General features: G+C 63.1%; 53 protein-coding genes and 1 riboswitch (2 of these 54 running past the window's edge). Of the genes, 22 read left to right on the top strand and 31 right to left on the bottom strand.

The annotated features are described in order from the left end of the window. From M1D78_RS16480 to dksA, 6 genes are all read right to left on the bottom strand, one after another. Positions 1 to 1,354, bottom strand: the 5' portion of a protein-coding gene (locus M1D78_RS16480) for a polynucleotide adenylyltransferase PcnB (protein ID WP_437421066.1). 41 nt of this gene lie to the left of the window's left edge; only the first 1,354 of its 1,395 coding nucleotides appear in the window; its start codon is at positions 1,352 to 1,354; the stop codon falls past the left edge of the window. A gap of 646 nt (positions 1,355 to 2,000) precedes the next feature. Next, positions 2,001 to 3,419: a sigma-54-dependent transcriptional regulator gene (locus tag M1D78_RS16475; protein ID WP_437421065.1), complete on the bottom strand. Its 1,419-nt coding sequence runs from the start codon at positions 3,417 to 3,419 to the stop codon at positions 2,001 to 2,003. Between the two features lie 144 nt (positions 3,420 to 3,563). Then, a complete protein-coding gene (locus M1D78_RS16470; protein WP_437421064.1) occupies positions 3,564 to 6,518 on the bottom strand; it encodes a sensor histidine kinase in 2,955 nt (984 codons plus the stop codon). Then, positions 6,502 to 6,678 carry a hypothetical protein gene (locus tag M1D78_RS16465; protein ID WP_003095129.1) on the bottom strand — a complete coding sequence of 59 codons (177 nt, stop codon included), beginning with the start codon at positions 6,676 to 6,678 and terminating at the stop codon, positions 6,502 to 6,504. The genes M1D78_RS16470 and M1D78_RS16465 overlap by 17 nt, the downstream gene beginning before the upstream one ends. 169 nt (positions 6,679 to 6,847) lie before the next feature. Beyond that, a complete protein-coding gene (gene gluQRS, locus M1D78_RS16460) occupies positions 6,848 to 7,738 on the bottom strand; it encodes a tRNA glutamyl-Q(34) synthetase GluQRS (RefSeq protein ID WP_437421063.1) in 891 nt (296 codons plus the stop codon). A gap of 92 nt (positions 7,739 to 7,830) precedes the next feature. Beyond that, positions 7,831 to 8,274, bottom strand: coding sequence for an RNA polymerase-binding protein DksA (gene dksA, locus M1D78_RS16455; protein ID WP_019342101.1), 444 nt, complete (start codon positions 8,272 to 8,274; stop codon positions 7,831 to 7,833). 192 nt (positions 8,275 to 8,466) lie between these two features. On the opposite strand from dksA, the gene M1D78_RS16450 reads away from it, so the two are divergent. Further along, entirely contained in the window at positions 8,467 to 9,639 is a 1,173-nt protein-coding gene (locus M1D78_RS16450; RefSeq protein ID WP_437421062.1) for a pyridoxal phosphate-dependent aminotransferase, read from the top strand. Continuing rightward, positions 9,639 to 10,346, top strand: coding sequence for a DNA/RNA nuclease SfsA (sfsA, locus tag M1D78_RS16445; RefSeq protein ID WP_437421061.1), 708 nt, complete (start codon positions 9,639 to 9,641; stop codon positions 10,344 to 10,346). Before M1D78_RS16450 ends, sfsA begins: the two co-directional genes overlap by 1 nt. A gap of 16 nt (positions 10,347 to 10,362) precedes the next feature. Here the strand turns inward: sfsA and M1D78_RS16440 are convergent, their stop codons facing one another. The 5 genes from M1D78_RS16440 to M1D78_RS16420 form a co-directional block, all read right to left on the bottom strand. Further along, complete coding sequence (locus M1D78_RS16440; protein WP_437421060.1) at positions 10,363 to 11,670, bottom strand: PQQ-dependent sugar dehydrogenase; 1,308 nt, start codon at positions 11,668 to 11,670, stop codon at positions 10,363 to 10,365. 18 nt (positions 11,671 to 11,688) lie between these two features. Further along, positions 11,689 to 12,201, bottom strand: coding sequence for an MgtC/SapB family protein (locus M1D78_RS16435; RefSeq protein WP_437421059.1), 513 nt, complete (start codon positions 12,199 to 12,201; stop codon positions 11,689 to 11,691). Positions 12,202 to 12,264: 63 nt separating this feature from the next. Continuing rightward, positions 12,265 to 13,287 (bottom strand): DUF5924 family protein, encoded by a 1,023-nt coding sequence (locus M1D78_RS16430; RefSeq protein ID WP_437421058.1) that lies wholly within the window; start codon positions 13,285 to 13,287, stop codon positions 12,265 to 12,267. A 128-nt stretch (positions 13,288 to 13,415) separates the two neighbouring features. Next, positions 13,416 to 13,919: a DUF2726 domain-containing protein gene (locus M1D78_RS16425; protein ID WP_437421057.1), complete on the bottom strand. Its 504-nt coding sequence runs from the start codon at positions 13,917 to 13,919 to the stop codon at positions 13,416 to 13,418. A 462-nt stretch (positions 13,920 to 14,381) separates the two neighbouring features. Further along, positions 14,382 to 14,969: an LOG family protein gene (locus M1D78_RS16420; protein WP_437421056.1), complete on the bottom strand. Its 588-nt coding sequence runs from the start codon at positions 14,967 to 14,969 to the stop codon at positions 14,382 to 14,384. A gap of 660 nt (positions 14,970 to 15,629) precedes the next feature. Here M1D78_RS16420 and M1D78_RS16415 point away from each other — a divergent pair. Continuing rightward, positions 15,630 to 16,541, top strand: coding sequence for an SDR family oxidoreductase (locus M1D78_RS16415; protein ID WP_437421055.1), 912 nt, complete (start codon positions 15,630 to 15,632; stop codon positions 16,539 to 16,541). A 10-nt stretch (positions 16,542 to 16,551) separates the two neighbouring features. Here the strand turns inward: M1D78_RS16415 and dauA are convergent, their stop codons facing one another. Beyond that, the gene (gene dauA / locus M1D78_RS16410) at positions 16,552 to 18,276 is read right to left on the bottom strand and encodes a C4-dicarboxylic acid transporter DauA (RefSeq protein ID WP_437421054.1); all 1,725 of its coding nucleotides are present in this window, start codon (positions 18,274 to 18,276) and stop codon (positions 16,552 to 16,554) included. Between the two features lie 193 nt (positions 18,277 to 18,469). Here dauA and M1D78_RS16405 point away from each other — a divergent pair, with 193 nt between their 5' ends. From M1D78_RS16405 to M1D78_RS16395, 3 genes are all read left to right on the top strand, one after another. Then, complete coding sequence (locus M1D78_RS16405; RefSeq protein ID WP_437421053.1) at positions 18,470 to 18,757, top strand: PA4642 family protein; 288 nt, start codon at positions 18,470 to 18,472, stop codon at positions 18,755 to 18,757. A gap of 314 nt (positions 18,758 to 19,071) precedes the next feature. Further along, positions 19,072 to 20,562 carry a malate dehydrogenase (quinone) gene (gene mqo, locus M1D78_RS16400; RefSeq protein WP_457933034.1) on the top strand — a complete coding sequence of 497 codons (1,491 nt, stop codon included), beginning with the start codon at positions 19,072 to 19,074 and terminating at the stop codon, positions 20,560 to 20,562. A gap of 390 nt (positions 20,563 to 20,952) precedes the next feature. Then, positions 20,953 to 21,537, top strand: coding sequence for a YajG family lipoprotein (locus M1D78_RS16395; protein WP_437421051.1), 585 nt, complete (start codon positions 20,953 to 20,955; stop codon positions 21,535 to 21,537). A 73-nt stretch (positions 21,538 to 21,610) separates the two neighbouring features. Here M1D78_RS16395 and M1D78_RS16390 read toward each other — a convergent pair whose 3' ends face one another. Continuing rightward, positions 21,611 to 22,987 carry a DUF1329 domain-containing protein gene (locus M1D78_RS16390; protein WP_437421050.1) on the bottom strand — a complete coding sequence of 459 codons (1,377 nt, stop codon included), beginning with the start codon at positions 22,985 to 22,987 and terminating at the stop codon, positions 21,611 to 21,613. 382 nt (positions 22,988 to 23,369) lie between these two features. On the opposite strand from M1D78_RS16390, the gene M1D78_RS16385 reads away from it, so the two are divergent. Continuing rightward, entirely contained in the window at positions 23,370 to 23,648 is a 279-nt protein-coding gene (locus tag M1D78_RS16385) for a hypothetical protein (RefSeq protein WP_437421049.1), read from the top strand. 21 nt (positions 23,649 to 23,669) lie between these two features. On the opposite strand, the gene M1D78_RS16380 is transcribed toward M1D78_RS16385, so the two are convergent. Beyond that, positions 23,670 to 24,836 (bottom strand): 1-acyl-sn-glycerol-3-phosphate acyltransferase, encoded by a 1,167-nt coding sequence (locus M1D78_RS16380; RefSeq protein ID WP_437421048.1) that lies wholly within the window; start codon positions 24,834 to 24,836, stop codon positions 23,670 to 23,672. An 85-nt stretch (positions 24,837 to 24,921) separates the two neighbouring features. Here M1D78_RS16380 and M1D78_RS16375 point away from each other — a divergent pair, with 85 nt between their 5' ends. From M1D78_RS16375 to M1D78_RS16360, 4 genes are all read left to right on the top strand, one after another. Further along, positions 24,922 to 25,104, top strand: coding sequence for a CPXCG motif-containing cysteine-rich protein (locus M1D78_RS16375; protein ID WP_437421047.1), 183 nt, complete (start codon positions 24,922 to 24,924; stop codon positions 25,102 to 25,104). Next, the gene (locus M1D78_RS16370; RefSeq protein WP_437421046.1) at positions 25,104 to 25,364 is read left to right on the top strand and encodes a putative signal transducing protein; all 261 of its coding nucleotides are present in this window, start codon (positions 25,104 to 25,106) and stop codon (positions 25,362 to 25,364) included. The genes M1D78_RS16375 and M1D78_RS16370 overlap by 1 nt, the downstream gene beginning before the upstream one ends. Before the next feature lie 47 nt (positions 25,365 to 25,411). Next, positions 25,412 to 26,032 carry an SOS response-associated peptidase gene (locus tag M1D78_RS16365; RefSeq protein ID WP_437421045.1) on the top strand — a complete coding sequence of 207 codons (621 nt, stop codon included), beginning with the start codon at positions 25,412 to 25,414 and terminating at the stop codon, positions 26,030 to 26,032. Positions 26,033 to 26,136: 104 nt separating this feature from the next. Beyond that, positions 26,137 to 26,952 (top strand): M48 family metallopeptidase, encoded by an 816-nt coding sequence (locus tag M1D78_RS16360; protein ID WP_437421044.1) that lies wholly within the window; start codon positions 26,137 to 26,139, stop codon positions 26,950 to 26,952. Positions 26,953 to 26,973: 21 nt separating this feature from the next. On the opposite strand, the gene M1D78_RS16355 is transcribed toward M1D78_RS16360, so the two are convergent. The 4 genes from M1D78_RS16355 to M1D78_RS16340 all read right to left on the bottom strand — a co-directional run bounded on the left by M1D78_RS16355 (position 26,974) and on the right by M1D78_RS16340 (position 30,365). After that, complete coding sequence (locus tag M1D78_RS16355) at positions 26,974 to 27,417, bottom strand: ester cyclase (RefSeq protein WP_437421043.1); 444 nt, start codon at positions 27,415 to 27,417, stop codon at positions 26,974 to 26,976. An 83-nt stretch (positions 27,418 to 27,500) separates the two neighbouring features. Beyond that, entirely contained in the window at positions 27,501 to 28,088 is a 588-nt protein-coding gene (locus M1D78_RS16350) for a TMEM165/GDT1 family protein (protein WP_437421042.1), read from the bottom strand. Positions 28,089 to 28,100: 12 nt separating this feature from the next. After that, positions 28,101 to 28,301: riboswitch (yybP-ykoY riboswitch) on the bottom strand. Between the two features lie 40 nt (positions 28,302 to 28,341). Next, on the bottom strand, positions 28,342 to 29,343 hold the full coding sequence (locus tag M1D78_RS16345) for a methyltransferase (RefSeq protein ID WP_437421041.1): 1,002 nt from the start codon (positions 29,341 to 29,343) through the stop codon (positions 28,342 to 28,344). A gap of 59 nt (positions 29,344 to 29,402) precedes the next feature. Next, positions 29,403 to 30,365 (bottom strand): 2-hydroxyacid dehydrogenase, encoded by a 963-nt coding sequence (locus tag M1D78_RS16340; RefSeq protein WP_437421040.1) that lies wholly within the window; start codon positions 30,363 to 30,365, stop codon positions 29,403 to 29,405. Between the two features lie 62 nt (positions 30,366 to 30,427). Between M1D78_RS16340 and M1D78_RS16335 the strand changes: the two genes are divergently transcribed. From M1D78_RS16335 to M1D78_RS16315, 5 genes are all read left to right on the top strand, one after another. Beyond that, positions 30,428 to 31,060, top strand: coding sequence for a LysE family translocator (locus M1D78_RS16335; RefSeq protein WP_437421039.1), 633 nt, complete (start codon positions 30,428 to 30,430; stop codon positions 31,058 to 31,060). A 94-nt stretch (positions 31,061 to 31,154) separates the two neighbouring features. After that, the gene (locus tag M1D78_RS16330) at positions 31,155 to 32,837 is read left to right on the top strand and encodes a fatty acid--CoA ligase (RefSeq protein WP_437421038.1); all 1,683 of its coding nucleotides are present in this window, start codon (positions 31,155 to 31,157) and stop codon (positions 32,835 to 32,837) included. Positions 32,838 to 33,021: 184 nt separating this feature from the next. Beyond that, entirely contained in the window at positions 33,022 to 33,678 is a 657-nt protein-coding gene (locus M1D78_RS16325) for an OmpA family protein (protein ID WP_437421037.1), read from the top strand. A gap of 153 nt (positions 33,679 to 33,831) precedes the next feature. Beyond that, the gene (locus M1D78_RS16320) at positions 33,832 to 37,521 is read left to right on the top strand and encodes a CHASE domain-containing protein (RefSeq protein WP_437421036.1); all 3,690 of its coding nucleotides are present in this window, start codon (positions 33,832 to 33,834) and stop codon (positions 37,519 to 37,521) included. 96 nt (positions 37,522 to 37,617) lie between these two features. Continuing rightward, positions 37,618 to 39,756, top strand: coding sequence for a putative bifunctional diguanylate cyclase/phosphodiesterase (locus M1D78_RS16315; RefSeq protein WP_437421035.1), 2,139 nt, complete (start codon positions 37,618 to 37,620; stop codon positions 39,754 to 39,756). Positions 39,757 to 39,768: 12 nt separating this feature from the next. On the opposite strand, the gene M1D78_RS16310 is transcribed toward M1D78_RS16315, so the two are convergent. The 3 genes from M1D78_RS16310 to M1D78_RS16300 all read right to left on the bottom strand — a co-directional run bounded on the left by M1D78_RS16310 (position 39,769) and on the right by M1D78_RS16300 (position 44,184). Continuing rightward, a complete protein-coding gene (locus M1D78_RS16310; protein WP_437421034.1) occupies positions 39,769 to 40,674 on the bottom strand; it encodes an acyltransferase in 906 nt (301 codons plus the stop codon). Between the two features lie 123 nt (positions 40,675 to 40,797). Next, on the bottom strand, positions 40,798 to 42,894 hold the full coding sequence (gene pta, locus M1D78_RS16305) for a phosphate acetyltransferase (protein WP_437421033.1): 2,097 nt from the start codon (positions 42,892 to 42,894) through the stop codon (positions 40,798 to 40,800). A 102-nt stretch (positions 42,895 to 42,996) separates the two neighbouring features. After that, positions 42,997 to 44,184 (bottom strand): acetate kinase, encoded by a 1,188-nt coding sequence (locus M1D78_RS16300; RefSeq protein ID WP_437421032.1) that lies wholly within the window; start codon positions 44,182 to 44,184, stop codon positions 42,997 to 42,999. Positions 44,185 to 44,427: 243 nt separating this feature from the next. On the opposite strand from M1D78_RS16300, the gene M1D78_RS16295 reads away from it, so the two are divergent. The 4 genes from M1D78_RS16295 to M1D78_RS16280 all read left to right on the top strand — a co-directional run bounded on the left by M1D78_RS16295 (position 44,428) and on the right by M1D78_RS16280 (position 47,422). Further along, complete coding sequence (locus tag M1D78_RS16295; protein ID WP_437421031.1) at positions 44,428 to 44,913, top strand: FKBP-type peptidyl-prolyl cis-trans isomerase; 486 nt, start codon at positions 44,428 to 44,430, stop codon at positions 44,911 to 44,913. A gap of 99 nt (positions 44,914 to 45,012) precedes the next feature. Then, a complete protein-coding gene (locus tag M1D78_RS16290) occupies positions 45,013 to 45,495 on the top strand; it encodes a glutathione peroxidase (RefSeq protein ID WP_437421030.1) in 483 nt (160 codons plus the stop codon). Positions 45,496 to 45,639: 144 nt separating this feature from the next. Further along, positions 45,640 to 46,236 (top strand): TetR/AcrR family transcriptional regulator, encoded by a 597-nt coding sequence (locus M1D78_RS16285; protein ID WP_437421029.1) that lies wholly within the window; start codon positions 45,640 to 45,642, stop codon positions 46,234 to 46,236. Between the two features lie 76 nt (positions 46,237 to 46,312). Beyond that, positions 46,313 to 47,422, top strand: coding sequence for an NADH:flavin oxidoreductase (locus M1D78_RS16280; RefSeq protein ID WP_437421028.1), 1,110 nt, complete (start codon positions 46,313 to 46,315; stop codon positions 47,420 to 47,422). A gap of 30 nt (positions 47,423 to 47,452) precedes the next feature. On the opposite strand, the gene M1D78_RS16275 is transcribed toward M1D78_RS16280, so the two are convergent. The 7 genes from M1D78_RS16275 to M1D78_RS16245 all read right to left on the bottom strand — a co-directional run bounded on the left by M1D78_RS16275 (position 47,453) and on the right by M1D78_RS16245 (position 51,697). Further along, complete coding sequence (locus tag M1D78_RS16275; protein WP_437421027.1) at positions 47,453 to 48,064, bottom strand: flavodoxin family protein; 612 nt, start codon at positions 48,062 to 48,064, stop codon at positions 47,453 to 47,455. 69 nt (positions 48,065 to 48,133) lie between these two features. Next, positions 48,134 to 48,892: a sulfate transporter CysZ gene (gene cysZ, locus M1D78_RS16270; RefSeq protein WP_437421026.1), complete on the bottom strand. Its 759-nt coding sequence runs from the start codon at positions 48,890 to 48,892 to the stop codon at positions 48,134 to 48,136. Between the two features lie 224 nt (positions 48,893 to 49,116). Beyond that, positions 49,117 to 49,458, bottom strand: a complete 342-nt coding sequence (locus M1D78_RS16265; protein WP_437421025.1) for a HopJ type III effector protein — start codon at positions 49,456 to 49,458, stop codon at positions 49,117 to 49,119. Continuing rightward, entirely contained in the window at positions 49,451 to 49,747 is a 297-nt protein-coding gene (locus tag M1D78_RS16260; protein ID WP_437421024.1) for a DUF1244 domain-containing protein, read from the bottom strand. Before M1D78_RS16260 ends, M1D78_RS16265 begins: the two co-directional genes overlap by 8 nt. A gap of 98 nt (positions 49,748 to 49,845) precedes the next feature. Next, positions 49,846 to 50,220 carry a dihydroneopterin triphosphate 2'-epimerase gene (folX, locus tag M1D78_RS16255; protein ID WP_437421023.1) on the bottom strand — a complete coding sequence of 125 codons (375 nt, stop codon included), beginning with the start codon at positions 50,218 to 50,220 and terminating at the stop codon, positions 49,846 to 49,848. A gap of 14 nt (positions 50,221 to 50,234) precedes the next feature. Beyond that, positions 50,235 to 50,945 (bottom strand): dihydromonapterin reductase, encoded by a 711-nt coding sequence (gene folM / locus M1D78_RS16250; protein ID WP_437421022.1) that lies wholly within the window; start codon positions 50,943 to 50,945, stop codon positions 50,235 to 50,237. A gap of 83 nt (positions 50,946 to 51,028) precedes the next feature. After that, positions 51,029 to 51,697 carry a PilZ domain-containing protein gene (locus M1D78_RS16245; protein ID WP_437421021.1) on the bottom strand — a complete coding sequence of 223 codons (669 nt, stop codon included), beginning with the start codon at positions 51,695 to 51,697 and terminating at the stop codon, positions 51,029 to 51,031. 205 nt (positions 51,698 to 51,902) lie between these two features. Here M1D78_RS16245 and M1D78_RS16240 point away from each other — a divergent pair, with 205 nt between their 5' ends. Together M1D78_RS16240 and M1D78_RS16235 are read left to right on the top strand one after the other, a co-directional pair. Next, positions 51,903 to 52,355 (top strand): flavodoxin, encoded by a 453-nt coding sequence (locus M1D78_RS16240; RefSeq protein ID WP_437421020.1) that lies wholly within the window; start codon positions 51,903 to 51,905, stop codon positions 52,353 to 52,355. 102 nt (positions 52,356 to 52,457) lie between these two features. Next, positions 52,458 to 53,234 (top strand): class II aldolase/adducin family protein, encoded by a 777-nt coding sequence (locus M1D78_RS16235; RefSeq protein ID WP_437421019.1) that lies wholly within the window; start codon positions 52,458 to 52,460, stop codon positions 53,232 to 53,234. Here the strand turns inward: M1D78_RS16235 and M1D78_RS16230 are convergent. The 3 genes in view from M1D78_RS16230 to olsB are tightly spaced (at most 40 nt apart) and all read right to left on the bottom strand, a layout consistent with a single transcriptional unit that may run on beyond the window. Then, positions 53,222 to 53,812 (bottom strand): acyl carrier protein phosphodiesterase, encoded by a 591-nt coding sequence (locus M1D78_RS16230; RefSeq protein ID WP_437421018.1) that lies wholly within the window; start codon positions 53,810 to 53,812, stop codon positions 53,222 to 53,224. The genes M1D78_RS16235 and M1D78_RS16230 overlap by 13 nt on opposite strands. A 40-nt stretch (positions 53,813 to 53,852) precedes the next feature. Continuing rightward, on the bottom strand, positions 53,853 to 54,623 hold the full coding sequence (locus M1D78_RS16225; protein ID WP_437421017.1) for a lysophospholipid acyltransferase family protein: 771 nt from the start codon (positions 54,621 to 54,623) through the stop codon (positions 53,853 to 53,855). Continuing rightward, positions 54,623 to 55,250, bottom strand: partial view of an L-ornithine N(alpha)-acyltransferase gene (gene olsB / locus M1D78_RS16220; protein WP_437421016.1) — the 3' portion only. 119 nt of this gene lie beyond the right edge of the window; the window shows 628 of its 747 coding nt (coding positions 120-747); the start codon falls outside the window, past its right edge — the gene reads right to left on this strand; its stop codon occupies positions 54,623 to 54,625. The genes M1D78_RS16225 and olsB overlap by 1 nt, the downstream gene beginning before the upstream one ends.

Here is a 55,250-nt window from a genome sequence, read left to right as displayed (position 1 = left end):
TACGGCGGTTGTTGCGGCGGCGCTTGCGCGGAGCTGCACCACCTTCCTTGTTACCCAGCCCGCGGATCATCGCGCGGCGTTCACTTTCGTTGGCCTCCTGGTAATCGGTCCACCAGTCGCCAAGCCCTCCGGTTTCTTCGCCTGCGCTTTCGCGCAACAGCAGAAAGTCGTAGCCAGCACGGAACCTGGGGTTATCCAGCAATTGGTCGGCCCTGCGCCCTTGGCGACGCGGGAGGCGCTCTTGCATGTCCCATATCTCGCGCATCGGCATGCTGAATCGCTTGGGGATTGCGGTGCGCTGGCACTGCTCCCACACGATGTCGTGTGCAGCTTCCTGCATGGCCGGAATCGGCGGCAGGCCGCGCGCCTGGATTTCGGCAGCCCGAGCCGGTAGTGCCGGCCACAGCAGCGCGGCGAAGAGAAACGCCGGGGTGACTGGTTTGCCCTGGGCGATCCGCTGGTCGGTATTGGCCAGGGCGTTGCGGATCAGCGTGCCGGCGTAGTCTGGATCATCTTCCAGCGCGGCGGCGCTGGCGGGAAATAACGGAGCGAAGAGATCGAACTCCATCAAGAGGTCGAACGTGCGCTCCGCCTTGCCGGACAAGAACAACTTGATGACCTCGTCGAACAGCCGTGCGGCGGGAACATCATCAAGCAGGTCTGCCAGGTCGGCGATCGGTTCGGCGCTGTGCTTCTCGATCTCGAAATCGAGTTTGGCAGCGAAGCGCACCGCCCTGAGCATGCGCACCGGGTCTTCCTGATAGCGTTGCTCGGGGTCGCCGATCAGGCGGATCAAGCGGTTGCGAATGTCATGGACGCCATGGGTATGGTCCAGCACGCGTTCGGTCGAGGGATCGTAATAAAGCGCGTTGATGGTGAAGTCGCGGCGCTGGGCATCGTCTTCAAGCGTGCCGTAGACGTTGTCGCGCAGGATGCGGCCGCTCTCGTTGCGTGCCGACAGGTGGCTGTCCTCGTCCTCGTCGCTTTCTGGGTGGTTTGCACGGAAGGTCGCCACCTCGATGATTTCTCGTCCGAAGTGCACATGGACCAGTTTGAAACGGCGCCCGATCACCCGTGCATTACGGAACTCGGCACGAACCTGCTCAGGTGTGGCGCTGGTCGCTACGTCGTAATCCTTGGGTTCGAGGTCGAGCATCAAGTCGCGTACACAGCCACCGACGACGTAAGCCTGGTAGCCGGCCTGCTGAAGTCGCTCGACAACGCTGACGGCGTGCCGGCTGAAATCGTTGCGGTGCAGCGAATGCTGCCGGCTGGACAGTATTTCGGGTGTGCGGCGAGGATGCGGGAAGCGGCGCAGGGGAGAACGAAAAGACTGGAACAGCTTTTTCAGCATGAGAGGCACTGTGTGGCGAAAGGTGATGTGATGCAGCGAAAAGCCACGAAACGAGCGAGGATTCTAGCACCGGGTGCCGGGATGGTGAACGAAGCGCGGGGAGGTGTCAAAACGACAGCGGCCATATAGCACAAGGGGGAGCCGAAGCTCCCCCTTTCAAATGATGTCGCGTGCTTTTTTGTTATTAGTATTTCGGGCGTGTTGTTTTTGTTTGATCACCCGTTCCCGTCAGCCATCGCTTCGGGGAATCGCTCCTACGTTGGGAGCAAAGAGCAAACGGATTTCTTTGGTCGCTGATCTGCCTCGTTCCATCCAGTACAGGCACTGCTCTAGCAGCTTTTATTGTTCTCGGCCTGGTGGTGGGGCAAAACACCCCGTTGGGCACATCCTCTCCAAAAGAATCAGTTAGCTACGCCTCCGCCTTCTTGTCGTTGTTTTGCTGGAGCCGGTACGTCTTGTTCTTATTGTGGGTCTGCTTGTTATTGTTGTTGTGCCAGATATAAAGCACTTGCCGTGCCAGGTTTTAAATATCGTTATTTTTCAAGTGTTTATGGTTTTGTACCAATCAGCTGCCCATAAAAAACCGGGTTCCCGTTACCGATGAACCCGGTTTTTGTTACGGCTGGGTAGTGAAGGTAACAACTCACTACCCAGCCGCGCTCGACTTGCGCCGTGGGATACCCAGGCGCTGGCGGCGCTCCCACAGGCATTTGCGGCTGATGCCGAGCTTGCGGGCCAGCTCGGTTTCCGTCATGTGGTCCTGATGCTCCAATACGAAGTGCTGGAAATAGTCTTCCAGCGAGAGATCCTCGGTGGGTTCATTGCCGCTCGACACGACCCCAGGCGGCGTGCAGTTATCGTCGAAGTCGTCCTCCAGCTCATCGAGTTCCACATCGATACCGAGCAGGTCCGCACTGATTTCGGCGCTGTCGCTGAGGATTGCGGCGCGCTCGATGGCGTTTTCCAATTCACGCACGTTACCGGGCCAGGCATACAGGCGAACGGCTTGCTCGGCTTCGCGGGAAAAGTGCAGCGGCTCGCCACCGATGCGCTCGCACTGGCGTGCCAGAAAGGCCCGTGCGATCTCGAGTACATCGCTGCCACGCTCGCGCAGCGGCGGCAGTTTCAGCGCAATGACGTGGAGACGGTAATAGAGGTCTTCGCGAAATTGGCCAGTCTTGGCCAACGTTTTCAGGTCCCGGTGCGTCGCGGCGATGAGTCGGACATCGACCTTTTGTGATTGCGTCGAACCCACTCGGCGTATTTCGCCTTCCTGCAGAACGCGAAGCAGTCGGGCCTGGGCTTCGAGGGGCAGCTCGCCGATCTCATCGAGGAAGAGGGTGCCGCCGTCGGCCGCTTCGACAAGTCCGGCGCGGCCGGCATTGGCACCGGTAAAGGCGCCTTTTTCGTGGCCGAACAGCTCGGATTCGATCAGGGTTTCCGGGATTGCTGCGCAGTTGACCGAAATCATCGGCGCCTTGGCGCGCCGGGACAGGTTATGCAGCGCGCGCGCGACGAGTTCCTTGCCCGTCCCGGATTCGCCCTGGATGAGCACGTTCGAATCGGTCGGTGCGACCTTGCGAATCTTGCCGAACAGCTCCTGCATGGGGGCGCACTGGCCGATGATACCGATCCCGGTGTCACTGTTACCGGGTATTGCGGGGCTGGTGTTACCGGTCACGCGGGGCGTGGCTGCCGGCGTTGTCACAGCCTGCTCGTGGTCGCTGATGATGCGTGCCACCGTCTGCAGCATCTCGTCATGGTCGAAGGGCTTGGCGATGTAGTCCACCGCGCCGAGCTTCATCGAGTCCACTGCCGAGCGCAGGCTGGCATAGCTGGTCATGATCAACACCGGCGTGCCCTCGGCGAGCTTGATTAGCTCGGTGCCGGGCGCGCCGGGCAGGCGCAGGTCGCTGACGATGAGGTCGAAGCCCTGAATGCTGAAACGCTCCTGCGCTTCCTGAACGGAACCGGCCTCGCTGACCTGGTACTGGTTTCGTTCGAGGAGACGGCGCAGGGCTGAACGGATGATGGTTTCGTCTTCGACGATCAGAATGTGTGGCATCTGTACTCTCTCGACGGGTTGAGGCTGCTGCGGGCAGTGGCGGGCAGTGCGCCTGCTCGGCAGCGGTCGTGCATCGGCATGGCAGTCGCCCGGTGGGGGCGCCGGGTGCGCTGGCCAGGGTGGAACGCCTGGGTGCACGCCTCTTTAAACAATCGCATCGCTCGCCTCGACATGCCGGGGCAAGGTGATGCGGAAACGGGTACCGCGCTGGGTTTCCGGATTGGCGGGGCTGTCGATATCGATCCGGCCATAATGCTCTTCCACGATCGAATAGACCAGCGCGAGGCCGAGCCCAGTGCCTTCGCCGGGGTCTTTGGTGGTGAAGAAGGGCTCGAATAGCCGGTCCTGGATGGCTTTCGGAATACCAGTGCCTTCGTCCTCAACGATCAGGTAGACGGTCTGTTCCGACACCTCGCTGCGCACGCGGATCGGGTCGCCGGGACTGGAGGCGTCGCGTGCGTTGGCCAGCAAGTTGATCAGCACCTGCGCCAAGCGTTGCGGGTCGCCTTCGGCCACATGGGCAGGGTCGCACTGGTTGAAGAAACGCACCTCGGTACCCTGACGGTTGAGCGAGAGCAGGGCGATGGCGTCCTGCGTGACGTCGGCTAGGTTCACTGGGTACAGGTTCTGTTGCCGGCCGCCAGCATGGGCGAAGCTCATCAGCGACTGCACGATCCGCGACACCCGTTTGGTCTGCTCGACGATCTGGTTGCTGATCTCGATAATCTCGGGGTCGGCCTCGCGCTCTTCGCGAAGATTCTGCGCCAGGCAGGCGATCCCGGTGATGGGGTTGCCAATTTCGTGAGCGACCCCGGCGGCCAGGCGGCCAATGCTCGCCAGGCGCTCGGAATGCACCAGACGATCTTCGAGTTGCTGAGTCTCGGTAAGGTCTTCGATGAGCAGTACCAGGCCACTATTGGCCGGCGCCAGCGGTTCGGCAATCGCCGCCTTGTGCAGGTTCAGGCAGCGGCTGTGGCCATCGAGCTGCAGCCGTTGCTTATGCAGATGCTCGTCGTTCTGCTTGATGAAGCCGGCAAGCAAGCTGCGCCAGGGTTCGGCGATGGTCGATAGGCGCGACCCGACCACGTGCAGCGCCGGGATCTCGGTCAACTCTTCCAATGCGCGATTCCACATCAGGATTTCCTGATCCTTGGCCAGCGAGCAGACACCCATCGGGAGTTCCTGCAGCGTCTGGCGATGGTAGCGGCGCAGGGCATCCAGCTCGGCGGCGAGGCCGGTCAGGCGCGAGTGGTATTCCTCGAGGCGGCTTTCGATGAAGTGGATGTCCTCCGTGACATAGCCATCGGCGCCATTCTTGTAGGAGAGGAAGTTTTCTACGATGTCCTGCGCGACGCTCGGGCCCATCAGGCCCGACAGATTGGCCTCGATGCGATCACGCAGGCGCCGAAGGGCGTACGGGCGATGTTCGTCGAAGGGTAGCTGCAGATCACGCAGCGCCTGCTCGACCTCGCGCTGGGCGGTCTTGGCGCCTAGCGGTTTGGCCAATTGGGTGGCGAACTCCTGCGGCGAGGCGGCGATCAGCTCACGGCGTTGCGGGCGGCGGACGTTCTCGACGGCGCAGGCTTCGGCTGCGGCCTGTTCCTCGGGGCTGGTTTCGGTGAACAGCGAGAACAGCGAAAACGCCAGCACGTTGACCGCCAGCGAGGCGATCGCCGCCAGATGCCAACTGGTGTCGTCAAGCACGTACACCACGTTCAGCAGCGGGATGTAGAAACCGTCCAGGTTGCCGACCAGCGGCAGCAACATGGTCACGACCCACACGGCGATGCCGGCGAGCAGGCCGATGATGTAGCCGCGGCGATTGGCGGTCGGCCAGTACAACACCGAGAGCACGCCAGGCAGGAACTGCAACGTGGCGACGAAGGCAACGATGCCGAGATTGGACAGGTCCTGCTCGGCGCCGAGCAGCAGGTAAAAGCCGTAGCCGGCCATGATGATCGTCAGGATCAGGCTACGGCGGGTCCATTTCAGCCATCGATAGATATTGCCCTCGGCCGGCGGCTGGTACAGCGGCAATACCAGATGATTCAGCGCCATGCCTGATAGCGCCAGGGTGCTGACGATGATCAGCCCGCTGGAGGCGGAAAGGCCGCCGACGAACGCGAGCAGGGTAAGCGCCTCGCTCTGTGCGGTGATGCCGAGGCCTAGGGTGAAATATTCAGGATTGGTGCTGACGCCGAGCTTCAGGCCGGCCCACAGAATCAGCGGCACGGCCAGGCTCATTAGCAGGAGATACAGCGGCAAGCCCCAACTGGCACTGACCAGCGCGCGTGGGTTGAGATTTTCGGTAAAGGTCATGTGGTACATGTGCGGCATCACGATCGCCGAGGCGAAGAACACCAGCAGCAGGGTGCGCCAGGGGCCTTCCTGCAAAGGTGTATGCAGGGCCTGTAGCGCCGACTGGTTCTGCAGCAGCCAGATCTCCAGCTGGTGCGGCCCGCCGAAGACCACATAGAGCGCATACAGCCCGACGCCGGCGAACATCACCAGCTTGACCACGGATTCGAATGCGATCGCGAACACCAACCCCTCGTGCTTCTCCCGCGTCGCGATGTGCTTGGCGCCAAAGAGGATGGTGAACAGCATGATCATCACGCAGTAGCCCAGCGCGACGCGTTCCTGCAGCGGCTCCAGGGTGAGAATGCCGATGGCGTCCGCTACCGCCTGGATCTGCAGGGCGAGCAACGGCAGCATGCCGATCAGCATTACCACGGTGGTCAGCGCGCCACTCCAGGTGCTGCGAAAGCGAAAGGCGAAGAGGTCGGCCAGCGATGCCAGCTGGTACGTGCGTGTGATCCGCAAGATGGGATAGAGCAGCACCGGTGCCAGCAGGAAAGCCCCGCAGACGCCGAGGTACGTCGCCAGAAACCCGTACCCGTACTGGTAGGCGAGGCCCACGGTGCCATAGAAGGCCCAAGCGCTGGCATACACGCCCAGCGACAGCGTGTAGGTCAAGGGATGGCGGATCATCCAGCGCGGTATCAAGCCGCGCTCGCTGACCCAGGCGACGCCGAACAGCACAAGCAGGTAGGCGACGCTGATGAGGATCAGATGGCTGAGGCTAAAGCTCGTCGGCATCGCGCTGGCTCTGAAGAATGAACGTCACCACGATCAGGATCAGCCACAACAGGTAGGGCCGGTACCAGGCGCCGTTGGGGTCGATCCACCAATCCATGATCGCGGGGGAGAACAAATAGATCCCCACGACCAGGAGCAGCACCAGTCGGTAGATGTACATGCCGGAACTCGTGTCGAATGTGCGGGGGATGGTAATGGATGGAGGGTGAAGCTTGAAGCGCGAAGCGAGTTCACGGCTATGCGCGCCTCGGTCGGCCTGGGTGGCATGATCGAATGCCGATCCGGTCCAGGGCCTAGGGCGCCGCGCCTGCTGCTTTCGGCGGCGGGCTTCAAATTAGCTGCGCCTCGGCCAATGTGCGAACGCGCGGGATGCGGTCGGCATTCCAGTGGCGGATCGCCCATTCGAGTATCTCGTAGGGTAGCGCGTCGGCGAGCGGTTCCGGAGTCGGCTGGCCGAGGGCACGCAAGGCGCGCAGCAGCATCGGGGTGGCTTCGTTGGCCTGCAGGGGTGGCGACCGGTAGCGCTTGCCGAGCTTGTGTCCGTCCGGCTGGATGATCAGCGGGACATGCAGGTAGCGCGGGCATGGCAGGCCAAGTAGCTCCTGCAAATAGAGCTGGCGGGGCGTGGAATCGAGCAGATCGGCGCCGCGCACGATGTCGGTCACACCCTGCCAGGCGTCATCGAGCACCACGGCGAGCTGATAGGCGACCAAACCGTCGCGCCGGCGGATGACGAAGTCACCCACGTCGGTGGATAGGTGCTGACCGAACTCGCCCTGGACGCGATCAATGAAACGGAAGGTACGCTCCGGCACCAGCAGGCGGATGGCAGCATCTGCCGCATCGCGGCCAGCGCCTCGGCAGAAGCCTGGGTACAACCCGGCGAACGGTTCCAATTGCTTGCGCGAACAAGTGCAGGCGTAGGCGTGCCCCTGCGCCCGGAGTTGTTCGATCACGGCGGCGTAAACATCCAGCCGGCTGCTCTGGCGTTCCATCGGACCGTCCCATTCGAAGCCATAGGCTTCCAGCGCCTGGACGATTGCGGCTTGGGCACCGGGCATTTCGCGTGGCGGGTCGAGATCTTCCATGCGCAGCAACCATCGGCCGCCCGCAGCACGTGCGTCGAGGTAGGACGCCAGGGCCGCCATCAGCGAGCCGAAGTGCAGGTAACCGCTGGGTGTAGGGGCGAAGCGACCAACGTAGGGTGTGGCGAGTGACATGGGCCGGCTCGGAGCAGTGAACGGCGCGGCGGATGGTGCAGGGCGTGCAGGTGCCGCAAATGAAACGGGGCGCCGTAGCGCCCCGTTCGGGATCAGGAACCGATCTGCTTTTCCTTGATCTCCGCCAGCGTCTTGCAATCGATGCAGAGCGTAGCGGTGGGGCGTGCTTCAAGGCGGCGGATGCCAATCTCGACGCCACAGGAGTCACACCAGCCGTATTCGTTGTCTTCGATCAGTTGCAGCGTCTCGTCGATCTTCTTGATCAGCTTGCGTTCGCGATCGCGTGCACGCAGTTCCAGGCTGAACTCTTCTTCCTGGCTGGCGCGGTCTGCCGGATCGGGGAAGTTGGCAGCCTCGTCCTGCATGTGGTGAACGGTGCGATCGACTTCCTCCATCAGCTCCAGCTTCCATTTGTTCAGGATGCCGGTGAAATGAGCGCGCATGTTGTCGCTCATGTACTCCTCACCCTTGGACTCCTTGTAGGGCACGAAGGCGCGAATCAGTTGGTTGCTGGGTGTCGTTTTGGTAATGGGCATGGATGAACGCCTCTCGCTATGTCCATTGCGCAGGATAATGAGTCCCTCTGCCGGCCCGTGCCGGCCCTGCGGCTGCAAGCGGGCGAACTTACCAGAACGAATCGGGGTGCGCTACTCCCGAATCTTATGGTGGCTGCGGCGTCAGTGGGACCTTGGGTAGAATTCACGTTTTGTTCCTGTCAGGAAGGTCAGATGACCTCGTCATATAGCGCGCGTAGCCGTGCAATCGAACCCTTTCATGTCATGGCGCTGCTGGCGCGAGCCAACGAGCTGCAGGCGTTGGGGCGTGATGTCATCCACCTGGAAATCGGTGAGCCGGACTTCACTACCCCGGCGCCCATCGTCGCGGCGGGGCAGGCTGCCCTGGCCGCTGGGCAGACTCGCTACACCGCCGCCCGCGGGCTGCCGCAGCTGCGCGAGGCGATTGCCGGTTTCTACGCCGAGCGATATCAACTGTCTATTGACCCCGAACGGGTGCTGATTACTCCCGGTGGGTCCGGTGCGCTGTTACTGACCAGCAGCCTGCTGGTCGATCCGGGCCGGCACTGGCTGTTGGCCGACCCCGGCTATCCCTGTAACCGCCACTTCCTGCGGCTTGTCGAGGGAGCTGCGCAATTGGTGCCGGTGGGGCCGGACGTTCGTTATCAACTGACCCCCGAACTGATCGACCGTTACTGGGATCGGGACAGTGTCGGTGCGCTGGTTGCATCCCCGGCGAATCCGACCGGGACGCTACTTGAACGCGATGAGCTGGCCGCGCTGTCCGTTGCGCTTAGGGCGCGGGGTGGCCATTTGGTCGTCGACGAGATCTACCACGGGCTGACCTACGGCACCGATGCGGCCAGTGTGCTGCAGGTCGATGACGAAGCGTTCGTACTCAACAGTTTCTCCAAGTATTTCGGTATGACCGGCTGGCGCCTGGGTTGGCTGGTGGCGCCTCCGGCTGCCGTCCCCGAGCTCGAGAAGCTGGCGCAGAATCTTTACATCAGCGCGCCGACCGTGGCCCAGCACGCCGCGCTGGCCTGCTTCGAGCCGGGCACCATCGAGATTCTCGAAGCGCGCCGTGCCGAATTTGCGCGGCGTCGAGACTTCCTTCTGCCAGCGCTGCGTGAATTGGGCTTCGGCATCGCCGTCGAGCCGCAGGGCGCCTTTTACCTGTATGCCGATATCGCCGCGTTCGGCGGCGATGCCTACCGCTTCTGCCAGCACATGCTCGAAACGCAGTCCGTAGCGATCACTCCGGGGCTGGACTTCGGTCGGCATCAAGCCGGTCATCACGTGCGCTTCGCCTACACGCAGAACCTGCCACGCCTGGAGCAAGCGGTCGAGCGCATTGCGCTGGGCCTGCAGAGCTGGGCCGGCTGATGCGTTACGCGACGGCACTCGAAGAAGGGCGGCTGGTGCGGCGGTACAAGCGATTCTTCGCCGACATCCTGACCGAGACGGGCGAACCGCTATGCATTCACTGCCCGAACACCGGTTCGATGCTCAACTGCATGAGCGAGGGCGCGCGGGTGTGGTTTCAGCGCAACAACGACCCCAAGCGCAAGCTGCCCGGCACCTGGGAACTGGTCGAAACGCCCCAGGGGCGGCTGGCCTGCGTGAATACGGCGCGTGCCAATCGGCTCGTGGAGGAAGCGCTGCTGGGCGGGGTGATCGAGCCGCTGGCTGGCTTTACCGAGCTCAAGCGTGAAGTGGCCTATGGCATCGAAAACAGCCGTGTGGATTTTCGTCTCGATTACCCGGCGGGGCCGGCCTTCGTCGAGGTGAAAAGTGTCACCTTGGGCTACGGCGATACGGCCGTAGCGGCGTTTCCGGACGCCGTGACCAGCCGTGGCGCCCGTCACCTGCGCGAGTTGGCAGCGCTTGCCCGCGACGGTGTTCGGGCCGTGCAGTTGTATTGCGTCAACCTCAGCGGGATCGAGGCAGTGCGCCCGGCGGAGGAAGTCGATCCGCGCTACGCGGCCGCGCTGCGTGAGGCGGTGGAGGCGGGCGTCGAGGTGCTGGCCTATGGCGTGACGATCACACCCGAGGAAATTTGCCTAAGCCGTCGGCTCCCGGTAGTGCTCTAGCCGCGGCCGGCACGGATCAGTCGCGTGGCGTGACCCGCCAGATCACATCGCCCACATCGTCCGCGACCAGCAGGGCACCCATGGCGTCCACCGCGACGCCCACGGGCCGGCCCATGGCCTGCTCGTTGTCGTCGACGAATCCAGTCAGGATGTCCTCGGGTTGACCGGCCGGCTGGCCGTTTTCGAAGGGAACGAAGATCACCTTGTAGCCGCTGCGCGGCTTGCGGTTCCACGAGCCGTGTTGCCCGATGAAAGCGCCGTGGCGATAGCGCGTCGGGAATCGTTCGCCCTCGTAGAAAACCAGGCCCAGCGATGCGGTATGCGCACCTAATGCGTAGTCGGGCACAAGTGCTTGGGCGACAAGATCCGGCCGCTGCGGCTCGACGCGCGTATCCAGATGCTGACCGTAGTAGCTGTAAGGCCATCCATAGAAGCCGCCACGCTGAACGGACGTCATGTAGTCAGGCACCAGGTCACTGCCGATCTCGTCGCGCTCATTGACCGTCGTCCACAGCGCACCGCTGTCCGGTTGCCAAGCCAGCCCGTTGGGGTTGCGAAGGCCCCAGGCGAAGCGTTGCAGCGTCTTGCGCTCAGGATCGACTTCCAGAATTGCGGCGCGGTTTTCCTCTGCGTCCATGCCATTTTCCGCGACGTTGCTGTTCGACCCGCTGGTGACGTAGAGGTGCGCGCCGTCCTGGCTGGCGATGACGTTCTTGGTCCAGTGGTGGTTGATCGGGCCGGCCGGCAGATCGACGATCTTCTCGCCGGAGGCCTCGATGCGCGTGGCGCCGTCGCGGTAAGGGAAGCGCAGCAACGCATCCGTGTTGGCAACATACAAGTCGTCATCGACCAGGGCCATCCCGAACGGCGAATTGAGGCCGTCGAGAAAAAGACTACGTTCGTCCGGCAAGCCGTCGCCATCCGTGTCTCGAAACAGGGTAATGCGGTTGGCACTGGGGCTACCGGAGCCGGCGCGTGCCATGATTTTCCCGGCGATCCAGCCGCGTAGCCCGCCGCTATCTTCTTTGGGCGGTGCGGCGCTTTCGGCGACCAGCACATCGCCGTTGGGCAGCACATATAGCCAGCGCGGATGATCCAAATCACGCGCAAAAGCCTGAACCTGAAATCCATCTGCCGCGACGGGCGTCGTGCCCTCTGGCCAGCCAGTCGCTGTAGCGATATTCACCGTCGGTAGCAGCGAGGTGACCGGTTCCGGCAAGGTCGGGTCCGGGCCGTAGCCGGCATCGACCGGCAGGCGAGCGCGGTCGCCACAGCCGGCCAGAACCAGGCCAAGCGCGGCCGTAACGGCGAGAGAAATGCGCATCAGGAGCTCCTGCTCGGTTCAGTCGTTTTCCCCCTGGCGCTTGCGTGGCGACACGCGTGCCACGTGCTTCTCCAGATGGGGCATCAACCTCAGAATAGCCAACGCGAACACTGTAGTAAGAACAGCGGTGCTTTCGTGCCCCAGCCCGGCGGCGACGCCAATAGCGGCGGTCAGCCAGATACCGGCAGCAGTGGTCAGGCCCTTGACGTCCTGCAGCGAGTCGCCCTTCAGGATGGTGCCTGCACCGAGAAAGCCGACGCCGGTAATGATCCCCTGCATCACCCGCGACAAGTCCTCGACCTTCATGCCGGCTTCCAGCGGCACCAATACGAAAAGTGCCGCGCCCAGTGAGACCAGCATATGGGTGCGCAAGCCAGCGGCCTTACCCTTATATTCGCGCTCGTAGCCTAGGGCACCCCCCAGAAAGGCCGCGACGAGCAGGCGCACCGATACGCGCACGGCATGCTCCAGGTCCGGCAGGTCAGAAAACTCCGAGGCGACAACGCGGCACAGCATTTCCCACCATTCCATAGATCCTCCAGCGAACTGTGCCTGCCACTCATAGCGTTTTGGAGTCGTCACCCACCGCTGCGTTCATTCATGCACCTCGAAGCGCAGCATGCCGATCATCTGCCCGGCCTCGGTCACGACGCGTACTCGCCAACGGCCTGCGGCGGCCTGGGGGAAGTTGCGCTTGTGGCTCCAGGCCCGATAACCGGCGTCCCGACCACCACTGATCTCCAATGAGATACGGTCGACCTGACGGCCATTGTGGGTCCACTCGTGGAAGATGCGCTCTTTCAGGCCGCGCGGCGCATTGATCGCGGTAAAGGCATAGAGGCCATTGGCGTGCAGCTGTGCCAGGCTCAGCGAGCGCAGCCGCTCGCCCGGTTTGCGCGAGCGGTTATCGAGCGAAGTGCTGATCGCCACGTCGGTCAGCCACAGCGTTGCCGGCGGCACCCAGGTTCGTCCCATCCAGCCGGCAAAGCCGACCACACCGGCGAGTACCAGCACACCGAGCACGCTGCGCCAGTTCCAGGCTGGAAACAGGCCGCCCAGGCTGGGCAGCGCCAGCAGCACGGCGATGCCCAGCGACCAGGCATAGCTCTGCGGCGTGGAGAGATGAAAGATGATCGGGAGGGCCGTGAGCAGCACGGCGAACAGCGTCAGTGCGTGGAACGCGAGGTAAATCCAGCGTCGCGGCGCAAGCCATTTGTAGTAGAGGGGGTCGACGAGCGACACCAGCGCGGCGAGCCCGAGCAGGATGGTGAACACCGCCTGACCGCTGTTCCAGGTGGTGGTGATGAAGAAGAACGGAATGATGAAGAACAGGCTTTCCTGATGAACAATCTGCGTGACGTAGCGCAACAGCGGCGCAGGCACCTTCCAGCCGAACCTACGCTCCAGGCCGCGGCGCAGATTGCGCTCGAGCATCAGCCAGAGCCAACTGAGCAGCATGACGGCTGCGACCACCTTGGCCAGCCCTGCCTGGCGTTCGACGAGTACGAAACTGGCGACACCAGAGCAGAAACCAAAGAGCGCCACCACGCCCGGGTAGCGCTGTATCAGGCGGGAGACGATCTGGACGAGGGCGGTGATCCGCGATTTTAACGGCATGGTGCGTTCAGACCTGAACGTGGGCAGGTGGGATAAGGGTTAGGGCCGCTGAGGGTAGCGGTCGCAGCACGCGGTGGCCAGGCTCGGGGAAGGACGGTTCGATCACTGGGACTAATGGCTTGGGCGCATCACGCCTGGGGCAGGGTAGTGGTGCCGGCGGCGACCGCCTGTTCGATCGCGGCCTTGACGCGGTCATAGCTGCGAGCAGTTTCCGCGGGTAAGCGGACCATCGGAAGGCCGATGGTTTGGCAGAGTTCATCCATAAAGGCATTGGCTGGTGTGCCGGCCTCCATTTCAATCGCGCAAACGGGTGCTAGCGACGCCGGGTCGCACAGCAGAAAGTCGAAACGCGACGCCGAGATCCGATTGTGAGCTTGGTACCAGGGCGCACGCCTGGGCACGGCGGTCACGTCGACCACATCGGCCAGACGAACCTTGGCGAACACACGGTACTGCTCGCCTACAGCCTGCTCGAGTAGAGTCAGCAAGGCACGTTCTTCAGGCGCGAACAGTGGGGTATGCAACTGGTACGGCATGCGCAGCGCGGGGTGGTTGTACTGCCGCTGCTTGATGAAAAACACCAGGGCAAAACAAACGAAGGCAGCCAGCACCATTCCGAGAAATACCATCATGGCGTGTACGCTCGTAGCGAGGGGCACGCATTCAGGCGATTGTGACGTTGACGCATGTACGACTCTTCTGGAGGTGGCTGTAACGGGTTGGAGCGGGGCGTTGTCGGAGAGTTCGCCGACATCGTGTGCCAGCCTAGGCATTCTGAAGCCGGCCAATAGTTATCCATGATTACTGTGCAAGGCATTGTGGATAACCTTGGGGTTGAAACGGCAACGCCGCGCTGTTCTTGACGTTGCGCGATATGATCAACATTTGACCAGCCCGGGAGGTAAGGCTCCAACGCTGCTTTGGCTCTCTGAAAAACCGTTTTCCACGTTTCCTTTTTGGCGAAATATCGTCAGGCGGATCTTATCCACGGTTGCTGTGGGTGCCGCTGTGGATAACGCGAGGAAAACCCGCTGCAGCGGGCACCGGCCGTGGCTCACCATACAGTGTTCGTTTTTTGATCAGCTCACGATTGCTTAGCTAACGGTGCGTTCTTGCCAACGTACATCGGCGGTGGGCGCCCAGTGTTCGAGCATGGCTAGGAGGGTTTGTGGAGAGTCGCTGCGCTGTAGCATGTCGCGATGCGGCGCTTTGACGAAGCCTTGTTCCACCAGATGGTCCAGAAAGTGGCTGAGCTTGCTGTAGAAGTGCTTGATGTCCAGCAGGCCGAGCGGTTTACGGTGGTAGCCAAGCTGCCCCCAGGTCCAGACTTCGAATAGCTCTTCCAGAGTTCCAAGCCCGCCCGGCAGCGCAATGAAAGCGTCCGCCAATTCCGCCATGCGAGCCTTGCGTGCATGCATGCCGTCCACGACTTCCAGTCGGGTCAGTCCGGTATGGCCGACTTCCGCATTTTTCAAACTCTGCGGAATGATCCCGATGACCTCGCCGCCGGCTGCTAACGCCGCGTCGGCAACCACGCCCATCAGGCCAACCGCTCCGCCACCGTACACCAAGGTTATGCCCTGCCTGGCCAGCGCCTGGCCCAGCGCTATGGCCGCTTCTTTATACGCCGGGTCGTGGCCCGTGCTGGCGCCGCAAAATACGCAAATCGAACGCATGGTCATGGTCTGCTCCGTCAATGAGAGGCGGGCAGCGTAGCGCCTGTTCGCTGGCTTCACCAAGCCTCAGCGGTCGCTAAGGCAACCTCCACTGGTGCCCGAGGCGTAATTGGCGAAGAGCTTCTGAATGAAATCAAGGCTGAGCATGGCATGGCTCCTCTGGTTCGACGTTTGCAGCCTAGGCGCTACTGACAACGATGGCCCGTTAGTTTTTCGAATCGCGGCCATAGGGGCGCCCCGATGAGTTATCCCCTCTCGTTGTGGAGCGCTCAGTGGATAACCTATTTATTTTTCTGCCGAAGCGGCGAGCGACGTGGCCTCGACAGTTCTGTTCAGAAACTGATCAAGCGCTGGGCCGATGCCATAACTCGCTGTCCGAAAAGATAAATTACCGATGATGCGTTTGGTTATGGCGCTCGCTACCCTACCCATGAGTTGTTAAGGATATCTGTGGGACGCTCTGTGGATAACGTGGGGGCACTTTGCGGGAAGCCTAATGCGCTGCGGGCTTGCAGCGTACGATCAAAGAATGAACAGCGTTGCGCTGCGTCATCCCAGCCCTTTATGCATGCCCATTCATTCGCAGCGCTTTGATTGCCGGGCCCGGCGGCGTCACCGACACTCCAGTCGTCACATGACAACAGAACAGCCGCAGGAGGAAACGCGATGAACGAATCCATTCGCTTCGAAGACAAGGTGGTCATTGTGACCGGTGCTGGGGGTGGACTGGGCCGTGCGCATGCCTTGCTATTCGCCCGCCATGGCGCGCGCGTGGTGGTCAATGATCTGGGCGGCAGTGCCCAAGGCGAAGGCGCCAGTGCATCGGCCGCCGACCGGGTCGTCGCTGAAATCCAGCAAGCCGGGGGAACGGCGGTAGCCAACCATGACTCGGTGACCGAGGGCGACCGGATCGTCCAGCAGGCGCTGGACAGCTTCGGCCGTATCGACGTCGTGGTGAACAACGCCGGCATCCTGCGCGACAAGACCTTTCACAAGATGGAGGACGCGGATTGGGACCTGGTCTACCGCGTGCACGTCGAGGGCGCCTACAAGGTGACCCGCGCCGCCTGGCCGCACATGCGCGAGCAGGGCTATGGCCGGGTGATCTTCACCGCGTCGACGTCCGGCATCTACGGCAACTTCGGCCAGTCCAACTATGGCATGGCCAAGCTGGGGCTTTACGGCCTGACCCGCACCCTGGCCCTCGAAGGGCGCAAGAACAACATCCTGGTCAATGCCATCGCGCCCACCGGCGGCACGCGCATGACCGAGGGGCTGATCCCGCCGCAGGTCTTCGAACAGCTCAAGCCCGAGCTGGTGAGCCCGCTGGTGGTGTTCCTGGGGAGCGAGCAATGTCAGGAAACTTCCGGACTGTTCGAAGTGGGCGGTGGCTGGATGGGCAAGGTGCGCTGGGAGCGCAGCCTGGGGGTCGGCTTCGATCCCAAGGCCGGCTTCGATGTCGAAGACGTGGCCGCCAATTGGCAGCAGATCTGTAACTTCGACAACGCGGCGCATCCGGCCGACAACCTCGAGGCGCTCAAGGAAATGATGGCCAACCTGCAAAAGCACGCGGGTTGACCCACACCCGTCAGGCCTGCGGTGACGCGGCGGTTATCAGGTCGAGCGCCTTAGCACGGGCCTGTTCGCGGTCACGCACGTAGTGAAGCTGGCCGGGCTGGCGATGAATGCCAGCCCGGCGCAGCTTGAGCCGCACCGACGCGCTGGTGCCACAGAGAATCAGCGCGATGCCGTGCCTGCGATAATCGAGTAGCAAATCCTCGAGCGCGGCGAGGGCGGTCATGTCCATCAGCGGGACCTCACGGATGTCGACGATGACCACGCGGATGCCCGGGTTGAAACGGCGCAGCGCTCCGAGGGCTTTGTCTACCGCGCCAAAGAACAGGGGGCCGCGGATTGCATAGGCGGCGACGTGCGCCGGCAGGTCTGAGAAGCCGTCCGTGCGACCGTGGCGCAGGCTGGTGGTGCCGGTGAGTTCGCTCATGCGCTTGATGAACAGCCCTGCCGCGAGCAGCAGGCCGACGCCCACTGCGAGGACCATGTCGAACAGCACGGTCAGCACCAAGCAGGTCAGCAGGACGAGCACGTCGCCGCGCGGCGCGATGCGCAGCGTTCTCATGACATGCGGTGCCTCGCTCATGTTCCACGCCACCAGCAGCAGCAGCGCCGCGAGTGCCGCCATTGGCAGATAGCTGAACAGCGGCGCGAGCCAGAGGATCGCCACCAGTACGACCACCGCATGGGTGATGGCCGCCAGGGGTGAAAATGCACCGGCCCGTACGTTGGCAGCAGTGCGGGCAATGGCTGCGGTCGCTGTGATGCCACCAAACAGGGGCGCGACGAGGTTGCCTATGCCCTGCCCGAGCAGTTCGGCATTGGGGTCGTGGTCGCTGCCGGTCATGCCATCGGCGACCACGGCGCAAAGCAGCGATTCGATTGCGCCCAGCATGGCAATGGCAAAGGCCGGGGCCAGCAGTTGGCGAAGCAGCTCGAAGCTCAGCACCAGGGGCTCGCCGTCTGGGCCAGGCAGCCGCCAGGGCCAGTCAAATGTCGGTAGCAGAGGTGGAATACCAGGATGGGTCGCACCGTCGAGGCTGTAGCTGAACCGCTCGCCCAGGGTGGCGACCGGCAGGCCCAGCGCTTCGAGTGCCAGTCCGGCCAATGCGCCCGCAGTGAGCGCAACCAGATGCCCTGGAACCTTCGGCACCAGGCGCGGCCAGACGATCAGCACCGCGAGGCACGCCGCGGCAACCAGGCCGTCGCCCGGCTGTACGCTTGGCAGCGCCTGGGCCAGCAGGCGCAGCTGATCAAGGTAATGCTGCGGGCTGGCCTCGAGCGATAGGCCGAGCAGGTCCTTAACCTGCAGGGTCGCAATGACGATCCCAATGCCGGCTGTGAACCCCAGGGTGACCGGGTAGGGCACGTAGGCGATCAGGCGACCTGCGCGCAGCAGGCCAAAGGTGATCAGGATGAGACCGGCCAGCATGGTGCAGAGCAGCAGGCCGCCAAGGCCGAACGCCTGCGTGATCGGGAGCAGGATGACCACGAAGGCCGCGGTGGGGCCGGACACGTTGAAGCGCGAACCGCCGGTCAATGCGATCAGCGGAGCAGCGACCAGCACGGTATAGAGCCCGTGTTGCGGCGCGACGCCCACGGCGATCGCCAGCGCCATGGCCAGCGGGATAGCGATAACCCCCACCGTCAGCCCCGCCGCGATGTCCCCGCGCAGCGCCCGACTGTCATAACCCGAGAGCACGGCCAGGCGCCAGGCGGCAAACAAGGGGAAAGGTTTCATGCCAGGCACTCCGTTGCGGCGAAAAGGCCAGTATAGGGTCGGGTGTATGCCCCGTCCGGGTTCGTTCCAGACATTGCCGGCATATCCGCCATTCTCATGTACGACCTTGGTCGCAAGCGGCCCTGGCGCGTTGAGTGCAGGGTTGCCGCGGAGTAAACTGCCGCCCCCGTAAGACTCGTCGACTGGAGTAGGCATGCGTAAAGACAAGAAGCAGGTGATCGGTGAAGAGATCTCCGACGAGTCGATCAAGTTGTTTCTCGAGCCTGAGCCTGCTGACGATACGCCGCCTTCGCTGCATAAGCTGATCAAGGCGTACCGTGGCTTGCGAGTCGACGATTTCGAACGCTTTCTGGGCTTTTTCGTCGAAGCCGGCTATGACCTGAACGCGAAGGATGCCAACGGGCAGGATTTCGTCGCACTGATCGCGGACCAGCGCCAGGCCGAGCCCTACATCGAGCTGATCCAGGCCGCCCGCGGCTGATCCAGGCCTGGCTGCGCTGCAGCCGATGCCTTGCGACACGCTAGACCTTGGCTGAGCGGCTGGCGGCCATTATCGATTCAATCGCTGCGAGTAGCCCGTCGAGCTCTGGCCATTGCCGCTCCGGGAGGCTCCGCAGCGAAAGGGAGACGGCCAAAAGCCTCGCTCCCGACAGCGGACGGGCGTGCCCGTCTCCGGGCACAAGCCCGGGCAGCGATCTGGTGGGCCCTCCGCTTCCAGTCGCTTGGCTGGTGGTTCTACATGATCGCGTACTGCGGTCATGACAGTTTAATGCTGTGATTCTGGAGAACGCGTTGATGACGCAACACGATAGCGAAGCCGTGGATATGGTGCTGGTGGGAGCCGGCATCATGAGTGCGACACTGGCGGTCCTGCTCAAGGAGCTCGATCCCGACATCAAGCTGGAAATCGTCGAGTTGCAGGAGTCTGGAGCCGTCGAAAGCTCGAACCCCTGGAACAACGCCGGTACCGGCCACGCCGGGCTCTGCGAGCTGAACTACACGCCAGACAGCAAAGACGGCACCATCGACATCAAGAAGGCTGTCACCATCAACACTCAGTTCGAAGTATCGAAGCAATTCTGGGCCTATCTTGCGGGCCGTGAGGGCTTCGGTAACCCGCGCGACTATCTCAATCCCGTGCCGCACCTGAGCTTCGTGCGCGGTACCAAGAACATCGACTACCTCAAGCGCCGCTTCGACGCACTGAAGACTCATCACGCCTTCGAAAACATGGTCTACACCGAAGACCGGGCGACGATGGAAGCGTGGATGCCGCTGATGATGCCGGGCCGTCCGGTGGACGAGCCGATCGCCGCCACCCGCGCAATGAACGGCACGGACGTCAATTTCGGTGAATTGACCCGGCAGATGCTCGCGTACCTGGCAAGCAAGCCGGGCGTGAAGATGTCGTATTTCCAGAAGGTCACCGGGCTCGGCCGCGAGGGCAAGGGCTGGCGCGTACAGATCAAGAACACCCGTGACGGTAGCAACCGTGACATCCATGCCGGTTTCGTCTTCCTCGGCGCGGGCGGGGCGGCGTTGCCGCTGCTGCAAATGTCCGACATCGAGGAAGGCAAGGGCTACGGCGGTTTCCCGGTCAGCGGCCAGTGGCTGCGCTGCGACAATCCGGAGATCGTCAAGCAGCACCAGGCCAAGGTTTACAGCCTGGCGGCCGTCGGTGCCCCGCCGATGTCGGTTCCCCACCTCGACACGCGCGTGGTCGATGGCAAGAAGTCGCTGCTCTTCGGGCCCTATGCCGGCTTTACCACCAAGTTCCTCAAGCACGGCTCTCCACTCGACCTGCCGATGTCCATCCGCCCCGGCAACCTCAAGCCGATGCTGGCGGTTGCGCGCGACAACATGGACCTGACTCGCTACCTGATCAAGGAAGTGCGCCAGTCCATGGAGGATCGCCTGGAAACCTTGCGTGGCTTCTACCCCGAGGCCAAGGCCGAGGACTGGCGCCTGGAGATCGCAGGTCAGCGCGTCCAGATCATCAAAAAGGATCCGAAGAAGGGCGGAATCTTGCAGTTCGGCACCGAGCTGGTGTCGGCAAAGGACGGTTCCATTGCGGCATTGCTGGGCGCCTCGCCCGGTGCGTCTGTGACCGTATCGATCATGCTCGACCTGATCGAGCGCTGCTTCCCCGAGCAGGCCCGCAGCGAGGCCTGGAGCAACAAACTCTGCGAAATGTTCCCGGCGCGTGAGAAGGTGCTGCAGTCCGATGCGACGGCGTACCGGGAAGTGGTCGCGATGGTCGACAAGCGACTGGGCCTGGCCGAGTAACCCGAACCGGTGTACACCGAGCCGCCGCCCCCTTGGGAGCCGGCGGCTTTTTCATGTCTGGGCCGTGAGGCCTGGTACCCTTCGACCTATCAGTGCCAGTCGAGGCTCGGCGATTTCCACCCAGCGTGGGCCCACTGGTGGCTCCGCTGCGGTCAGTAGCATGCAGCAGCGGCTGGCATTATCGAGTAGTGCGAAATGGCGATGCGTGGGCGGTGGAACAGGCGTGGCAGTCTGAACATGGCGGCTCCTGTGAGGCCGCTGGGTTATCGCAGAGTTGTATGACTGTTCGATGAAGGCGCCTCCGCTGGCCGGGGCGGCGGTCACTGTTGGCCTGCGGCGACGCTGGGTATACTGCGCGCCACTGACCACCCTTACTTGGAGAAAGACAGCATGCTGCCACGCCTGTTGTTCAGTCTGTTCGTCGTGTCCGCTGTGGCGCTCACGGGCTGCGCTCATAGCCCGCAACAGCTCGATCCCAACCCGAAGATCACCGAAAGCATCAGCCCGGTGGGGCAGGGGCAGCCCGTCGTGGTGCGCGTTGTCGATGGCCGCGCGTCAGCCACTTTGGGAACCCGGGGCGGGTTGTACCCAGAAACCAGCGCGGTGATCGTGCCTAAGGAGCGCGTGGTGCCCAAGCTGCAGGCCCAAGCCGAAGCTGCGGTGCGCCTGCTGGGCTTCACGCCCTCACCTAACGCCTACAACGCGCCCCAGCTGACGCTGACGTTGGCGGAGCTGAAATACCAGTCGCCAAAAGAAGGGCTGTACGTGACAGAGGCGAAGATCGGCGCGACCTTCCGGGTCGAGGTACAAAACGGCGGGCGACGTTATACCGGTCGCTACGGCGCTTCGCTTGACCAGCGCTTCGGCATGGCGCCCAACGAGCAGACCAATACCAAACTCGTGACCGACGTGCTGAGCGATGCGCTGACCCGTGTGTTCCGCGATCAGAACATCGGCCAGGTGCTGTCGCAGTAACCGGCCTAACCCGCCAACGCAAACGCCCCGACTCGAATCGGGGCGTTTTTGTTTCAGGCCTAGACCTGGGTGATCAGCGCACGCCGGAATTGCGCAGCGCCGCTGGTGTGTACTGGTTCGAGTTGGCCTTGTAGTTGTAGGTGTAGGGGTTCTTTTCCTCGTTCTTCATGCCCATCACCAGGTAGCGGCCGGACACCAGGTCGTACAGCGTTTCCATGGCATACAGCGGGACCTGGGCGTTGTAGATGTACTCGGCATGTGCCTCGGCAACCCGCCAGAGGGTATTACGGCCGTCGTAGTGGTCGATGACCGCAGCTTGCCATGTGTCTTCGTCGATGAAGAAGTGGCGCTTGGCGTAGATGTGGCGCTCGCCTGGCTTCAAGGTCGCCTCGACTTCCCACACGCGATGCAACTCGTAGCGGGTCAGGTCCTGGTTGATGTGCCCGGGCTGGATGATGTCGCTGTACTTGAGCTGCGGCGAGTCGAGTCGGTAGGCGTTGTAAGGGATGTACATTTCCTTCTTACCGACCAGCTTCCACTCGTAGCGGTCCGGCGCGCCGTTGAACATGTCCAGGTTATCCGAGGTGCGCAGGCCGTCGGACGCAGTGCCAGGGCCATCGTAGGCGACCTGCGGGGCGCGGCGCACGCGGCGTTGACCAGCGTTGTAGATCCACGCCATGCGCGGCTCCTTAACCTGGTCGAGCGTCTCGTGCACGAGCAATACGTTACCGGCCAGGCGGGAGGGTTCAGTGACCTGCTGCTTGAAGTAGAAGAGCACGTTGCCGTGCTTTTCCGGGTTGTAGTCGGTCAGGGTGTCCGTATAGACCACCTCGTCGACGAATTTCACCAGACTGTAGCTGCCGTTTACCTGCGGGGTTGCCTGGGCAACGGTGCGGCGCGCCGAACCGCCACGGTAGCGAGTGATGTGGTTCCAGACGACTTCCAGCCCGTCCTTGGGTATCGGGAAGGCGACGGCGGTATCGAAGTTTTCCAGCCCGTTGCCGCCGCGTACCAGTTGGGCCTGGGTGGCGTTCTTCGCCGCAGCATCGTAGATGCGCTGCGGCATTGCAGCGCTGCGGCGTGTTTCATACACCGGGAGACGATAGGTGTCGGGGTAGCGCTTGAGCATGGCGATCTGGCCGGGGCTCAGGTTGTCTTTGTATTGCTCGTAGTTCTGCGCCGTGATGGTGAACTTCGGCTTGTCGTCCGGGTAGGGGTCGCTGACGAACCCGTCGGCCGTGACCGGCGCGGCGTCGCTCGCAAGCCCGCCGGTCCAGGCAGGGATGGTGCCCGCCGCGTTTCCCGCCATTTCTGCCCCGATGGGCGTCAAGCTCTTGCCGAGCTTCGCGGCATCGGCCTCGGGAACGGCCGCCATGGCTGGACTTGCCAGCAGTGCGCTGGCCAGCAGGGAGAGTGAGAGAGCCCCCGTCTTCACGAAATTCTTGTTCATTGTTCTGTCCTGTTTGTGCGGTGCCGCTCATGCGCGAATGCATGCCTGCGGTGTGCGGAGCTGTGTCTCGCCGGCGCTGCATCATCATTTAAGATGGCGAGGCCGTGCCCGATCGTGGCAGTCCCGCCTGGCATTGAGTCAGGCGCATGCTCTATTTCGGCTATTTCGGGCAAATCGAGGGTGGAGCCGGAACCGAATATATGTCAATCGCAGCCAGGCGACCTACAGGCATAAACGGCGTAAATACCCGACAAATTGCCAGCTCGGGCGTCATGGGTGTTTGGTCGGGAAAAAAGCCGGCTGCTGCCGGGCTCCGGTAGACTCTCGCGCCGCCCTGGCACCGCCGGGGCCTGAATACCCGTTTTGTGCGGTGGAGGTTCGGTTGTCACTGCAGATCGACATGTCCGGGTTAGCGAGCCTTGCCTGGCTGCTCAACTCGATGGCCTTGCTCATTGCCCTGGCCGGGAGCTGGCTGCTCGTGGCCACTCGCTGGCGGCGACAGTTGTCCGGCGCGCGGCTGCACCTGGCGGAGAGCCGCGTCGAGACCTCGACCGACCCTCAGCGGCTAGGGACCGGGCGAGTGGACCGCTTCTTCTATGCCTTCGGCTTTGCCAGCCTTGGCCTGGCATGGCTATTGTCCACGGCGACCCGGCTGGTCTAGCCGACCCGCCGGGACCAGGCGTCAGAGGCTGAGGCCTGCCTTGATGCGGTGCTGGTTGCGCACTGGCGTGGCGTACTGCTGGATGAGGTAGGGTTGCTGCACGCTTGGGCAGGCCGCGAGGCGCCTGCCCCACTCGGCCTCGGCTCGGGCGATTTCCGCCGCGCCAAACAGGTCACCTACAGCCGGCACCGGCAGGTCGGGATCGCGACCGTCCCAGAGCTGATACGCCAGGTAGTTGACCGGGAACAGCCGGTAGTCGCACAGAATCTGGCGGTCGATATCGGCCGCCAGCTGTTTGGGATCGTCCGGTACATCAGTGATAGGCGTACCGAAACTGACATGCACACGGCCCTTGTAGCCAGTGATGCCGAGCGCGATGCTGGTGTCATCCTCGCCTGCGGCTTTGGTGTAGCCTCCGGTGGTAGCGCGGATGTAGAGCTCGCGCGCCTTGGCCTGATCGCAGGGGTCGTACTCGTAGCTAATCGAGACCGGGGTCGGGCGCAGGGCCGATAGAGCCTCGGAGAACGGCTCCTCCTTGCGGCTCATATGCAGCATCTTGAGGATCGCCGAATCGGTGCGATCATCGCCATCCTTGGCGCGCCCCTCGGCCTGAGCGATCCAGATGGACTCGCCGTCGTTGCGGATCGAGTGGTTGATGTAGGCCGATAGCACCTGGTAAGCCGCGAGTTTTTCACGTCGGGCGGTGATCGACCGGCGGACGATGAAGCTCTTGTTCAGACGCATCAGGTCGCTGACGAAAGGCCGCTGGAGCAGGTTGTCACCAATGGCGATGCGCGGTGTGCGCATGCGTGCCTGGAACACGGCATAGTTCACGAAGGCCGGGTCCATGACGATATCGCGATGATTGGCCAGGAACAGATAGGCGCAGCCAGGCTTGAGTTTTTCGACCCCCGAGTAAGTCACGCCGTCGGTAGCACGCTCGATGGTGCGATCCAGGTACATCTCGATGCGTGCTTGCAGCGTGTCCACCGAATCGATACCGGCGAATTCGCGCCGCAGCCGTTGCGCTATAAGCGGTTTGAGGGCCCAGCCCATGGGGCCGGCCAGCCGCGGGAAGCGAAAGTGGGCCAGAATGTCGAGGAACTCCCGGTCGGCGAACAGTCGCGCCATCACGGCAGGGACTTCGGCGTCGGCATAGGGTCGGATGGCTTCGAATTCGTCCATCATGCTCTCTGAAAGGAAACGACTGGATAGCCCCAAGGGACTTGAGGCAGGACGGCGATTATAGCGGCAACTCAGGCAGGAGACGCTGATGCTCGAGACACAGAACTACCAATGCCCCTATTGCGGCGAAGGCGTCGAGGCCGTGCTCGACCTGAGCGGTGGCGACCAGCATTACATCGAAGACTGCGCGGTGTGTTGCAGGCCCATCGTCTTCGACCTGCGGACCGATGGCAACGACTGGCATCTCGAGGTGTTCAGGGAGGACGAGTGATGCAGCGCATCTATGAGCCGCGGGATTTGCTGGAGGCGCAGATGCTCAGCGGCATGCTGGCAGCTGAGGGTATCGACGTCTTTCTCGCCGGCAGCCACCTCATCGGCGCGATGGGAGAGCTTCCGGCGACGGGGTTGTTGGCGCTGATGGCGGCTGACGAGGAGGCCGAGCGGGCGCGGCACCTGATCGCCGAGTACAATGGCGCCGAACCGCTGCCCGGTGACGAACCCGAAAGCTATCCGGGCGAGTTGATCTGCTAGTTGTCGACGGGGCGCTGTCCCGCTCGACTTGATGACGAGTCCTGCCCATGTGCGGCCGCTTTGCCCTGTTTCGCTGGAGTCCAGCTTTCGCCGCCTTGCCTGGCTGTCCTGCGGACCTGACGCCGCACTGGAGCCTGGCGCCGGGTGCTTCCGTTTTGTTGCTGCGCCAGGAAAAAGGCGACCTGAGCCTGGCCCGCGCACGCTGGGGACTGACGCCGGCCTGGATGACCGACTTCTCGCGAACGCCCGCGCAGGCGCGTGCCGAAACGCTTGCCGAGCAGCCCCTGTTTCGCGAGGCCTTTCGCCAGCGACGGGGTGCGTTGCCGGCGAATGGTTTTTACGAATGGCGCGGTACGGCGCGCAAGCGCCCTTATTGGATGACCGCTGAAGGATCGCTGATGTATTTCGCGGCCGTCTGGGAAGCCTATCCGGTCCAGGGCCATACCTACCTGAGTACTGCGGTCGTTACCCTGCCGGCGGCCAACCAGCGCCGTCCGCTGCTGCTGGATGAGGCGAGCCTGGCCGCCTGGCTCGATCCCGAGACGCCCATCGATACGTTGCAACAGCTGTTCAGCGCTCCTCAGATGCCGTTGCGCGAACGGCCCCTGGCGACTCTGGTCAACGATCCGAAACTGGATGCGCCGGAGTGCCTGACCCCAGCGAACTGATGTGCGTGGCGTCACCGTTTGGGTCAGCGGGTTATCGGCAGCTGCGGTTGCCGGGCGTCGGGCGTCGCTCTAGCATACGGCGCAGATTCCCATGGAGACGCGACATGCTCAGGTTGCACTCAGCCCCCGTTTGCCTCGCAGCGGCGCTGCTCGTCGGCTGCCAGGCCGTCAATACCACCAGCGGTGGCGCCGTTGGCGTCGATCGCAAGCAGTACATGTTCAGCATGCTGTCGACCGATCAGGTCAACCAGATGTATGCCCAGTCCTATCAGCAAACCTTGAGCGAAGCGTCGCAAAAGGGCGTCTTGGAAAAGAACAGTGCGATCACCAAGCGCGTCAATACCATTGCGCAGCGGCTTATCGCGGAAGTGCGGGCCTTCAGGCCCGATGCCGCGCAGTGGAACTGGGAGGTCAACGTCATCGACAGCCCCGAGCTCAACGCCAACTGCGGGCCGGGTGGGAAGATCATCTTCTATACCGGTTTGATCGAGAAACTCGATCTGACCGACGATGAAATCGCCGCAGTCATGGGCCATGAGATCGCCCATGCACTGCGCGAGCACGGCCGTGAGGCGATGTCCAAGGCTTACGGCGTGCAGATGGCGACGCAGATCGGTTCGGCTATGGGCGTCGGGGACGGCAGCTTGCAGCTGGCCAATGTGGGTGTGCAGTACCTGATGACCCTGCCCAACAGCCGCAGCAACGAGAACGAGGCCGACCTGATCGGCCTGGAACTGGCCGCCCGTGCCGGCTACAACCCGAATGCCGCGGTCAGCCTGTGGAAGAAGATGGCTGCCGCGGGCGGCTCCGCACCGCCGGAATTTCTCAGCACTCACCCGTCGTCGAGCAGCCGGACCCAGGCATTGCAGTCGACCATTCCAAAAGTGATGCCGCTTTACGAGCAGAACCGCAAGCGTTGAGCCAGTAGCCCGCCAATCCGATCAGATTGGCGGGAGCTTGAAGGGGACGGGGCTCTCCATGCCCAACAACGCGCGCGCGCCCTCGAGGTCGAAGAGCGTGCTCAGTTCGTCGATATCGCCGTTCGGGTTGAGCGTCCAGATGGACATGGCGGCTACGGAGAGAATCTTGCCATTGGGTTCGTGCCCGAACACAGGCTTGGCCAGCGTGCCGAACAAGGTGCTCGAAGTCACCACCCGGTTGCCTTCGCTCAGGCATTCGTCGACGACCACCTCAAGATCCGGTATCGCCAGGCGGACCTCGCGCACGATCATCGCGAAGCCGGCGCTGTTGGCCGGCTGCGCGATGAATGAACTCTTGTAGATGAAGTAACGGCTTTGCAGCTGTTCAGCCAATGCCAGGCGACCTTTGCTCCAGCTGAGGTCGATGTGCTGGCGAACCCTCCGTTTTCGTTCTTCTGGTGACATTCCGCCCGTTCTCCCCTCTGCCGCCAGGTGCGGCGAACGCGCACTCTAGCAGCAGTGTGGGCCGCGGCGACTTGCGCTGAGTATCAGACTGGAAGCGTGCCGCTCAGGGTAAGGGCCTCGTACGCGGCATAGCCTGCCAGAGCGGCGAAGCCAATTGCCGCAATGCGACGAATCAGCGTCAACGGCATCCGGTCGGCCGCGAAATTGCCAGCCAGCACCACCGGTACGTTGGCGATCAGCATGCCCAGCGTGGTGCCGATGATCACCAGCCAGAAGTCCGGATATTGTGCGGCGAGCATGACGGTCGCGACCTGGGTCTTGTCGCCCATCTCCGCCAGGAAGAAGGCGATCAGTGTCGCCATGAACGGTCCGAACCGAACCCCGCGCGAGGCCTCGTCGTCTTCCAGTTTGTCCGGTACTAGCGTCCACAGCGCGACCGCCGCGAAGGAGGCGGCGAGAATCCAGCTCAGCATTACCGGGGAGAGCGCGGACGATACCCAGTTGCCGATTGCGCCGGCGGCGGCATGATTGGCGAGGGTTGCGACAACGATGCCCCAGATGATCGGCCACGGTCGCCGATAGCGGGCGGCCAACAGCAACGCGAGCAACTGCGTCTTGTCGCCGATTTCGGCGAGCGCAACGATCAGCGTGGGGATATAGAAGGATTCCAACGAGACTTCCTTGCAGGGGCGGGTCGACTAAAAACACCATGACACGCACAGCCTGCCCGCCCCGGGTCAGGTATACGTGTCATGGGTCTTGTCAAACCGCGCGCGGTCGTAGAGCCGCGCGGGTCGCATGCGCCATGGTCTGCGGACCAAGTATGTTGACGCATGCCGGGCGAGCGGAGGGCTCGCCGGAGACTACTCCCCCTGGACGGGCGCGAGTGTGCCGAACGGTGACCCGTTGTGCAAGTGCCGCAGGCTAGTGCTCGCGGCGGGCACTGTAGATGCGGAACCCGCTCGCCTCGGTCACTGTGTCACAACGGCCTAGGCTGGCCTCGATCAAAGGCGGGTATTTGAGGAAGGCATTGGCGACCAGGCGCAGTTCGCCGCCGAGGCGCAGGTGGCTGGCAGCGCGACGCAGCAGGTTTTCAGTGGCTTGGTAGTGTGTATGCACCCCTTGGTGAAAAGGCGGGTTGCTGATGATTGCGCTGCAATCGCTCGGCGCGGCATCGATGCCATCCCCTGCGATCACGTGGCCTTGCAAACCATTGGCGGCCAGCGTCTGGCGGCTGCTCTCGATTGCAAAGGCGTCAACGTCCAGCAGGACCAGCTCGCTATCAGGATAGCGGCGCTTGAGACAGGCACCGACGATGCCTGCGCCGCAGCCGAAGTCCAGCAGGCGGCCATCAGGCAAGCCGTCCAGGTGATCGAGCAGCAGGGCGGTGCCGCGATCCAGTCGACCATGGCTGAACACACCCGGCAGGCTGACGACGTCCAGGGAACCGTCGGCCAGCGGCAGGCTAAACCGTTGGGCCAGCCGTAGCAGATCGGGCGGGGCAGGGCAGTTCGTCACTCGGACCTGCCAGAGCTGGCAATGACGCGCACTGTCGAGCTTGCGTGCCTGGCCGAACGCCCCGAGCTGCTTGGCTGCGCGCTCAATGCCAGCGCGCTTTTCGCCGACCAGATAGAGCATTTGCCCGTCAAGCCTGGCCGCCAATGCCTGGAGCAGGTAATCGGTCAGCTCGCGTGATTTAGGGAGAAAGAGAACTGCTGTCTCGAACGGGCTTGATGGCGCGTCGACGCCGAACACGCAGCGATCGGCAAAGCGCGCCTGCAATTGCTGATGCTCGCCGGCATGCCAAGACCAGCCGTGCGCCTGAGGTAGCTGGCCGAGCAGGTCGTCGGCTGGCAGTCCGGCCAGGAGCAAATGCCCTGTGAACAGCTCGGCCTGGCGCAGCAACACTTCGCTTCGCGGATCCATGGATGCCTCCGGCAAAAGCGGCCGAGCTTAGCAGTCAGCCCGCAGCGACAGAAGGTCCGTTAATTGACTTGGCGCTTCGGCGAGCCGGAGAAGAACGCCTGTGCGTTGTCGCTCAGCTGACCGACGATCCGCTGGCGCGCCTCGCGACTGCCCCAGGCGCTGTGCGGCGTCACGATCAGGCGCGGCACGTCCGCGGCGAGCAGCGGGTTGTCGTTGCTGGGTGGCTCGCTGGTCAGCACGTCGGTGGCGGCCCCGCCCAGGTGACCTCGGCGGAGCGTATCGGCCAGGGCCTGCTCGTCGATTAGACCGCCCCGTGCGGTGTTGATGACGAAGGCCGTGGGTTTCATCGCTTGTAACTGCTGGGCGCCGATCAGGTTGCGCGTATGCTCGGTCAGCGGACAGTGAAGCGTCAGCGCGTCGACCTGCGGCAGGAGCTCCTCAAGCGAGAGGCGATCCGCACGCGGCGGCCGGCCGGGCAGGTTACCGACCAGTACGCGCATGCCCAAGGCTTCGGCCAAGCGGGCAACAGCGCTCCCCAGCTCACCATGGCCGAGCACGCCTAGCGTCTTGTCCGCAAGCTCGACGATGGGAAAGTCGAGCAGGCAAAATTGTCCACTCTCCTGCCAGCGGCCGCGAGCCACGGCGGCCTGGTAATCTGGCAGGCGAGTCGCCAACGCCAGCAGCAGGGTCAAGGTGTGCTGGGCGACGGTCGCCGTGCCGTACGCCTGGCAATTGCAGACCGACACGCCGTGTTGCCGCGCGGCGTCGAGATCGACGTTGTTGACGCCAGTGGCGGCGACGAGCACCAGCTTCAGCTCAGGGCAGGCAGCGAACACCGCTGCGTTCAGGTTGACCTTGTTGATGATTGCCACCTGGGCGCCCTGCAGGCGTTCGATGACATCCTCTTCGGCAGTCTGTGCGTGGCAGGTCAATGCGTCGAAAGCCGCCTGCAGCGGAGCCAGGTCGAGGTCGCCCTGGTCGAGCGGGGAAAGGTCGAGAAAAACGGCGCGGCGGTTGCTCATGAACTTTACTCGTATGAAATCAGCGGGCTGATGGCCCGCTCCGAAATTGACGGAGTCGATCGATGTACTGGACCGAGTTTCTCACAGTTGCCCTGGTGCACTTGCTGGCAGTGGCCAGCCCCGGGCCCGACTTTGCCGTGGTGGTGCGCGAAAGCGTGACGCGCGGGCAGCGAAGCGGCACTTGGATGGCCATGGGCGTGGGCAGCGGCATCCTCGTTCACGTTGGGTATTCGCTGCTCGGGATTGGTCTGATCGTCTCGCAGTCCATCGTCCTGTTCAACTTGTTCAAATGGCTGGCGGCCGGCTACCTGTTCTGGCTCGGCTTCCAGGCCCTGCGGTCCAAGCCAATGCCAGCGGCCGAAGCGTTGGACGGCGGTGTTCCGGTTGAGCCGCGCCCGGCGCGGCGGGCGTTCATGGTCGGCTTCGTCACCAACGGGCTGAACCCCAAGGCGACGCTGTTTTTCCTCTCTCTATTCACGGTGGTTATCGACCCTCATACCCCCCTCGCGGTTCAGGCTGGCTATGGGTTATACCTGGCTTGCGCTACAGCCGTGTGGTTCAGCGTGGTGGCCTGGCTGTTCAGCCGCGCACGCATTCGCGCCGGGTTTGCTCGTATGGGGCACTGGTTCGACCGGGTGACCGGGGTCGTGCTGGTCGGATTGGGGATTCGCCTGGCTGCCAGCGAACTGACCTGAACGCCGCGAGCGAGTCACGGCGGTTCGAATGCATGCCGGCGACGCCTGCATGGCAAACGCGAGTACTTCATAACATCTATAACAGGAAGCCCTCATGCTGCAGACCCGAGTGATCAAGCCCGCCGAGAATGCCTACCAGTACCCGCTGCTGATCAAGCGCCTCCTCATGTCCGGGCAGCGGTACGAGCGCAGCCGCGAGATCGTCTACCGCGACCGGTTGCGCTTCGACTATCGCGAGCTCAACCGGCGCGTTGCGCGCCTGGCCAACGTCCTGACCAGCATCGGAGTAAAGCCGGGCGACACGGTCGCGGTGATGGATTGGGACAGCCATCGCTATCTCGAGTGCATGTTTGCCATTCCGATGATTGGTGCTGTGGTGCATACCATCAACGTGCGCCTGTCGCCCGAACAGATTCTGTACACCATGAATCATGCCGAGGACCGGTTCGTCCTCGTCAACAGCGAGTTCGCACCGCTTTATCAGGCAATCGCCGGGCAACTGACCACCGTTGAAAAAACGCTGCTGATCACTGACTCGGATGAGGCAGGGAGCGAGCTGCCTGACTGCGTAGGTGAATACGAACGTCTGCTGGCGGCGGCCTCGTCCGAGTACGACTTCCCAGACTTCGACGAAGACTCGGTGGCCACCACCTTCTATACAACCGGCACCACGGGCGACCCCAAGGGCGTCTACTTCACTCATCGCCAGCTTGTCCTGCACACGCTGGCGGCCGCGGTGACAGTCGGTTGCCGCGAGAACCCGACGTTGATGAGCAGCGGCGACGTTTACATGCCGATAACGCCGATGTTTCACGTCCACGCCTGGGGCCTGCCCTACGTCGCGACGATGATGGGCCTCAAGCAGGTCTATCCCGGACGTTACGATCCTGAGCTGCTGATCGAGCTGTGGCGCCGCGAGCAGGTGACCTTCTCTCACTGCGTGCCGACGATCGTGCAGATGCTGCTCAACGCCAAGGCGGCGCAGGGTGTCGACTTCGAGGGGTGGAAAATTACCATCGGCGGCAGCGCCCTGACGCGTGGCCTGTACGAGGCGGCACGTGGCTGCGGCATGCAGCTGATCGCCGCTTACGGGATGTCAGAAACCTGCCCGTTGATTTCCGGTGCGCATATCAATGACGAGTTGCTCGCCGCGAGCGATGACGAGCAGGTGACCTACCGGTTGAAGGCAGGCGTGCCGGTGGTGCTCGTCGACGCAGCGATCCAGGCCCCAGATGGCAGCTTCTTGCCCGCCGATGGCACCTCGCAGGGCGAACTGGTACTGCGCGCACCGTGGCTCACGCAGTGCTACGCCGGCAACCCGCAGAAAAGCGAAGAGCTGTGGGCCGGGGGCTGGCTGCATACCGGCGACGTCGCGACGCTGGATGACATGGGCAACATTGATATTCGTGACCGCATCAAGGATGTCATCAAGACCGGCGGGGAGTGGATATCGTCGTTGTCCCTGGAGGGTCTGATCAGCCGACATGAAGCCGTGCGCGACGTGGCCGTCGTCGGCGTCCCGGATGACCGCTGGGGCGAACGGCCTTTCGCGCTGCTGGTGCTGTGCCCTGGACAGTCGCTGGACGCACGTGCACTGCAGGCTTTTCTCGAGCCTGCCGTGGCGCAGGGGCACATCAACAAATGGGCGATCCCGCAGCAAATTGCTGTGGTCGACGACATCCCCAAGACCAGCGTCGGCAAGTTGGACAAAAAGCGCATTCGTGTGGATATCGCGCGCTGGCTGGCGGAGGGGCACAGCGCGATCTCCTCGGTCTAGCGTCCGCGCCCTGCATCGTTGGGGTGCGTCATTTCCAGGTGTTGCCTTACGGGTAGCGCTAATGGCGGCTTCGTCGGCCCGTTCCGGTTATTGCGCCGGGACGGGTGTTAACCTAGCCGCGCTTTTAAGCCGGCCGGTGCCGCTTCGCGCCCCGGCAGACGTCTCGGAGATGAAGGAAGTACCCATGAAGAAGTTCAGCAATCTCACCGCAATCGCCGCCACGCTCGCCCTGCTGGTCGGCTGCACCAACAACCCGTACACCAACGAGCGTGAAGCCGGCAAGGCGGGCATTTATGGCGGGATCGGCGCGGTCAGTGGCGCCGTCATCGGCGCGGCGACCTCCAGCAAAAAGGACCGCGCCAAGGGTGCCTTGATTGGTGCTGCGGTGGGTGGAGCAGCAGGCGGCGGTTATGGTTACTACGTCGATACCCAGGAAGCCAAGCTGCGCCAGACGCTGCAGGGCACTGGCGTCCAGGTGCAGCGCAACGGCGACAACCTAACGCTGATCATGCCCGGCAATATCACTTTCGCCAGCAATTCGGCTGACATTTCCAGCAGCTTCTATCCGACGCTCAATTCGCTGGTTCAGGTGTTCAAGGAGTTCAACAAGAACGGCGTGGACATCGTAGGCCATACTGATAGCACCGGCTCGCAGCAACTTAACCAGGACCTTTCGAACCGACGTGCGCGCAGCGTGGCGGCGTACCTCGAAGGTAACGGTGTAGCTGCATCGCGCATTACCGCTTATGGCGCTGCTTCCAGCCAGCCGATCGCAAGCAACGATAGCGCGGCCGGCCGTGCGCAGAACCGCCGCGTCGAGATCAATTTGCGTCCGCTGTAAGCATTCAAACAAAGCGAGATCAGCAAACGATTTCGCTTTGTCATTTTAGTGACGTCAGTTTTACATCCATCTTTCCGTCTTACGGAACCTCTCGGCGATTAACGACTCTGAAGCTCGTGACAGCGAGCCATGTAGTGGCACTGAGGAGGTCGAATGGAAGATCGTTCCGCTCTCCATTCTCGCAAGCCTTGGCTGCCATTAATGGTGACGTTGGCCTTGATGGCAGGGCTCGGAGGATGGGTCGGCTGGCAATGGCATGTTCAAGAATCGCGCATTCGCAACGAACAGGTGCAGCGCTTCAATCTTGCAGTCAATGACATCGAAAGCACGCTGCGCGAGCGCATGCGCGCCTACGAGATGGTCATGCGTGGCATGGCGGGCCTGTTCATCGGCAGTGACGAGGTGTCGCTCGATGACTGGAACCGCGCCTCCGACCAGCTTCAATTGCAGGATTTCTACCCTGGCATACAGGCGCTAGCCCTCTCGCGTTACGCGCGCCCCGATACCTTTGCCGATGTGTTGCGGCGCATCCGTGCAAATGGGCGTGAAAGCTTTCGCATGTTTCCTGCGGGGCAGCGCGACGAATATCTGATCACCGATTACATTCACCCGCTCGACTGGCGCAATCGCCGGGTAGTGGGATTCGACTTGATGAGCGAGGAAACTCGACGCGAGGCGATCACCGCTGCACGAAACATCGGTTCGCCCATGTTGACCGGACCTATCCGGCTCAAACAGGAAACAGAGGAAAACGCTCAGGTCGGCATGCTGCTTTTCATGCCGCTGTACCGGGCCGGCGCGCCCGTGACCACTCTGGAGGAGCGCCAAGCGGCGTTCGCTGGAGCTTTGCATAGCGCGTTCCGGCTGACTGACCTGATGGAGGGCGTTGTTGGATCGCGCAGCAAGCTGTTCCAGATGCAGCTGTTCGATGCCGGTGCTCCCGATGAGCCGCTGTTGGTCGGCCGCGCACCGGTGAGCCGTGATGCCGGTTTTCATCGAATTCGCAATATCTACATGTATGGCCGTAGCTGGCAGCTTGAAGTTGCCAGCACGCCGGAATACGAGGCGATCCTACGCAGCTCCGGCCGCGCGTTCAGCCTGCTCGCCGCGATGACCGCGGCGTTGCTGTTCTCCCTGCTGATCGGCGGCTATCTGTTCGTGCGCGAACGCGCCCTGCGCAGCAGCCAGATGCTCAGCGAGCAACTGCAGGAGCGCGAGGCGCGCTTTCGCCAGTTGATCGAACAACTGCCCGTGGCGACCCTGCTGTGCAATGCCAACGGCCGCATCGAGCTTGCCAACCAGAGCGCGGCCACACTTCTCGGTAGCACCGCCGGTCTGCTCGCCGGCGAGCGCCTCAATCGCTACGTACCGGGCGCGCTGGAGTCGCCGGAGCAGGCAGATGCGGGGCAACATGAACGCCAGGCACTGCGTGAGGATGGCAATGCCGTCCCGGTGTCGTTGAGCCTGACGAGCTTCAAGCGCGACGACGGGCTGCACCATTTGCTCAACCTCGTCGACCTGCAGCAGCGCAAGCGCGACGAAGAGCGCTTCCGCAACGTGGTCGAGGCGTCGCCAAACGCCTTCCTGCTGTTCGACCACGACGGCCGGATCGTCATGGTCAACCGCCAGACTGAGCTGCTGTTCGGGTACGAGCGCCAGCAACTGCTCGGGCAGCCGGTCGAGCTGCTGATCCCCGAGTCGATGCGCAAGACCTATTTCGAGATCCGCCATCGCCTGGTTCAGGAGCACGAGGCGCGCCTGGGCGACAATCGCGAGCTGTTCGGGCGCCACCGTGACGGGCGGCTGGTGCCGGTTGAGGTGGGCTTGTCGCCGCTGCGCAGCGGCGACGAGCAACTGATTCAGGCCGTGGTCATCGACATCAGCCACCGCAAGGCCGCCGAGCGGCGCCTGCGGGACCAGGCCAACGAACTGATGATTGCCAACCGCTACAAGTCGGAATTCCTCGCCAACATGTCGCATGAGTTGCGCACGCCGCTCAATAGCATCCTCATCCTCAGCGATCAGCTGCGGCAGAACGCGTCGAGCAACCTCAGCGAAAAGCAGGTCCGTCACGCCGACATCATCCATCGCGCCGGGCACGATCTCCTGCAGTTGATCAACGATGTGCTCGACCTGGCCAAGATCGAAGCCGGGCACATGCAGATCAAGGCCGAGCCGTTGAGCCTGGCCGAGCTGATGGTGGAGCTGACGTCGACGGTCGAGGCGCTGGCCGAGCAGAAAGGCCTGGTGCTGGAAACGGCCATCGCGCCGGATGTGCCAGCGGCCGTAATCAGCGACCGGACACGGTTGCATCAGATTTTGCGCAACCTGCTGACCAATGCTCTCAAGTTCACCGAGCAAGGCCGCGTCGACATCCTGGTCGAGCGCCAGGCCGGCGAGGAAGGGGCGGGCGATCGGTTGTTGTTTCGTGTCATCGACACGGGAATCGGCATCGCTGCCGAGGAGCATGAGCGGATCTTTCAGGCGTTTCAGCAGATCGACGGCTCGATCAGCCGGCAATACGGCGGTACGGGCCTGGGGCTGTCGATTGCCAAGCAGTTGGCCGAGGTGCTGGGCGGGGGTATCAGCTTGCAGAGCGAGCCCGGCAAGGGAGCCTGCTTCACGGTTGAATTGCCGCTGGTATCGGCCTCCGCACCGCAGGCCAGATCGGCGCCGCCGGCAGCGCGCCGGGGGCAGGGGCCGGGGCTGCTGATCGTCGAAGACGACGCCGACTTCGCCTCGGTGGTGGCCGAGGTGGGGCAGTCGCACGGTTTCCCCAGCGTCATCTGCGGGACTGGCCAGGACGGCCTTGAGGCGCTCGACCGTCAGCGATTCGCCGGCGTCATCCTCGACATCCTGTTGCCGGACATCAGCGGTTGGCAGGTCTACCGGACCTTGCGCGCCGATACTCGTCATCAGGGTATGCCGGTGTACGTTATCTCCTGCGTACCGCAGCCGCACAGCTGGAGCGACGACGATGCACGCTACCTGATCAAGCCAGTGGCGCAGGCCGAACTGGAGCGCCTGTTCATCGAGCTGGCCATGCAGGAGGCCAACCCGACGCGCCTTTTGTTGGTCGAGACCGACCCGGAGCGCCGTCGCCAGTTACGCGAGCATTTCGAGGCCATGGGCTACCGGGTCACCGATTGCGAGCGCAGCGAGGATGCGCGCCTGGCCTATGCACAGCAGCCGTTTGCGGTGCTGATCATCGATTTCGACCTGCCCGACGAAGACGGCCTGGACCTGCTCGACGCGCTCGACCGGCTGCGTTCGCTGAAGGATGTTCGGGTCGTCCTGAACAGCAAGAATCCACTATCCGAGCGAAATCTCGGAAGACTCCGACGCTATTCGTCGGTCGCCTTGTCAAAAACAGAAGGACTGGAGCATATGGACGATGCATTGAAGCCCCCCAAGGATTCGGCCTCGTTGGCCATCAATGAAATGGAACACCCTTTGCTTGGGCAGCGTGTGCTGCTGGTAGATCCCGACGTGCGGTCGATCTATGCCTTGAGCGGCCTGCTCGATGAGCAAGGATTGCAGGTGGTGCCCGCCACGGCAGGGGACGAGGCGCTGGAACGGTTCGAGGAAGATGCCTTCGATCTGGTTATCGTCGACCTGGCATTGCCCGAGGGTGGCGGCGCGGAGCTGATCGAGCGGCTTAGAAGCGACTATGGTTGTCAGGTGCCGATCGTGGCGCTCGCGATTGAGGCGGATCGTACGGAAGGTAGCGGCGGTACCCTGCCTGGTGTGGACGAGTGCCTGTCCAAGCCGGTCGATCGTAGCGAATTGGTGGCATTGCTGCGCCGTTGCCTCGGGGGCGACGGCGCTCCCCAGGAATCATGAGGAGACGCGTGTGACGCATCGTTCATGCCGGGCCAGGGCCTTGATCGGCCGGGCCGAAGTCGGAGGTAAACGCATGCCCAGCAGGGGAGACGAGTGATGCCGCGCGTGCAAGCCCAATCACAACCACGTACCCGCACGCTGCTGGTAGTCGATGATCGCGAGGCGAATCTGGTCGCGATGGAGGCGCTGCTAGGCGATGGGGACTGGCAGGTGCATACGGTCAATTCCGGCGAAGCCGCGCTTCAGGCCCTACTGGATTTGGACGTCGAATTGGTGCTGCTGGACGTGCAGATGCCGGGTATGGACGGTTTCGAGGTGGCGCGGCTGATGCGCAGCAACCCGCACACGCGCTACACGCCGATCATCTTCGTCTCGGCCATCGCCCACACGCGCGAGTCGGTGCTGCGCGGCTACGCCACAGGCGCGGTGGATTTCATCCTCAAACCGTTCGATCCCCAAGTGCTCAAGCACAAGATCAATACGCTGCTCAGCCATGAGCACAACCGGCGCGACCTTCAACTGCTCAGCCAACAACTCGACAGTGCTCGGGCGTTCAATGCGTCAGTGCTGAACAATGCCGCCGAAGGCATCCTCGTGGTGGGTGAGGACGGCTACATCAGCTTCGCCAATCCAGCCATCGCGCAAATGCTGCACTCGCACGTCGAGGACCTGCAGGGTACGGCGTTGGTCGATCACCTGGCCTCACCGGACATGCCAGAAGCCTGGCGCGATACCGAGTTCTACAAACACTGGCGCAGCGGCAATACCTACCGCCTGCACGAAGCCCAGCTGCACACCGCCCGCGGGACCCGCCTGCCGGTGGCGCTGTCGTCGTCCCCGCTGCCGCGTCAGCAGCGCTCGATGGTGGTCATCGCACTGGACATGTCGGTCGTGCGCAACCTGCACATGCAGCTGGAAACGCAGGCCGTTACCGATTCGCTGACTGGCCTGCTCAACCGCCGCGGGTTTCACCAGGCGCTCGACTCGGCGCTGGCGCGGATCGACCGCAACGGCAAGCGCATGGCGATCCTTTACATCGACCTGGACGGTTTCAAGCGCATCAACGACTCGCTCGGGCACGATGCGGGCGACGAGATTCTCTGCCGTGTCGCGCGGCTGCTCGAAACCTGCATGCGCCCCTACGACATCATCGCGCGCATGGGCGGTGACGAATTCACTGCGCTGCTCGACTCGCTCGACCATCCAGAAGACGCCGCTAAAGTGGCTGAAAAGCTCATCGAACTGATCTCGGTGCGACACAGCATCGACGGAACCGAGGTCACGCTCGGCGCCAGCATCGGCATCGCGCACTTTCCCGACTGTGGGCGAAGTGTCGAGGAGCTGCTGCGTTCAGCCGACATGGCAATGTACGAAGCCAAGCGGGCAGGGCGGCAGCAGTATCGTTTCTTCTCGCGCGAGATGAATGGGCGGGCTCACGCCCGGCTGATGATGGAGGAGAACCTGCGCAGCACCATCGAGCGCAACGGCTTCGCGTTGGCCTACCAGCCGCAGGTCGTGCTGGAGTCCGGCGAGCTTAGGGGCTTCGAGGCGCTGCTGCGCTGGGATTTTGCCGGGCGTGGCGCTGTCGAGCCGAATGTCTTCATCCCGTTGCTGGAGGAGACGCGGCTGATCGATCGCGTTGGCGAATGGGCGTTGCGCGAGGGATTGGCACAATGCCGGGACTGGCGCGAACGCTTCGGCGACAAGCTGATCCTGAGCTTCAACGTCAGCCCGGTGCAGTTTGCCCGGGCAGGCCTGCTCGACGAACTGCGGCGCCTACTCGATGAGTATCAGCTCGACCCTGGCCAGCTTGAACTGGAGGTCACCGAGGGTGCGCTGATGCAAGATCTGGAACAGAGCTGCGACAAGCTCCGGCAGCTTCGCGAACTGGGCGTGCGCGTTGCCGTGGACGATTTTGGCACCGGCTACTCGTCCCTGGCATACCTGCGGCATTTCGAGCTGGATACGCTGAAGATCGACCGCCTGTTCATCGCTAACATGCTGGATTCACCGCGTGACGCTGCCGTGGTCAGCACCATCATCGACCTCGGGCGCAACCTGGGGCTTGAGGTGATCGCGGAGGGGGTCGAGACCCTGGCGCAGCGCGAGTGGCTGGTGCGGCACGACTGCCAGGTGATGCAGGGCTTTCTGGTCGCGCCGGGCCTGACAGTCGACGATGCCCTATCATTCCCGCATTCGGTCGACTGGGAGGCGCTGGAGCGAACGCTGGACTGACCTGCGCCGGGCTTAGCGAGGCGGAAATTCGCGGCGAAGGGCGTCGAGCTTTTCGTCCTTGTCATTCCAGAGCTCGTTGACCCATTCCTGAAAACCCAGGCGGTAGCGTTCGTCCTGGTCGTAGCTGCGCCCGAGAAACTCCGGCGGGAGGGGTTGCGAATCGATGCGCATCACCACCCGGCTGATCCGGCCACAGAGCAGGTCCCAGAAATCCGGTCGGCCGTCGGGGTAGTGAATGGTCACGTTGATCAATGCGGCCAGCTGCTCGCCCATCGCGTCGATCACGAAGGCAATGCCGCCGGCCCTCGGCTTGAGCAGGTAGCGATAGGGCGCACCCTGCTCGATGTGCTTGTCCTCGGTGAAGCGCGTGCCTTCCAGGAAGTTGAACACCGACACCGGGTTGGACCGATAACGCGCGCAGGCACGGCGAGTAGTTGCCAGATCCTCGCCGCGTTTCTCAGGATGCTTGGCAAGGTATTCCTTGCTAAAGCGCTTCATGAAAGGAAATTCCAGCGCCCACCAACACAGGCCAATCACCGGCACCCAGATCAGCTCTTGCTTGAGGAAAAACTTGAGGAACGGCATGCGGCGATTGAACTGGTACTGCAGCACCAGGATGTCGGCCCAGCTTTGGTGGTTGCTGGTGACCAGATAGGAATGGTGCATGTCGACCTTGTCCAGACCCTGCACATCCCACTCGGTGCGCCTGACCAGATCCATCCAGAAGCTGTTGACGGCTATCCAGGATTCGGCGATCCAATGCATGCCGAAGCGCAGCGCACGCTGAACGCGCGGTATGGGCAACAACAGCTTGAGCAGCGACAGCATGAAAAGTGGCCAACACCAGAACAGGGTGTTGAGCGCCAGGAATAGCCCGGCAAGGACGCCCCGAAGCGGGGCGGGCAGGAAACTCAGCATCAAGGGTCTCGTTCGTACTACAAATCTGGCGCAAGAGTAACGATTGCGCGCCGAACTGCAAGCAAACGATCGATTCGGGATAGGGCTTGCTCCGGCGGGGGCCGGAGCAAGCCGGTGTTGCGGTCAGGCCTTCTGGCTGTCGGCCTGCAGTGCGGTCAGGGCGATGGTAAAGACGATGTCGTCGACCAGGGCGCCGCGAGAGAGATCATTGACCGGCTTGCGCAGGCCCTGGAGCATCGGTCCGACGCTGATCACGTTGGCGCTGCGCTGCACGGCCTTGTAGGTCGTGTTGCCGGTGTTCAAGTCCGGGAAGATGAATACGGTCGCTTGGCCGGCCACGAGGCTGTTCGGCGCCTTCTGCTTGCCGACGCTGGCGACCGAGGCAGCATCGTATTGCAACGGCCCGTCGATCGGCAGGTTCGGTGCGCGCTCCTGGGCGATGCGTGTCGCTTCGGCAACCTTTTCTACCTCGGCGCCGCTGCCGGACGTGCCGGTCGAATAGCTGATCATCGCCACCCGCGGCGTTACGCCGAGTGCAACGGCGGACTCAGCGCTCTGCAGGGCGATTTCCGCGAGTTCCGTCGCGCTTGGGTTCGGATTCACCGCGCAGTCGCCGTATACCAGTACCTGATCGGGCAGCAGCATGAAGAACACCGAGGACACCAGGCTGTAACCGGGGGCCGTCTTGATCAGCTGCAAGGCTGGGCGGATGGTGTTGGCAGTGGTGTGCACGGCACCGGAGACCAGCCCGTCAACCTCATCGAGCGCCAGCATCATGGTGCCGAGCACCACCGTGTCCTTCAGCTGCTCGCGCGCATCGTCCGGGGTCAATCCCTTGGCCTTGCGCATCTCGCACATGGGCTCGACGTAATGGTTGACGATCAGCTCGGGGTCGAGGATTTCCAGACTGGCCGGCAGGTTGATGCCTTGCTCGCGAGCTACGGCCTGGACTTCTTCAGGCTTGGCCAGCAGCACGCAACGGGCAATGCCGCGCTCCTGGCAGATGGCAGCCGCGCGGATGGTGCGTGGCTCGTTGCCTTCGGGCAGCACAATGCGCTTGTTCGCCTGCTGAGCGCGCTTGACCAGCTGGTAGCGGAAGGCCGGTGGCGAAAGGCGTAGTTCCGTACGCGGCACGCTCAAGCGCGTGTGCAGAAGGTCGGGCAGCAGGTGCTGAGCGATGAAATCGGTGACCTGGGTGGCACGCTCGATGTCGTCCGCCGGGGTTTCCTTGTTCAGCCCGAAGAGGTTGGTCGCGGTGTCGTAGGAGCCGGTCTGCACGGTCATGACCGGCAGGCCGCCGTCCAGCGCCGCCTTGCACAGTTCGAGGATGCGCGGGTCCGGTTCGAAATCGCTGCATAGCAGCAGACCGGCGAGCTTCACGCCATTGAGCGAGGCCAGGCTGGCGGCAAGGATGATGTCGTCGCGGTCGCCTGGGGTAACCACCAGCACACCGGGCTGAAGCAGTTGCACGGTGTTGGGGACGGCGCGGGCGCACAGCACGATCTTGCCGACGCGGCGCTGCTCGGACTCGCCGGCGTGCAGCACTTTGGCGCCGAGCAGCTCGGCGATGTCGCGGGTGCGCAGCGCATTCAGTTCCTCGGCGAAAGGGATAGCGCCGAGCAGCTGGAAGTCAGGGCTGCCGAGCAGCGGCAGTTGTTCCCTGAGGCGCTCGACGAAAGCCGGGACGCCGTCTTCACTTTTGATCTTGTTGAGGATCACGCCCAGCACCTTCGGGTCCTTGGCGCCGCCGAACAGCTGCGCCTGGATCTCGATGCGCTCGGCCATGCGCTTGAGCGTGTCGCCGCCCTGTGCCGAGATCAGAATGACCTCCGCATCGAGGCTCTTGGCCAGCTGGGTATTGATCCGCGAGGTGTGGTTGAACTCGCGCGTCGGCACCATGCCTTCAACGATCACCACGTCCTTGCCGGCAGCGACTTCCTGGAAGCGGCTGACCACATCCTCCAACAGCAAATCGAGTTCGCCGTCGGCCAGTTGGCGCTCTACCTGCTCGAGGGTGAGCGGTTCGGGCGATGTGATGGCGAGGGTGCTTTCCACCAGCAGGCGCGAGCGTTCACGGCCCTGGTCGAGTGGAAACGGCTGCGCGATCGGCTTGAAGAAACCGACCTTGAGCCCGGCGCGTTCGAGCGACCGGATCAGGCCGAGGCTGATGGAATTGAGGCCGCCACCGAAACCGCAGGGGGCGAGAAAGAGTGTGTGCATGGGGATCTCCTGTCGAGCGGCATGGTCGAGCATGGCTGTGCGAGCAAGGCGATACCCGACGGCGGTGCCGTCGGGTCGTGCGGCTGGCGCTGCGTGGGCCGGTCAGGCGTCCAGCAGGGCCAGCGTGTCCAGTGCGATCTGGCGTTCTTCATTGGTGGGGACGACCAGGACGCGCGGGCTGCCCTCGGCCTGGATCTCACCACCGACGCCGCGGGTGCAGCGCTCGTTGGCTTGTTCGTCGAGCTTGAAGTTGAACAGCTTCAGGTGTTCCAAAGTCCGGCTGCGGACAGCGACGGAGTTTTCACCGATGCCGCCGGTGAAGATCAGGCCGTCGAGCTTGGGTAGCGCGCAGGCCATCGCGGCGAGCGACTTGGCCAGGCGGTAGCAGAACACTTCCAGTGCGAGATTCGCGCCGGCATGCCCGGCAACCCGCGCTTCGTGCAGGGTGCGCAGGTCGTTGGACAGGCCCGACAGCCCTTTCAGGCCGCTATCGTGGTTCAGCATGCGGTCGATCTGTTCGAGGCTCCAGCCCAGCGTGCGGTGCAGGTAGCTGTGCAGGTTGGGGTCGACGTCGCCACTACGCGTGCCCATGACCAGGCCTTCGAGCGGGGTCAGGCCCATGCTGGTGTCGCGGCTTTCACCGTTGACGATGGCGCACGTCGAACAGCCGTTACCCAGGTGCGCGGTCAGCCAACAGCTGTCCTCCACCGGCAGCTTCGTCATCTCCGCGGCGCGTTTGCTGACGTAATTGTGGCTGGTGCCGTGGAAACCATAGCGGCGGACGCTGTGTTCCTTGTAGAGAAACTCCGGCACGGCGTAGCGGAACGCGTGCTCGGGCATGGTCTGGTGGAAGGCGGTGTCGAATACGCTCACCTGCGGCAGGCCGGGGAACAGGGTCATGGCTGCATCGATGCCGACCAGGTTAGCGGGGTTGTGCAGTGGCGCCAGCTGTGCGCTGTCTCGAATCGCTTTCAACACGTCTTCGTTGATCAGGCTGGAGCCGGTGAAGTGCTCACCGCCATGTACGACGCGATGCCCGATGCCGTCCAGCTGGCCGCCCGCGGCCTCCTGGGCCACCGGCAGCAGCCGCTCGAGCGCGGCGCGGTGATCGGCACCCGGGATGTTCAGGCTCTGCTTGGTGTCTCCCTGTTGCCAGTGCAGAACGGCCTCGGGGCTCCCGAGACGCTCGGCCAGCCCTTGCAGCGGGAAGGTTGCCTGGGCTTCGTTGACCAGCGCGAACTTGATCGACGAACTGCCGCAGTTAATCACCAGGATGTTTCGAGCGGACATCGGTGCTCCTTTGGATGCGAGAAATAATTGTTGAAATGATCGCCTACGCTTACTGGTCAGGATTCTTGCACAACGCTGGCGGTCGGGATGCTCTCCAAAGGTTGTATTCGGGGCAGCCGGTGGCAGGAGTTGATCTGGCTCAAGCGCGGCCGCCGGTAGTCCTCGTTTTGCCGCACCGGTTCGCATTCACTGCAGGTCGCGGTTAGACTTTGTCGTCACATTCCCAAGCAAAGGTTTCGTCCCATGCAGATCGCCGCTAACAAGGCTGTGTCAATCGACTACACCCTCACCAACGATGCCGGTGAAGTGATAGACAGCTCGGCCGGCGGCGCGCCGCTGGTCTACCTGCACGGTGCAGGCAATATCATCGCGGGCCTGGAGAAGGCGCTGGAAGGCAAGCAGGGCGGTGATGAGGTCAAAGTCGCTATCGAGCCGCAGGATGCCTACGGCGAATACAGCCCGGAGCTGGTCGCGACACTCAATCGTGCGATGTTCGAAGGCGTCGATGAGCTGGAAGTGGGCATGCAGTTCCATGCCTCGGGTCCGGACGGCGGCATGCAGATCGTCACCATCCGTGACGTGGAAGGTGACGACGTGATCGTCGACGGCAACCACCCCCTGGCTGGCCAGCGCCTGAACTTCGAAGTGAAGATCGTTGACGTGCGTGATGCCAGCGAAGAAGAAATCGCTCATGGCCACGTCCATGGCGAAGGTGGTCACCACCACTGACCCTTTCGTGATCCGTGACGAGGCCCGGTGACGTACACCGGGCCAGGGAAGCGCTCTGGTTCTGCCGGAGCGCTTTTTTGCCCTCTGGAGAAGAGAGAAATGAGCGCGTTCCATGAGTTGGTACTGCCTGGGCTGCGTGGCGAGCAGCTGCCCTTGGCGGAGATGAAGAACCAGGTGACGTTGGTGGTGAACGTCGCCTCGCAGTGCGGGCTGACGCCTCAATACGCGGGCCTGCAGGCGCTGCATGAGCGCTACCAAGCGCGCGGTTTTGGTGTGCTCGGCATTCCCTGCAACCAGTTCGCTGCGCAGGAGCCGGGCAGCGAGGCCGAGATTCTCAGCTTTTGCGACCAGCAGTACGGAATCAGCTTCCCCATGAGCAGCAAGCTGGACGTCAACGGCCCGCAGCGCCATCCGCTGTACCGCCTGTTGGCAGGTGAGGGGGCCGATTTCCCGGGTGACATCACTTGGAATTTCGAGAAATTCCTGGTCGGCCCGGATGGTCGCGTGCTGGCGCGCTTCTCGCCGCGTACCGCGCCGGATGACCCGGCATTGATCCAGGCGATCGAAAACGCTCTGGACTGAGCGCTCCTAAAACAGTCTTTACCTCATCGAGGTCGCCTGCCCGCGGGCGGCCGTCAGCCCCCATCATCCTTGCTACGGTTGTGGCTCGATAAGCCCGATGGATGATGCTGTCGGGCCGAGACGACCGGTCATATGCTCGGCTCTATGAACAGCCGAGCCCGAATCGACAAGCGTGCCTTGATCCTCGCCAAAGGCGCCGACGTGATGACCCGACGGGGTTACCACGGCACCGGCGTGCTGGAAATCGTCCAGGCGGCGGGAATCCCCAAGGGCTCCTTCTATCACTACTTCGCCAGCAAGGAAGACTTCGCCTTGCAAGCGCTCGACCATCTCTATATCCCGCGCCTGGAACGCTATCGTCTCGCGCTGCAGGACCCGGCGCGCGCGCCACGCGATCGCATACTGGCGTACTACGGCGACCTGGTTGCCCATTTCTCTCGCCAGACGAGCCCGGAATACCACTGCTTTATTGGCAGCCTGAGCTTCGAGATGGCCGAGCTGTCGCAGCCGATCGGCCAGCGGGTCGATGCGATCCTGCAAGCGTCCGTCGCCGTGCTCGCCGATTGCCTGGAACAGGCCCGTAAAGACGGGATCATCGACACGACAGTGGATTGCCTCGCCCTGGCCGAATTCATCGGCAATGCCTGGGAGGGCGCCTTGATGCGCATGAAGGTGGGCCGTAGCAGCGCCCCGCTGGCCATTTTTCTAACGCAGCTGGAACGGTTGCTCATGCGGCCCTGATTTTTTATTTGCCTGGCGACGAGACGACCGGTCGCCTGCACACGATTCGTAACGAACCCTGAACGGAGACTCACCCATGACCGCAGCCGTAAACGCCTTATTCCAACCTTTCCAGCTTGGTGCCCTGCAATTGCCGACGCGTGTGGTGATGGCCCCAATGACGCGTTCTTTCTCGCCCAACGGCGTGCCTACCGAGCAGGTGGTGGAATACTACCGACGCCGCGCGGCGTCGGGCGTCGGCCTGATCATCACCGAAGGCACTACGGTCGGGCATGCGGCCGCCAACGGCTATCCCCAGGTGCCGCGCTTTTATGGTGAGGACGCGCTTGCGGGCTGGAAGGCGGTAGTCGACGCGGTGCACGCGGCTGGCGGCAAGATCGTCCCGCAGCTCTGGCACGTCGGTAATGTTCGGCGCAAGGGCACCGAGCCAGAGCCTGAGGTGCCGGGATACGGGCCGATGGAAAAACTCAAGGACGGCCAGGTCATCGTCCATGGCATGAGCCACGAAGACATCCAGGCTGTAATAGCGGCGTTCGCCCAGGCCGCGCGCGATGCCAAGGCGATCGGTATGGACGGCGTGGAAATTCATGGGGCGCATGGCTACCTGATCGACCAGTTCTTCTGGGAAGGCAGCAACCAGCGCACAGATGAATATGGCGGCAGCCTGGCCAACCGTTCGCGCTTCGCCATCGAGCTGATCCAGGCGGTGCGCGCTGCGGTGGGGCCGGACTTTCCGATCATCTTCCGTTTCTCGCAGTGGAAGCAGCAGGACTACACGGCGCGGCTCGTCACCACGCCGGAAGCACTCGGCGAGTTTCTCGAGCCGCTGTCTGCGGCCGGCGTGGACATCTTCCATTGCTCGACCCGCCGGTTCTGGGAGCCGGAATTCGAAGGCTCGGACCTGAACCTGGCAGGCTGGACGCGGCAATTGACTGGCAAGCCGACCATCACCGTCGGCAGCGTTGGGCTTGACGGCGAGTTTCTACAGTTCATGGTCAAGACCGACAAGGTCGCCCAGCCGGCCAACATCGAAGGGTTGCTGGAGCGGTTGAACAAGCAAGAGTTCGACCTAGTCGCGGTTGGCCGCGCGCTCATCTGCGACCCGGATTGGGCAGTGAAAGTACGGGACGGGCGGATGGATGAGATCCTGCCGTTTAGCCGAGATGCGTTGAAAACGCTTGCCTGATGCAGCTAGGCGCCGCTCCGGCGGCGCCCCTCATTGAGACGCGCCGGGATAGCCTGAGTCTTTGAGCAGTTGCGCCAGGTGCACGGCATTTCGGGCCAGCATCTCATTCGTCTTGGTAATTTTCTCGCTGGGTTCCTCGAGGTCCTTGTAGTCGGTCGAACCCATCGCCTGGCCGACCCAGTAGGTGCAGCCGTTCGCCGGAATGCTGAAGCCTACGTCATTGAGCCCCTGGAAAAGCTCCGCGACGACGTGGTGCGCACCATCCTCGTTACCAACTACGGCAACACAGGCCACTCGGCCATATGAAACCATGCGTTGTTCGTCATCCACCTCGCCAATGAAGGCATCGAGCCGCTCCAATACTCGTTGGCAGACGCTGGCGGGATGGCCGAGCCAGATGGGTGTACCGAGGAGCAGGATGTCGGCCGCGAGTACCTTCTCGCGGATCATCGGCCAGTCGTCCCCTTCGCCCTCGTCGGACGTCACGCCGGGCTTGATGTTGTAGTCCACGGCCCTGATCTGCTCGCCGGTTACGCCTAAGCGGGAGAGCGCCTGGAGCGTCTGGTTCAGCAGCAATTCGCAGGAAGACGGCTCAGGAGACGCCTTGAGGGTGCAGTTGATCGCGAGGGCCGATAGCGCCATGTGAAGGTCTCCGGAGTTGGGCTGTCAGAGCTGGGTTGTCCAGATCTAGACAGTCGACTCGCAGGCAGTTCACCTCGATCTGACAGGCAGGTGCGGGTTCAGGCCGCCCTCACGCACCCAGAACACGGTTGCCCCGGCTACCGCAGCGGGCATTATCAGCAGGTTGAGCCCCGGCACCAGCAAGGCCGCATAGGTCACCGCGCCAAAGCTCAAGCTTTTCCAGCGGCGTTGGCGCAGCCAGACCATCATCTCTGCCCAGCTCATCTTGTTGTTGTCAGCTGGGTAGTCGATGTACTGGACGGCCATCATCCAGATCCCGAATAGCAACCACAGCGGTGCCGCCACGATGTTCACCACGGGAATGAAGGAAAGCACCAGCAGGCCCAGCGCACGCGGCGCGAAATAAGCCAATTTTCGTGCCTCGCGGCCAAGGGTACGCGGCAGCATGGCGATCAGCTCTGCCCAGCTGAACGGCGGCGAGCTGTCTTCGCCACGCGCCACCGTTTCGACCTTCTCAGCCAGGAAGCCGTTGAACGGGGCGGCGATGATGTTCGCCAGCATCGTGAAGGTGAAGAACACCATGAGCACCACTAGCGCGACGAACAGCGGCCAGAGGAGGTATTCCAGGAAGCTCAGCCAATCCGGCAGGCTGGGCATGAAGGTGTCGACCCAGGTGCCGAACCGGCTCAGCGCGAAGTAGATCAAACCCGCGAACAGCAACAGGTTCACCGTCACGGGCAGGATTACGAACAGGCGCAGCCCAGGGCTGAGGATCATCCTGAGACCTTCGCGCAGGTATTGGGGGCCGGAAAGGGCGGTGATGGGCATGAGGCGGCGCACTCTGGCTAGGAAACGGCCCGGACCTTACCGGCTTTGGCAAGGCTGGGAAAGACCCGGCAAACGCAGCGATAGGCATCGCCTATACATCCCATCAAATCAAGCCAATGGCCGGCGCCAGACGCTGGCCTTAGTCTTGCCGCCGAGTCTCTCCTTTTGGTTTTCAGGGCCGTCCGTTTTCAAGCCTTCCCCAAGTGCCTGGACGGCCCTTTTTTTTACGATTTGCGCGTCAGCGGCTGTTGGTCGAAGCGGACGCCTTGTAGGCCGCTTTGCATCAGGGCGCGAATGTTGCGGTGGTCGTCGCCGGCTGGGTTGTCCAGCACCGAGCGGTAGTGTTCACCAAACGCCAGCAACGCTTCCTCCTCGGAAAATGCCTCGAGGATGGCCATCCCCAGCACTTTGCACGATCCCTCGTTTTCACCCGCCGGGCTTTCAACGTCGCCGTTGATGAAGCGTGTCGGCCGGTAATCGTATGTATTGGCGATGTACGCCAGGGTATCGCTGAATGGGTGGTTCTCTTCGCGCAGACGGGCGCGAAACTGCCGTAGGTCACTCATGGCTTTGACTCTTCTCGAAGGCGGCCTGTTGTTCAGGTGTCGCCTCTTTCTGGTAGCGCTTCTTCCATTCGGCGTAGGGCATGCCGTACACCTCTTCACGAGCCTGGTCGATGCTGACCTCGATTTCCAGGTCGTCGGCCGCGGCCTTGTACCACTTCGACAGGCAGTTGCGGCAGAAACCGGCCAGGTTCATCAGGTCGATATTCTGGGCATCCGGGCGGTTGCGCAGGTGCTGGACCAGCCGCCGGAATGCCGCGGCTTCGAGTTCTGTGCGTTCTTGATCGTTCATGGCGTGGGGTCTCAGGCGTTGCAGACGTGGCCGGATCATACCCTTCGCCCGTGACCGACTGCCAGCCGTCGCTAGCGATGTGCGGTCGGAGGCGGACCTCAGTCCCGGTGCGCAGCCAGGGTGATAGAGACCGACTCTGCGAAACGCAGCGCATGTGGCTTGTCGACCTCGACCTCAGCGTAGCGGACCTCGGGGTGGCGCATCACCAGATCGAGGATCTCCTGGGTAAGGCGTTCGAGCAGCGCAAAGCGATTGTCCTCGACGTGCTGGATGATCGCCTTGGTGATGGTGCGGTAGTTCAGCGCGTGCTCGATATCGTTATCACGCACGGCTTCCGCCGCGGGGTAGAGCATGGTCAGGTTGATGAGAATGTCCTGTTTGTTGCGGATCTCGTCTTCCTTGATGCCGATGAAGGTGCGCAGGCGCAGGTCCTTGACGCGGATGCGCGCCATGGCCGGTTCGAGTCGAGGCATGGGGTTCCCTCTGGTCAGACAAGGTGGCGGCCGCCGTTGACGGCCAGGGTGGTTCCGGTGACGTACGGATTATCGAGCAGGTAGCGCAGGCTCTGGTAGATCACCTCGGCACCCGGCTCGATGCCCAGAGCCGACTTCGCCAAAGCCTTGCGGCGGTAGGCCTCGTCGTCACCTTCGTTGAACTGTATCAACGCGGGTGCGATGCCGTTGACCTTGATCGCCGGCGCCAGGCTGGCGGCGAAGGACTGGGTGAGGTTATCCAGCCCCGCCTTGCTTGCTGCATAGGCAATGTGTTTGCGGCTGCCAACCCGGGTAACGTCGTCGCTGATGTGCACGATATCCGCCGGCCCGCCATGACGCAGCAGGTCGGCGCAGTGCAGGTTGATCAAGTACGGGGCGAGCATGTGCACCTCGAACATGCGCTGGAATACTTCGGCTTCCCGTCCCGCGTCTTCGCGATGCCAGTCGGAGGCGTTGTGGACGATGGCGCGCAGAACCTGAGTCCGCTCGCGCAGCGCCTGGATGAACGCCATGATGCCGTCGACGCCGGAGAAGTCGGCCGGCAGGGCAGTCGCGCCGCGTTCGCGTAGCCGGTCCACGCCGGGGCGGAGGGTGCGATAGGTGATGATGACTGGCTGGCCGGCGTCGAGTAGCCGTTCGGCGCAATGCAGGCCGATGCGCTGGCCGGCGCCGGTAATGAGGATGGGGGCGTTGGCTTGGCTCATGGTGGTCCGCTGGTTACCGATGACGCCCGGACGGGCCGGGCGATGAACGCCGACAGCTTACATCAGTCTCCACGGCGCCGCGGTCAACCGTCCTTGGGCGGGAGTGTCGGCAGCTCGGGTTGCAGGTCGGGATGGAGCCGTTGATGCTGCTCGTAGAGGTACGAGCGGAGGCGCTCGGCATCTTTGTCCCTGGGATATTGCACCTCGTAGGCGGTCATGCCGTCCTCGGTGTCGCGGATACGCCAGCCGTCGACCTCGAGGGGCTCGTTGCCGGGGAGCTCCAAGCGCAGGTGCAGGTGGCTGGGTGCCTGTTTCGGCCCGGTATCGACCACCAACCCCTTGGGGGATAACTCGTGCACGCTCAGCGTGGTCTTGTCGCCGTTGGTCGACAACAGCGGCAGGGGCTCGTCCAGGTGCAGGCGCCAGGCGCGCAGCACTGGGCCGCGCTCGTAAATGGTCGGGGGCGCAAGTTGCAGCGTGATGCTTTGGAATTCGTCCTGTTTCAGCTGCAGCGGGAAGGACATGCAGTAGTCCTCCAGCTCGGCCTCGAGTGTCAGGTTGGCCTTCGCCGCCAGTTGTAGGAGCAGCGCGTTGGCGCGATCACCCCCGTCGACCTGGAATCCGGCGCGCGTTTCGCCAGGCTCGCTGCGAGCGCGCGAGCTGTTGACCAGCTCATTGATGTACGCCAGTTCGGCGCTGCTCAGCTCGATTTTTTCCGCCATTTCGATATCCCTTTTCAGGCGGCAGGTCATGCCCGTCGCACCGTTGCCGCTCCGGTGCTTCTGGTTCAGTAGGCTGACACTTGGAGTATTGCCGACGGGGGCTGCGACAGCCAGTTGGCGCGCAGGTTCCGTAGCGCCCAGCGGACGCGGGGCTGAGCGAGTGTAATACCGCGCCCGACAGGCAAACGTGTCGAATGCGGCATAATGCGCGGCTGAATTCGCAAGGGAGCTCGCCATGAAAATCGCCATTTTGTCCGGTACGGTCTACGGCACCGCCGAAGACGTTGCCCATCATGCTGCTGAAACACTCAAGGCCGCGGGATTCGAGGCCTGGCACGCACCTCGCGCTCAGCTTGAGCACGTCCTCGACTTCGCGCCCGAGGCGCTGCTCGTAGTGACCGCGACCACCGGTATGGGCGAGCTGCCGGACAATTTCGTGCCGCTCTACTCGGCGATTCGCGACCAGTTTCCAGCCTGGCATGGTCTGCCTGGCGGCGTCATTGCACTGGGCGATGCCAGTTATGGCGATACCTTCTGCGGCGCCGGCGAGCTGATCCGCGAGCTGTACGCCGAGCTTGGCGTGCGCGAAGTGGTGGAAATGCTGCGCCTCGATGCCAGCGAGACGGTAACGCCGCAGACCGATGCCGAGCCGTGGCTGGAGCGCTTCGCCCAGGCGTTGCGCGGCTGAGCCTGTCTTCTGGGGCCATCAGCCTGGCTGGAAAGGCAACTCCCGGCGCGCAGTAGCCTCGCTAGACTCGATTGAGTCGACAACAACAATAAGAGGTGCCGCGTGACCGCTCTGCAATCGATTCCCTCGCTCAAGCACCAGGTCAGCGCTGCCGAATGGCAGGCGCGTGTGGACCTGGCCGCCTGTTACCGGTTGGTCGCCCTGCATGGCTGGGACGACCTGATCTTCACCCATATCTCGGCAAAGATTCCCGACACCGATGAGTTCCTTATCAATCCCTACGGGCTGATGTTCCACGAGATCACCGCGTCCAGCCTGGTGAAGATCGACCTCGCCGGCAATAAGCTGATGGATTCGCCCTACGACATCAACCCGGCCGGCTACACCATTCACAGCGCCGTCCATGAGGTTCGCCACGATGTCGCCTGTGTGATGCACACGCACACGGCCGCCGGCGTCGCGGTTTCAGCGCAGACGCAGGGGGTACTGCCGATCAGCCAGCAGTCGCTATTCGTCCTTGCCAGCCTGTCAACCCATGCCTATGAAGGCGTTGCGCTAAACCATGAGGAAAAGGCACGGCTACAAGCCGACCTCGGCGATACCGGCTTCATGCTGCTGCACAACCATGGGTTGATGACCTGCGGTCCCAGCGTCGCCGACACCTTCCTGATGATGTTTACCTTTCAGCGTGCTTGCGAGGTGCAGGTGATGGCGCAGGCGGGCGGGGCAGAGCTGATACCGATCCCGCAACAGATCCTGGCGGGTGCCAAGGCGATGGCCGCGGGCGTCACGCGGAGCAAGGGCGGGATGGGCGGCGCGCTGGCGTGGCCGGCGCTGTTGCGAAAGCTCGATCAACAGAGCCCCGGCTACGACAGCTGACTGGCCTGCCGGGCATGTGCTGCATAGGCGATGAGCTCGGGGTAGAACGCGCGGAAGTCTGCCTGGAGCGGTTCGTATAGCTGCTCCAGGTCGGCCGCGCCACCCGCCAGCCCTTCGGGGCGCGACAGGCGGCGGCTCATGTTGGCGACGACGCGCTCCATCACACTGAACTCGCGATAGCTGCCGAGCCAGTCCTGCGCAGCCATGCGCGGGGCGATCAGCGCGAGCGTCCCGGGCAGCTCGGCCTCGGCGCCCAGCGCCTCGTACACTCGCGCGGTGAAGCGCGGCAGTGGTTCATCAGCGTAGTCGTGCCAGTGGGCGGCGAGACAGTGATCGAAGAACAGGTCGACCAGGATGCCGGCGTAGCGGCGGCGCTCGCGAGCGAAGCGCTGCTTGGCCTGGAGTACCCGTGGATGAGCGTCGGTATAGGCGTCGATCTGCCGGTGCAAGCGGATGCCGGCTTCGATATCCGCCGGCCAGAGGCCCTGCAACGGTCCTTTGACGAAGTCACCGTAGAGGCTGCCCAGCAGCTCGCCGGGTTGCGAGCCGCCAAGGTGGAGATGCGCGAGATAGTTCATGTGGGCCAGTCTAGCAGCGCTTCCTTGCGCGGGGCTTGCATCAGGCCGCCCGACGCAAGCTGGGTGGTTCGCCGAACAGGGCTTGGTGAATCGAGGCATGGCACAGCCGGCCGAGGCGGCTGCGCTCCATGTCAGCGGTGTCGATGGGCCGCAGCAGCTGGATGTCGACGGTCGCACGGTCTTCCATCATCAGCCGGAACAGGTGCGAGAGCAGGTCATCATCGCCGATGAAGGGCGCGATCGGGTCGGTGCACCCGTTGCGGCTGTAGCGGATGGCGACCGGTTGAATGGGCGTGGCGGTGTCCACCGCACAGCTCAGCAGGCGAGGGTGGAAAGGCCGAAGGGTCGTACCATCGGTGGTCGTGCCTTCGGGAAAGATCAGCAAATCCCGCCCCTGGCGCAAATGCTCGCTTAGCTGGCGCCCGAGCTGCAGCGTGTCGCCCTGGCCTCGCTGGATGAAGCGCGTGCCGGCTTGCGCCGCGAGCCAGCCGAACACCGGCCACAGACGGACCTCGGACTTGGCCAGGAACGTCATGGGCACCAGCATGCCGAGCAGCGGGATGTCGCTCCAGGATTGGTGGTTGGCAAGCCACAGCATCGGGCGCCCAGGCGGCTCGCCGGACAGCTTGACGTCGAACGGCAGTGCGCTGGCCAGCCGGGCGAGAAACCACTGGCACAGCCGCTGGCGTGCCGCGATAGAGGCGGGGCGACCGATCCCGTCGAGTACGCTAAGTCCGCAGGCAAGCAGCAGCCCTACCAGTATCACGCCGGCTAGCCTGGTTAGGCGGGCCAGGAACCTCAGCCGGCGCATCACACGGCCGCCTTGAAATGCCGGGCGTAACGTGGGCACAGCTCGTCACGCTTGAGCAGGATGAACACGTCCGCTACCTGGAAATCCGGGTCCCAGCAGGGTTCGCCGCAGATCTTCGCGCCGAGGCGCATGTAGGCTTTGAGCAGGGCCGGTACTTCGGCCGTGACGTTGTCAGGCAGATCGAGCGGCGGCAGCGGGTTTCTGGGTTGTGCGTGCAGCAGATCGGTCGATAGGTAGCGTTCGCGCAGGCGTTGCATGATCGCCTGGGCCTGGATGCCGCCATCCTGCATGGGAATGCTGGCGCACCCCATCAAGTAACGGTAACCACCCTGGTTCATCGCCTCGGCCAGCTCGCCCCAGAGCACGGCAATGGTCGCTCCGTTGCGGTAGGCCGGGTGAACGCAGGTCCGGCCGATCTCGAGGATGGGTGCGTCCAAGTCCGCTAGGCCTTGCAGGCTGAACTCGCCTTCGCTGTAGAAACGCCCGAGGCGTGCCGCGGTGGGGCTGTCGAGCAGTCGGGTGGTCGCGACCAGCGCGCCGCTGTCCATGTCGCGAACGCCGATGTGATGGCAATAGGGATCGAAATCATCGTGGTCCAGGCCTGATTCGGCCCCTTCGAGTCGCGCA

The organism is Pseudomonas sp. SA195 (assembly GCF_054131565.1).
The sequence above is the reverse complement of the archived record's forward strand: the minus strand, read 5'-3'. Positions and strand labels throughout refer to the sequence as shown.

Excerpts from the sequence above, each read along its gene's own strand:
- M1D78_RS16475 (WP_437421065.1), bottom strand. The coding sequence starts at position 3,419 with ATGCCACACATTCTGATCGTCGAAGACGAAACCATCATCCGTTCAGCC.
- M1D78_RS16470 (WP_437421064.1), bottom strand. The coding sequence starts at position 6,518 with ATGCCGACGAGCTTTAGCCTCAGCCATCTGATCCTCATCAGCGTCGCC.
- M1D78_RS16465 (WP_003095129.1), bottom strand. The coding sequence starts at position 6,678 with ATGTACATCTACCGACTGGTGCTGCTCCTGGTCGTGGGGATCTATTTG.
- gluQRS (WP_437421063.1), bottom strand. The coding sequence starts at position 7,738 with ATGTCACTCGCCACACCCTACGTTGGTCGCTTCGCCCCTACACCCAGC.
- dksA (WP_019342101.1), bottom strand. The coding sequence starts at position 8,274 with ATGCCCATTACCAAAACGACACCCAGCAACCAACTGATTCGCGCCTTC.
- M1D78_RS16450 (WP_437421062.1), top strand. The coding sequence starts at position 8,467 with ATGACCTCGTCATATAGCGCGCGTAGCCGTGCAATCGAACCCTTTCAT.
- sfsA (WP_437421061.1), top strand. The coding sequence starts at position 9,639 with ATGCGTTACGCGACGGCACTCGAAGAAGGGCGGCTGGTGCGGCGGTAC.
- M1D78_RS16440 (WP_437421060.1), bottom strand. The coding sequence starts at position 11,670 with ATGCGCATTTCTCTCGCCGTTACGGCCGCGCTTGGCCTGGTTCTGGCC.
- M1D78_RS16435 (WP_437421059.1), bottom strand. The coding sequence starts at position 12,201 with ATGGAATGGTGGGAAATGCTGTGCCGCGTTGTCGCCTCGGAGTTTTCT.
- M1D78_RS16430 (WP_437421058.1), bottom strand. The coding sequence starts at position 13,287 with ATGCCGTTAAAATCGCGGATCACCGCCCTCGTCCAGATCGTCTCCCGC.
- M1D78_RS16425 (WP_437421057.1), bottom strand. The coding sequence starts at position 13,919 with ATGATGGTATTTCTCGGAATGGTGCTGGCTGCCTTCGTTTGTTTTGCC.
- M1D78_RS16420 (WP_437421056.1), bottom strand. The coding sequence starts at position 14,969 with ATGACCATGCGTTCGATTTGCGTATTTTGCGGCGCCAGCACGGGCCAC.
- M1D78_RS16415 (WP_437421055.1), top strand. The coding sequence starts at position 15,630 with ATGAACGAATCCATTCGCTTCGAAGACAAGGTGGTCATTGTGACCGGT.
- dauA (WP_437421054.1), bottom strand. The coding sequence starts at position 18,276 with ATGAAACCTTTCCCCTTGTTTGCCGCCTGGCGCCTGGCCGTGCTCTCG.
- M1D78_RS16405 (WP_437421053.1), top strand. The coding sequence starts at position 18,470 with ATGCGTAAAGACAAGAAGCAGGTGATCGGTGAAGAGATCTCCGACGAG.
- mqo (WP_457933034.1), top strand. The coding sequence starts at position 19,072 with ATGACGCAACACGATAGCGAAGCCGTGGATATGGTGCTGGTGGGAGCC.
- M1D78_RS16395 (WP_437421051.1), top strand. The coding sequence starts at position 20,953 with ATGCTGCCACGCCTGTTGTTCAGTCTGTTCGTCGTGTCCGCTGTGGCG.
- M1D78_RS16390 (WP_437421050.1), bottom strand. The coding sequence starts at position 22,987 with ATGAACAAGAATTTCGTGAAGACGGGGGCTCTCTCACTCTCCCTGCTG.
- M1D78_RS16380 (WP_437421048.1), bottom strand. The coding sequence starts at position 24,836 with ATGATGGACGAATTCGAAGCCATCCGACCCTATGCCGACGCCGAAGTC.
- M1D78_RS16375 (WP_437421047.1), top strand. The coding sequence starts at position 24,922 with ATGCTCGAGACACAGAACTACCAATGCCCCTATTGCGGCGAAGGCGTC.
- M1D78_RS16370 (WP_437421046.1), top strand. The coding sequence starts at position 25,104 with ATGCAGCGCATCTATGAGCCGCGGGATTTGCTGGAGGCGCAGATGCTC.
- M1D78_RS16365 (WP_437421045.1), top strand. The coding sequence starts at position 25,412 with ATGTGCGGCCGCTTTGCCCTGTTTCGCTGGAGTCCAGCTTTCGCCGCC.
- M1D78_RS16360 (WP_437421044.1), top strand. The coding sequence starts at position 26,137 with ATGCTCAGGTTGCACTCAGCCCCCGTTTGCCTCGCAGCGGCGCTGCTC.
- M1D78_RS16355 (WP_437421043.1), bottom strand. The coding sequence starts at position 27,417 with ATGTCACCAGAAGAACGAAAACGGAGGGTTCGCCAGCACATCGACCTC.
- M1D78_RS16345 (WP_437421041.1), bottom strand. The coding sequence starts at position 29,343 with ATGGATCCGCGAAGCGAAGTGTTGCTGCGCCAGGCCGAGCTGTTCACA.
- M1D78_RS16340 (WP_437421040.1), bottom strand. The coding sequence starts at position 30,365 with ATGAGCAACCGCCGCGCCGTTTTTCTCGACCTTTCCCCGCTCGACCAG.
- M1D78_RS16335 (WP_437421039.1), top strand. The coding sequence starts at position 30,428 with ATGTACTGGACCGAGTTTCTCACAGTTGCCCTGGTGCACTTGCTGGCA.
- M1D78_RS16330 (WP_437421038.1), top strand. The coding sequence starts at position 31,155 with ATGCTGCAGACCCGAGTGATCAAGCCCGCCGAGAATGCCTACCAGTAC.
- M1D78_RS16325 (WP_437421037.1), top strand. The coding sequence starts at position 33,022 with ATGAAGAAGTTCAGCAATCTCACCGCAATCGCCGCCACGCTCGCCCTG.
- M1D78_RS16320 (WP_437421036.1), top strand. The coding sequence starts at position 33,832 with ATGGAAGATCGTTCCGCTCTCCATTCTCGCAAGCCTTGGCTGCCATTA.
- M1D78_RS16315 (WP_437421035.1), top strand. The coding sequence starts at position 37,618 with ATGCCGCGCGTGCAAGCCCAATCACAACCACGTACCCGCACGCTGCTG.
- M1D78_RS16310 (WP_437421034.1), bottom strand. The coding sequence starts at position 40,674 with ATGCTGAGTTTCCTGCCCGCCCCGCTTCGGGGCGTCCTTGCCGGGCTA.
- pta (WP_437421033.1), bottom strand. The coding sequence starts at position 42,894 with ATGCACACACTCTTTCTCGCCCCCTGCGGTTTCGGTGGCGGCCTCAAT.
- M1D78_RS16300 (WP_437421032.1), bottom strand. The coding sequence starts at position 44,184 with ATGTCCGCTCGAAACATCCTGGTGATTAACTGCGGCAGTTCGTCGATC.
- M1D78_RS16295 (WP_437421031.1), top strand. The coding sequence starts at position 44,428 with ATGCAGATCGCCGCTAACAAGGCTGTGTCAATCGACTACACCCTCACC.
- M1D78_RS16290 (WP_437421030.1), top strand. The coding sequence starts at position 45,013 with ATGAGCGCGTTCCATGAGTTGGTACTGCCTGGGCTGCGTGGCGAGCAG.
- M1D78_RS16285 (WP_437421029.1), top strand. The coding sequence starts at position 45,640 with ATGAACAGCCGAGCCCGAATCGACAAGCGTGCCTTGATCCTCGCCAAA.
- M1D78_RS16280 (WP_437421028.1), top strand. The coding sequence starts at position 46,313 with ATGACCGCAGCCGTAAACGCCTTATTCCAACCTTTCCAGCTTGGTGCC.
- M1D78_RS16275 (WP_437421027.1), bottom strand. The coding sequence starts at position 48,064 with ATGGCGCTATCGGCCCTCGCGATCAACTGCACCCTCAAGGCGTCTCCT.
- cysZ (WP_437421026.1), bottom strand. The coding sequence starts at position 48,892 with ATGCCCATCACCGCCCTTTCCGGCCCCCAATACCTGCGCGAAGGTCTC.
- M1D78_RS16265 (WP_437421025.1), bottom strand. The coding sequence starts at position 49,458 with ATGAGTGACCTACGGCAGTTTCGCGCCCGTCTGCGCGAAGAGAACCAC.
- M1D78_RS16260 (WP_437421024.1), bottom strand. The coding sequence starts at position 49,747 with ATGAACGATCAAGAACGCACAGAACTCGAAGCCGCGGCATTCCGGCGG.
- folX (WP_437421023.1), bottom strand. The coding sequence starts at position 50,220 with ATGCCTCGACTCGAACCGGCCATGGCGCGCATCCGCGTCAAGGACCTG.
- folM (WP_437421022.1), bottom strand. The coding sequence starts at position 50,945 with ATGAGCCAAGCCAACGCCCCCATCCTCATTACCGGCGCCGGCCAGCGC.
- M1D78_RS16245 (WP_437421021.1), bottom strand. The coding sequence starts at position 51,697 with ATGACCTGCCGCCTGAAAAGGGATATCGAAATGGCGGAAAAAATCGAG.
- M1D78_RS16240 (WP_437421020.1), top strand. The coding sequence starts at position 51,903 with ATGAAAATCGCCATTTTGTCCGGTACGGTCTACGGCACCGCCGAAGAC.
- M1D78_RS16230 (WP_437421018.1), bottom strand. The coding sequence starts at position 53,812 with ATGAACTATCTCGCGCATCTCCACCTTGGCGGCTCGCAACCCGGCGAG.
- M1D78_RS16225 (WP_437421017.1), bottom strand. The coding sequence starts at position 54,623 with ATGCGCCGGCTGAGGTTCCTGGCCCGCCTAACCAGGCTAGCCGGCGTG.